Source organism: Levilactobacillus andaensis, from assembly GCF_016861695.1.
Classification (GTDB): Bacteria; Bacillota; Bacilli; order Lactobacillales; family Lactobacillaceae; genus Levilactobacillus; species Levilactobacillus andaensis.
In genome coordinates this window covers 1-57671 of sequence record NZ_BOLP01000012.1, presented here as the reverse complement: position 1 = coordinate 57671, position 57671 = coordinate 1, and the positions used below count along the sequence as shown (strand labels likewise).

Genomic DNA, 57671 nt, shown 5'->3' with positions numbered 1-57671 from the left:
CCAACTCATTCACCCAAAGGAGAACTAATTTCATGACGATCAAACTGATTGCAATCGACATCGATGGCACGCTACTCAACGAAAAGAACGAACTCGCTCCGGCCACGATTGCAGCCGTCAAAGCGGCCAGCGCCCAGGGGATCAAGGTCGTGCTGTGTACCGGCCGCCCCTTGACCGGCGTGCAGCCTTATCTGGATGCCATGGACATCGCCGGCGACGACCAGTACGCCATCACGTTCAACGGCTCGGTCGCCCAGACGGTGGCCGGTAAAGTGCTGACCAACCATTCGTTGACCTACGACGACTTCATCGACCTGGAAGCCCTGTCCCGGAAGCTGCAATCCCACTTTCAAATTGAAACGCCGGACTACATCTACACGGCCAACAAAAACATCAGCGCCTACACGATTGCCGAAAGTTACCTAGTGCGGATGTTGATTCGGTACCGCGAAGTTGGCGAAACTTCGCGCGACCTGACCATTTCCAAGGCCATGTTCGTCGACGACCCGGAAGTCATTACTCGCGTCAAAGACAACATGCCCGAAAGTTTCAAGCAACGGTTCAGCGTCGTGCAGAGTGCGCCGTACTTCATCGAGGTCATGAACAGCCATGCCAGCAAGGGTGGGACCCTCGGCGAATTGGCGGCTCAACTCGGCATTACGGCCGATGAGGTCATGACGTTGGGCGATCAAGGCAATGATTTGACCATGATCAAATACGCCGGCCTCGGGGTTGCCATGGGCAATGCCATCGACGAGGTCAAGGAAGCGGCCCAGGCCGTGACATTGACTAACGCTGAAGATGGTGTGGCCGCGGCTATTCGGAAGTATGCGCTGAAATAGCTAGCTGATTGCGAAAGATGAGTGCGCTACGAAATTTCAGTTAAAAAAATTTTGAACAGTAATCTAAAAAAACGTCTTCTCAAGGCAAATTTGAGGAGGCGTTTTTAGATTGGATTTTTTTCAGATTACTGCTTGAATCATTCGACTGCTTCCTGTTGCAGCCTCCGATACTGCTTATCATAACGCAGCCAAAAATCAGCTGGGACTTTCAAAATCGGTTCTAATCGTTGCGCAAACTGAAGAGTAATGGGCGCCTTCCCTTTTAGCACAGCCTGCACATAATCAACTGGTTCATGAGTCTCTTGCGCCAGAATTTCCGGTGACATTTCTAAATACTGAAGTGCATCGACGATACTTTCTCCGGGCGCAACTGGACGGCTTGGTTCAAACTCTACTTGTTCGCGCACCTTGATCAGCCCCTTTTCTTCAACCAGCTTACAGGACTTGCTCCTCGAAAAACAGCAACTCTCTCCACAATCGTTTTACGGTCCATTCTGGTTAAGCCACTTAACAAAAAAAGGATACTCTCCACTTCACCAGCGGAAAATATCCTCAATTCAATTTTAAAGCGTAAACACGATTCCAAAAATCAGGTAGCACGCCCCAGAAATCAATCCAAATCGAGCTGGTGCATTAACCACGATCGGAGCGTTTTTGGCACTCGCCACGTGATGGACCTCGACCTTTTCACCTGGCATAAGGTCTTCCTTGTCTGCTCGGTTGTGCCGCCGGAAGAGGTGTCGCCACCCCGTAAATAAATGTCCCTTTAACAGAACACAGATGGCGCCAAACACGATGAGGGCCAGACCGACTAAAAATAGAATATTGCCGATCACCATCAGCGGCTGTCCCAGCAACTTCATCACCAAAGCCACCAGTAATCCCGCTGCTACGGTTCCCGTCGCCCATCTTTGCCAACTATTCATCCAATCACTCCTAATACTTACTAAGAAAAAATTCGACTATTACACTTGGCTCTACTCATGCTATATCTATACAGACTTTAATCGCCAATAACCTACTATACAGCAATAGTCAGCTACTTTCTCGGTAGCAACATTGACCATCTACTCATTAACCACAATCGCATAAATAGTCGGATTAATTAACCAATTATACGACATCGGTAGGATATTTCAACGCTTCTCACAGCCGCCGAAATTTCTGACGGCCACAGCGCAACCAGTTCATCCTAACTTTTCTTCGCAATTAGAGTAATAAAAAACTTGAGCCAACGCAAAGCGCTACTCAAGTTTTTTGTCATTTTTATTGTTCATGACTCCGGAAACGGTTCTTGAACAATGGGCTAACTGGCCGGTTTTCGTTGATTCGCTTGATGGCTTGACCAATCAGCGGACCAACCGAAATTTGTTCGATCTTATCAATTTGCTTGTCGGCCGTTAATTGAATTGAATCCGTCACAACTAATTTCTTAATTGGGGAATTCTTGATTCGTTCAATCGCGGGACCGGACAGAACTGGGTGGGTACAGCTAGCGTAGACTTCCTTGGCGCCGGCTTCCATCAAAGCCTTGGAACCCAAGGTAATCGTCCCAGCAGTATCAATCATATCATCGATCATGATGCAACGTTTGCCCTTGACATCCCCGATGATGTTCATGATTTCCGCCACGTTCGCCCGTGGCCGCCGCTTGTCGATGATGGCAATTGGGGCCTTGAGGAACTCGGCCAATGCCCGTGCCCGCGTCACACCACCATGGTCAGGTGAGACGACGACCGCGTCTTCGGCCAAGCCGTTGCTTAAGAAGTAGTCCGCCAGTAACGGTGCGCCCATCAAATGGTCGACCGGTACGTCGAAGAATCCTTGAATCTGCGCAGCATGCAAGTCCAACGCCACGACCCGCGTGACACCGGCCGTTTGGAGCATGTTTGCGACTAATTTAGCCGTAATGGGTTCCCGTGACCGAGCTTTACGATCTTGACGCGCGTAACCGTAGTACGGAATGACCACGTTAATGGTAGCCGCACTTGCCCGCCGTAAAGCATCGATCATGATCAGCAGTTCCATCAAGTTATCGTTGACGGGTGCTGAAGTCGACTGAATCACATAGACGTGACTGCCCCGGACACTTTGTTCAATGTTGATCCGGATTTCGCCGTCACTAAAACGGTCCACCGAAGTTTTCCCTAATTCGACACCAACCTCGTCAGCAATCTTTTGCGCCAACGGTTTGTTGGAGTTTAACGCAAAAATCTTTAATTTAGGGTCAAAATATTGCGTAGCCATAATTTCCTCCAATAGCAACTAGTCTGCCTGAATTTACTACAATAATTTTATGCTATCGGGTCCGGAAACACAAGACCTTCAGCTTAATCTTCACCACGATATGGTAGTTTCTGATAGTAATTAGGCTTGTTGGTTTGCCGTTGCCGGGCAATTGCCATGTCATATTTATTAACAGCGTCGGTAATCGTCGACCCTGCCGCGATAAAACTGTGGTCAGCCACATCCAATGGTGCGACTAAGTTTGAGTTCGAACCGATAAAGGCATCGTCGCCCACGACCGTCTCATGCTTGTTCTTGCCGTCGTAGTTGACGAAGACGACCCCACAACCAACGTTGATGTTCTTGCCTAGCTTGGCATTACCAACGTAGGTCAGGTGGCCAACCTTTGTGCCCTCACCAATCGTAGCCTTCTTCACTTCGACAAAGTTACCGAGGTGCACTTTAGGCCCAATGTGTGATTCCGGACGCAAATGGCTGTTAGGCCCAATGTTGCTACCAGCGGCCATATCGGAGTCTTCCAACAGAGAAGACGTGACGGTCACGTGGTCGGCCAGCTTGGCGTTCCGTAATTCGGAGTGCGCGCCGATGTAGCAGTCGTCACCGATGACCGTGTCGCCCTTTAGCAGAACGCCAGGTTCGATGATGGTGTCAGCACCGATCTTGACGCCGGCGTCGATGTACGTCGTCTCAGGGTCGATCAGCGTGACCCCGTCTTGCATGTGCTGCCGGTTGATCCGCTCACGCATGATCTTCGTGGCAGCGGATAAGGCTACCCGGTCATTGACCCCCATGGATTCGTCGAAATTGGCCATTTGGTAAGCCGCCACGATGTCCCCTTGGTGCTTCAAGATTTCAATCACGTCGGTCAGATAGTATTCACCTTGCGCGTTGTCATTGGACGTTTCGTGAAGGGCCTTGAACAACTTCTGGTTGTCGAAAACGTAAACCCCGGTATTGATTTCATGAATTTCTTGTTCTTCGGAGCTCGCGTCCTTTTGTTCAACGATCTTTTCAACGATCCCGATGTTGTTGCGGACGATGCGACCGTAGCCGGTTGGGTCCGGGGCAATCGAGGTTAAGATCGTTGCTGCGGCGTGCTTGGCTTCGTGATAGGCAAAGAGGTTTTCAAACGTTTCGGCGCGGAACAATGGTGTGTCCCCGCTAACGATTAAAGTCGTTCCCTGTTCGTCCTTTAAGATGGGTTCCGTCTGTAAAACGGCATGGCCCGTCCCCAGTTGCTTGGCTTGCAGGGCGTATTGCGTCCGGTCACCGAGCGTGGTCTTCACGTCGTCGGCACCGTAGCCTACGACCGTCACGATTTTATCCATATTGGTTTGCTCAACCTGGGTCAACACGTGGTCAACCATGGCCTTGCCACAAACCTGATGCAACACTTTGTACAATTTTGACTTCATCCGGGTGCCCTTGCCGGCTGCGAGGATAATGGTATTTCTAGTCGTCATTTCCAAATATACTCCTAGCTTTATTTAGTTTCGTCACCAAAGATCTGCGTGAGGTAGTTCCCCGGTGTCACACGAATCTGTTCGTCCGCCGTCTGAATCTTCAGTAGCGACGTGTACTTGCTAACGGTCCGTTGACCAGCAAAATCGCCTTCAGCGAACACGGCCACACCAGCCAATTGTGAATCAAACTCGTCGACTAATGAGCGCAGACCACCAACGGTCCCGCCGCCCTTCATGTAATCATCAACGATCAGGACCCGTGAATTTGGCTTTACACTACGTTTCGACAGGGCCATGCGTTCAATACGCTTGGTTGAGCCGGAAACGTAGTTCACACTCACGGTCGAGCCTTCGGTGATCTGTGAATCATGCCGCACGATGACAAACGGAACGTTTAGGTAGTTTGCCACGCTTTGGGCCAACGGAATTCCCTTGGTTGCCACGGTCACGACCACGTCGACGTTTTGGTTCAGATACTGGGTGGCCAGAATCCGCCCGATTTGCCGCAAAGCAGCTGGTCGGCCAAGAATATCTGACATGTACACGTAGCCCCCTGGGAGGTAACGGTCGGCTTCAGATAATTCTGAAATCATTTCACTGACGAATTGTTCGGCTTCTTCACGTAAAATGTACGGAATGAAGCGTGCACCGCCAGCAGCACCAGGAACCGTCTCCAGAAGACCGGTCCCCCGAGCTTGGAAGGTCCGCTTCAAGATGGTCAAATCTTCACTGATCGAAGACTTGGCCGATTCATATCTAGCTGCAAAAAAGGTCAATGACACCAATTGATGCGGCCGTTCCAATAAATACCGGGTCATGTCCACTAACCGGTCACTTCTTCTGACTTTCAACTTCTTCACCTCAACTATTTCTTTAGAGTTAATTGTAAAGCCAATTTTAGCATAAATGTTCGGGTTTTTCGTGATATTTTCGTGAGAAATGGAAAATCTTACGGAACTTGATTTTCTGGAAGCGGATAAAACCGGTTCACACCGGCTATCACCAAGGTTTATTACAATTTTGGGAATGTGAGGGACTTGGCACCCCGCCAGCGGCTAGAAACGCTTGCCAACTTGGCCGACTGTGGCGGTTCCACCTCACACCAGCGACCCCATCCTTCATGGTTCAATCCAACTTTACTCCGGTCTGTCACGTCACTTCAAGTAATGACCATCGAAAACCAACATTCGCTGATTGTCCCGACACTGCTTTCAATTTTCCATCCAAACCGTGTAAACGCGAATCCCGAACGGTCGTGAACGAAGGATTTCGATGCATAGAAAAATCCCAGCTCACAAGTTGGACTTCGAGTCGGGATTTATTAGATTATTTTTAAGTTGGTTGGACTACGTGATTACGCCTGGCAAGCCCTGAGCAGCAACTAAACAATGCTAAACGTTTAGCAACCCTGCCAGCAAATATCACAGCTGCCATAGACTTACTATGTAAGCCGAGAGGCCGGCAGATATGGGCTCAGGCGCGTCGCTCTGCTTAGTCGGCGTCCTTGGCCGGCTTCGCAGAAAACCAACCTTGAAGACTCGGCACTTACGAGGCTTCAAGTTGCGTTCGCCCCGTTCCAGCCCATATCTGCCGGCCGGCAAGGCGAAAGTCTCATCCACGTTGCCTATCGCCAAAACTATTCAGCCGTTTGGAGTTTCTGCCAGCCGAGGGCGATGAAGTAGAAGATGGCTTCAATGGCCGCGATGAAGAAGGAGACCGGATAGTTCGTCACGTAGCTCAGCGTCAACCCGCTCCAAACCCCGATCAAAGCCAGTGCGATAGCCAAGACCATCATGCCACCGACCGTATGGGCAAAGTATTTCGCCGTTGCTGCGGGCAATGTTAAGAGGATAAAGATCAATAGCGATCCCACGATTTGCGCGGCAACACTCACACTCAGCGCCAGCAAGACCAGGAAGGTTACAGACAACGTGTTCGTCCATAGCCCCTTGACCCGCGCCCCGGTGTGGTCGAACGAGTCGAATTTCAAAAACCGATAGATCACGAACACGACCAGTAACACCAGCAAGGACAGCCACAACATCTGCTGAACGTCGCCGGCACTGATACCGATGACGCTCCCGAACAGAATGCTGGTGGCGTAGCTCGCATTCTTGTTGGCCAACGATAGGAACAGAATTCCCATCCCAATAAAGAGGGCGGAAATGGCGCTGGTGGCCGCTTCCCGACGTTCACTGCGGGCACTCAACTGGCCCACGATGACCGAACTAACGACCGTGAACAGGAGCATTCCGTTCAACGGTGCCCACCCAGCAAAGACCCCAAAGGCCGCACCGGAGAACCCAATTTCAGACAGTGTATGCGTCAAGAAGGACATGTTTCTGGCAATCACAAAGACGCCCATGATGCCACAGATGATGGCAATGATGGTCCCGGCCGCGAAGGCGTTGCGCATAAATTCATAACTAAACATTTTCGCCCTCCCAAACCTTTTCCTGCGTGAGACCGCTGATGGGCCCCTGCTCTGCGCCATTTGGCGTCAACATCAAGTATTGCGAACTGTATTTACGGGCCATCGGAATGTCATGCGTCACAAACAAAACGGTCAGATGTAGCGACTTGTTGAGCTCGATGACGAGGTCCAAGAGTTCCGTCTTGGTCACGGGGTCTAGGCTAGCCGTCGATTCATCGAGGATCAACAGGTTCGGTGCTTCCACCAACGCCTGGGCGAGGTAGGCCTTTTGCTTTTCCCCACCGGATGCCTGTCCGATTGGTCGATTGGCAATAGCTTCCAGTCCAGTCCGTTTCAGAATCGTCTGGACCTTTTCCCGTTCCTTGCGCGATAGCCACGGCCATTTCCAGCCGGTCAGATTTAATCCGACAAAGTCACGCATCGTTAATGGATAGTCTGCGTCGATGTTTCGAAATTGCGGCACGTAGCCAATTTTGACATCATTGGCGGCGGGTAAGTAAGCGACCTGCCCGTGGGTCGGCCGCAACTGATGCAGGACCGTCCGCATCAATGTTGTCTTCCCGACCCCGTTTTTGCCGACGATACTCCAGAATTCGCCCTGCCGAATCGTCAGGTTGAGGTCGCTAAAGACTGGATGATTCGGGAAGGTGACCCCGAGATGTTCCAATTTTAAAATGGGTGCTGCCGTCATAGTTACTTCTCCTTCTGCTGAATCCGTTGGACTTGTTCATACTGCTTCATCATCCACGTCTGATAGTCTTGGTCGGCCGGCATGGTCTCGGTCACCTTGACGACGGGAATGCCGTATTTCTTGGCCAAACGGACCATATTCGTCACGTTTTTGCTGGTATTCTGCGTGTTCTCCACGAAAAAGGCCACGCGATGATGCTTCAGTTGGGACTGTAATTGGGTGATATCGGCCGGTGTTGGGTCGCTATCCTCTTCAATGGACTGGGCAAAGTGCCCGTCACTGATGCGGTAGCCCATCGCCGTCAGGGCCAGATCAAAGACCGGCTCACTGACAGCTACCCGTTGGCCACGTCCATTCTTTGCCAGCTGCTTGGCCAACCGTGGCAAGGCTGTCAATTGCTTTTCATAGGCCGCCCCCCGCTGACGATAAGCCTTAGCGTGGGCGGGGTCAATCTTGCTGAATTGGGTCACTAAGTGGCGGGTGACTTTGATCATGACGTTCGGGTCCGACCACAGATGGGGATTGTCCCCCGTCTGCTTGCCCATCAGCTTGCCAATGTTGAGTGTCTTGGTACCAGAGTCCTGGTTGGCTTGAACAACACGGTCCATCCAACTGTCATAGCCCAAGCCGTTTTCAATCACGACATCGGCCGTGGCCACCTGTTTGGCCGTCTTGACATCTGGCTCGTAGCTCTCGGCGTCGATACTGGGACTATTGATGACCGTGGTCACCGTCCCCTGTTGACCTAAAATGGTCCGCGCCGCTTCACCATAAAAGTCTAGCGTGGCGACCACATTAATTTTACCGGACTTTTTCGGTGTCGTTGTCTGACATCCAGCCAGTATTAAAATTGCCGCTAAACTCATGATTAGCGTTAAAACTCGTGACCATTTCCGCATGTTCTTCCACCTTTTATGTAAATGATAATGATTACCATTTAGTATTCTACCAGAAATTGAAAGCTTGTCAACAAGCCCTAAATCCAGCCAGACGAAAAAAGCGAGAGCCCGGTGTGGGGCCCTTACCTTTTAGGCAAATCTTTCAATTCGTTTAAGTTCGAGGTTCGTAATCTGTCGGCAACAACCTAGTCCGCCATGTAAGGCTTCAAGAAGTCTGCGACCATCCGATCGTAACGTTCGGGGTCTAGCTTGCGCGTCTCAATGTGACCGGCAACTGGATCGCGATACTTCTGCTTGGGACCAGCCGCCGCCTGATAGAGAATGTTGAGATTGGTGACTGGCACCGTTTCGTCGTTGGCGCCTTGGATCAGGAGCAATGGCAAACGGGTCTTCCGCAACTGCGCGGCAATATCGCCGTCTGCTAGTCGGTAACCGGCCAAACGGGAATACTGATCGGCGATGGGCAGCGTTGGGGTTGCCGGCACGTGGTATTTGTGGTGCAGACGGAACCGGGCCTCGGCCATAACGGAGGCATACCCAGAGTCAGCAATCACGGCCTTAACGTTGCTAGGAAGCTCTTCCCCAGCAGTTGCCATCACCGTAGCGGCCCCCATGGAAATTCCAAGCAGAACGATCTGACTGTCCTCACCACATTTATTGATGACCTGTTGAATCCAGCCCTGATAGTCGATACGGTCCGGCCAGCCGTAACCAATGGTACAGCCTTCACTTTCACCGTGTGCCCGGGCATCCGGCATTAAGACATCGTAGCCCCAGTCGTGAAAGGTCCGCGCCCACGGAATCATTTGTTCACGGGCGTGGCCTAAGCCGTGCGCCAAAATGACGACCTTCGTCGTTGGCCGGTCGGCGGCCAGAAAACTTGATCGTAAGATGAGACCATCTAAGCTCGTCTGGGTCCACTCAGCTGGATGTTGCCGCAAATACCACGCGTTGTCCGCCGGTGCATTTTCCGCAATTGCCCGGAGCTTTGACTTCCGCCGTCCCCGTGAGAAGGACTTCGTGATTGCCTGGTAGACAACCGCTGAACCGCCTAAAACGCCAACCGCACTAGCTGCGGTCGCAACCACCGCGCCAGTGACCCACTTTTGCCAAGTCTTCATCTGCACTACCCCATTTCGTTTTTGTTTGCTACCTTAACTGTACCCAAATTTTGCGGGGAGTGCCACTATTTACGTCGAGTTTACCGCGTCATTTGACTGGTTGCGTCACATTATGTCGTATCTCTATTTCCTGGGGAATAACTTAGGCCTGGACTAGTTTGAAATGGTCACGCTCCGGTTCTGACTGACCTCTACCATGAAATTTGTTGAGAAACTAAGATAGCATGAATTTTTCAGTGAGCGCATCCCCATTTCAGGAGGGACCATCCCTAGCTTGTCACTTAAACCCACATCAAAATAATCAGAGCAGTTGTTATTACTAATCGACTAATGTGATGGGACCAGTGAAAATCCGTTAGCGCCTTTCCATGAAGCATGGCGGCAACAACAATCACTAACATTAGTAATGTCCCAACCCACATGAAAGTTGACCGAAAAAACAGCACAATGACCCAAGCCACTAGCATGCTGAAAACGTTGGCCACCCCCGTTGCCTGTAACAACATATTTGACTGACGATAACTCTGCCAATTGATCAGCGTCACTACACCCATTAACGATAGGTACGCTAGAATCAAGCCTTCCCCAATTAGTCGAACCATAGGAATCGCCCCACTTCTGATTGATTGCTCCCATTATAGGTCAGCTTACCAAACCTAACAATTCTTAATCGTCAGTTCACTCCGCATCCGTCCGAACCACTTGCTCAGTCGCTACCGATGAACATTGACGCTGTGATCTTGGCGTCTGACCATATAGCAGTTGCAGTAATTCCAATTGCGTTCGCTTCGTTTTTAATGCCGCGTTCAACTCTGCTGCCAGTCCCGTATCCAGACGCTGCTGTTCTCTTTCCACGACCTTCACCTCTGCTAACAGAATGCCGGAATTGAACGTGAAATACAACCAATGCGTCTTATAAATTGTATTATACAAATATCATTGTAAAAAGAGAGCACTTATGCCAGACATGCTCGCATAAGTGCTCTTATTAAAGCCCTAATAATTTCATAGCCATTAATTTATTTTGTACCTAAACCGCATTCATCTTTAATGGAACAATTGGGCTTCAAATTTCGTTTGTATCTAAGTAGAAATACCCAACGCCTCTAAATAACGAAGCTCACAATAATCGCAATAACTAAAACTATCGTTACACCGATAAACCACTGCTGCTGTTGTTTTAAGTGTGCCTGTAAGTCAGCAACTTGTTTATCCTGACTATCGGCAAATGACTTTCCTTGTTCTTCAAGTGCCACCCTCAATTTCTGATCAGTCTGACTCAGCTCACTAATCTTCTGATCATGAATTTGATTAAGCTTAGCTTGCTTGGCAACTTCTTCATCTAGTCGATGGATAATCTCGTCCTGATCATCATTTTCCTTGTATAACGATTGAATCTTTTTAGCGTGTTCACGGTCTGCTTGAGCCTGCCGTTGTAACTTCAAGTTCTGCTCATCATTCTCAGTATCCAGCCGATTGAGAACCTCATCCTGAGTGTCGTTCTCAGTATCTAGCCGATTAAGGACCTCATCTTGGTCGTCGTTTTCCTGATACAACGCCTGAATCTTCTGAGCATGCGCGCGGTCTTGCTGAGCCTGTTGCTGTAGTTTCAAGTCTTGCTCATCATTCTCTTGGTCTAATCGATTAATGATTTCATCTTGAGCATCATTCTCATGATAAAGTTCCTTAATCTTTTTATGTTGTTGCTCCTGTTTCTCCATCAGACTAATACTTTAGGTAATATCGTTCAGCGTGTCCTTAATGTTCTTGATTACATCATCGTGGCGCTCCCCATCCGTAGTCTCTTCATCTTTCAGTTCTCTAAGTAGTTCTTCTTGCATTTGCCGCGCATAGGCCAAGTTAACTGTTGAAACATAAACGGTTGCCTTAGATATCTTAGCAAGTTCTTGAATCATCTTCAGATGTAACCCATTTAATTCCACGATATTTTCCGAGAAACTAGCCTGGTCTACAACCGCATCCTGTAGTCCTTCGATTGCATCCTTTTTGCCAAAGAACAAGCCAACTTTCTGGTCTTTCGCTTCTTTAGCCCTTGTTGCAGCTTTTTCAGCTGACTCCTCTGCCTCCTTAAAACGTGCCTCAGCTAGTTTAGCAGTTTCAACATACTTATTAACCAATCGGCTGGGACTGTCCGTCGTTGAAAAGGTTTCACCATTGATTTCAATCTTTACGCTTTCTTCTACCGGTTTATTTTCTGCCATAATTAATCGAGAATATCGAGGAATTCTCGTTTCGCCTCCTGATCAAGTTTTTTAATTTTTTGCTGTCTTTCTGGCTGGATTCGTTGGTCATAATCTGCCCAAATAACTACTGACTTCTGCCAAGATTGTCCGATTGCCAGCTCTGCTTCCTCCAATGCTGCAACTGTTGCCGGCACTTGTGCCCAGACATCAGCCAATCTATACCACATGATGGCTTGGCCTGTAAACATCAACTGTTGCCGTTTAATGAAGACCTCCCGTTGCAATTTACCTCGCGTCACATCTTGACGGATTTCCATCCCAACTGAAATTATTAAGCGACCAACGCCAACAATATTGACGTTCACTAGAGATTCGAACCTGACCCCCCCTGTCTTTATAGCGGCCGCACTCACATCGAGGGCTGTAAACACCGCACTACTGACCAATATCATTCGATTAATTGTTGCATTGTTAAACGGCTTGACAGCCTGCCAAAAATCCTTAAAAACAAATTTTTGATGTTCCTCTTTAGTCTCCTTTAAATACCAACAACTACGGCGAATTGCATAAAAAGTTCGTGTCAGAAGCTCATTGAATACGACCGGAATTGCTTGTGCCGCCTCAAAACGCGCATCGAAACCTTCTTTATACATTTTTGCTCCAATGTCATAAAAAGTCTTTTGAATATTAGACTGGGGAATATTTAACGCACCGGTAACAGCATTAATGTCACCTGCTAAGGACATAATCGGTCCTGGAATACCTGCACCACGGCCGACACTATTGCTTGCTCCTGCAAAATCTGACATCAAGTGACCAAACCAATTCATACAGCCACAGAATATTTTTCCAATAAAGCTATTACCTTGCAGTCTGAACTGATTTTTAGATTTCATACTCTGCTGATCAGAACTTACATCAAGTACCTGAAGAATTCCTGGCTGGCTTGAAGAATTGAGTGTAACGGTCATATTAAACTGATCAATAATGGAAAACACTAGCCCCACAATTGTCGGATGATGCCCGGGTGAATCATAGTGGTGTAGCTCTGGTCTTGTCACTCCTTGTGCAACATCACTAGTTCCTCTTGAATCATAAGGCACTTTAAACTTGCCTTCCAGAAAGGCAATGGCACGATCTTCTCGATATGCACCATCTTGACCACCATCCCAGCCATTCAGCTTGGCAAATTTGACTACAATGTCGCCGGATTGCTTATCTGTCCAGTTCTGCAATTTACTTTTATTAGGTGCGCCTACAAACAAGATATCGATTAATCCTGAAACAATACCACTGCAACTAGCCAATACATAATCGACCTTATCTGCTTTAGGTGTCAGCTTATCTATCTCACCACTAATATCCGTTATTTTTTTCTCCAGCTCTTGATAACTCTTCATCAATGGCTCTAATTCCGCTTGATGAACTGTTTGTACAGGTTGAGCTGCCACCGTAATCTCCGCAACCAGCTTATCCTCCCCATCCGATTCATCTGTAGAGGTTAACCGATAACTTGGCCAGCTAGATGCACCCGCAATTTTATTTTCCATTAAGGTATCACCCATTTCCCTAATTTAGCTTGTTTACTATTTAATATAAACTTTCATTCACGTTTTTGAAAGGGCTTTCTTTAAGGAAAAATACTTTGGCATTCTCTGGCTTAACTGTCACTATTATCAGCTAATAATAAACCGCAAAAAGGACCTCACCAGCCAACACTCAGCCAGTAAAGTCCTCAAAATTAACATCTTAACTACCGTGCCTGCATCCGCACAGCGCCTTCCGCCGGTTCATCCCCGTTTTCCACGTAGAATTGCCGGACCGCGCCGATTAGATTGGCGTCGTTTAAGAAACGGCAGGCCCGTACATCGGCCGTTAACGCGGCCTTATGTTCGTTCATCAGGTGTTGAATCCGCTGCTGCAAGTCGGCCACGAACCCCGGCCGCGACGAGATGCCGCCGCCAATCAACAGGCGTTGCGGATTCAGGCTGACGTAGAGGTTGAACGCGCCAATGCTCAGCCAATTTAACATTTCGCCCACACACTGCTGGGCAATGGTGTCGCCGTTATTGGCGAGGTCAAAGACGTCCTGCGCCGTGAATGCCGTGGGCAACTCCTTCAGTCGTTGGTAACGTGCCGCCATTTTGACCGGGCTCGCCAACTGACTGAACGTCTCGCCGGCCGGATTCATGACCATGTAGCCAAACTCGCCGGTGAAATTATCCTGACCAGCCATCAGCTGACCGTTGATCGTCACAGCACCGCCAATGCCCGTCCCGATAATCATGTAGATGGCATCGTCGACGTCCTTGGCATTGCCCCGCCAAGCCTCGGCCAGCGCCGCACAGTTAGCATCATTTTGAATACTGACTGGGACGCCTAGAGCCGTGCGCAACGTGGCCTTGATGGGAAAATCGTTCAGATAATCCACGGCACTGGTCCCGGAGATCTTCCCCACGACCGTGTCGACACCCCCGGGCAGGCTAACGGCCACACCCGCAAACGGCAAAGCCAATTCCCGTTTGACCGCAATCAGCTTATCCAGCAGTTCCGGCCACGTTTTCGGCGTGTTGAACCGGTCCTTGTGTGTCAATTTCTCTGCCGCCCAGACGCCATATTTCACGGTCGTTCCGCCAATATCAATGGCGAGGATCGGTTCAGGCTTTTGCGTCATCATGTTCACCATCCAATGAAAGGTCCTCGCCGTTGGTGGTAATCACGCGCTGGTACCAGTAGAAGGAATCCTTCCGGTAACGCGCTAAACTACCACTGCCATCGTCGTTGCGGTCAACGTAAATGAACCCATAGCGCTTCGACAGCTGACCGGTGCTGGCGGACACGATGTCGATGGCACTCCAAGGCGTGTAGCCCATGACCGGCACCCCGTCTTCCTCCATGGCCAACTTCATTTGGACGATGTGGTCGCGCAGGTAGTCGATCCGGTATTGGTCGTGGACTTCGTGGTCGGCGGTCAACTTGTCGATGGCCCCGATCCCATTTTCCACGATAAATAGGGGTAAGTGGTACCGGTCGTTCATCCAGTTCAGCCCGTAACGCAGGCCTTCTGGGTCAACTTGCCAGCCCCAATCGGATTGTGGTACGTATTTATTCGTGACCAGGTCGCGGCTCTCGTTGTAGGAGAACTGCTTGTCTTCGTGGTCACCAGCCTGCGTCGCAAAGGACATGTAGTAGCTGAACCCGAGGTAGTCGACGGTCCCGCGTTTCAAGTTGGCTAAATCGGCCTTGGTGATGTCTAAATCGTACCCTTTGGCATCAAAATACTGCGTCAACCAGGTTGGGTAAGTCCCCTCACATTGGACGTCAGAGAACCAGAACCGCGCTTGCATGGCCCGTTGCGCCTTTAACACGTCACTCGGCTTGTCGGTCGCTGGGTAAACGGGTGAGAAGGCCACCATGGCCCCCACTTGGAAATCAGGGTTGATCTGGTGGGCAATCTGAACAGCCAGTGAACTGGCCACAACCTCGTAGTGACCGGCTTGATACATCACTTCTTCGGCGTTTTCGCCCGGCTTCACTTGAATCCCAGAGTTGGTAAACAACGTGAAGGCCCGGTCGTAGTTACTCTGGTTGTTAATCTCGTTAAACGTTAACCAGTACTTGACCTTGTCTTGGTAGCGTTCGAAAACGGCCTTGGCAAAACGCGTAAAGAAGGTAATCGTCTTGCGGCTCCGGAAGCCACCATATTTCGTCACCAAGTGATACGGCATCTCAAAGTGAGACAGCGTGACCACGGGTTCGATGTTGTACTTCAGGCATTCATCGAATAAACGATCGTAGAACTTCAGTCCCTCTTCGTTGGGTTCAATCTCATCGCCCTGCGGAAAGATCCGTGACCAGGCAATCGACGTCCGAAAACTCTTAAAGCCCATTTCGGCAAAGAGCTTCACGTCTTCTGGGTATTGATGGTAGAAATCCACGGCCTCATGGTTCGGGTAAAATTCGCCCGCTTGCACGCCATTCGTGATTGTCCGTTCGTCGTGGCTCCCAGCGGCTGTCATGACATCGGCAACACTGAGACCCTTGCCACCAACGTTGTAGGCACCTTCAACTTGGTGTGCGGCAACGGCGCCGCCCCATAAAAAGTTCTTCGGTAATCCATGTTTAGTCAATTCAATTTCCTCCTAAAAATAATTCGGTTATGTGGTTCGCCTGCGGCTGCCAGGGATTCCGCCTGCTATGGGGAACGCCTCCAGCCTGTGGTGCGGGCTTCCGGCTCGCCTCAAAGCCACGAAAAACACGTGTCTCCGAGGTCGTCCCACGATGTAAGCCGAGAAAGAACCTCGACTAACATCGTCGACACAGCTGGCTCCATCCCTGGCATCCTCCGGCTTAAACTTGTTCGTTATTTAGCAGACTTCATCAGTTAACCTTTGCTCATAATAGTTGACGAGTACGATGGCCACTTTATTTCTAATATTTGTGGTGTCCATCGCCTTCTGACTATGTTCGTCACAAATGTTCAGCTGAAAACTACACACTAAACAATCTGATATTCCCAATTACGCTACAAGATTGTCGCCAGCTCGTTGTCCCGCAGACATTATTTATCAGCTGAAACCATCCAGAGCCGGAGAGTTTCAGACAGAGCGCTGTATCGGTGGTGTTAGCTAGCGTCTTTTGCTAGGTTACAGCACGGGACGTCTTGGAGACGCAGCGATTTTCCGCGGCTTCAAGGCGAGACCGAAGACCGCACTCCGGCTTCGGTCGGTCCCCACAGCGTGGCGTCTGTAACTCACAGGCGGCCCAATGAAGATCATTTCCTGATAAAAATACGATACCGGCCGACCCAATTGCGAGCCATCCTGTATCGTATTTTCGTGGAGCCTGTTAGTGATGAAAAATCAGTCGCGTTCCGTTCATGTTAAGTACCCGGTGAATGGCAAGGGACGCCCCACCCAGTAAGGTGGCATACTTCACGTCCTTTGACATGACCAGGGGTGGCACCAACGGCATGAACCCCAATTTCATCTGAATATTCTTTAAAATTTCGGGCAACCGGTCAATGAGTGGTGAGTTGAAGAACACCATCTGCGGATCATACGCAGAAATCAGGTTACTCGTGACCAAAGCCAGGTAGTAACAGAAGTCCTCAAGCAGACCCATAATCGCTTCGTCTTCGGCTTCGTAGTCGCTGACCAATTGATTCAGGTCATACGTCTTGGCCTTTTTCAGCACCCGCGCCTTTTCTAGCAAGGCGGTCTGGGACCACTCCGCATCGAAACTGGCGAGCTTTGAGAGCGGCCGGTGATGGTCACGCGACTCCTGAATAATGGTCTGCCCGATTTCTCCGGCCTGGCCGTAATTACCCGTATAGAGCTGCGTGTTGAGGATAATCCCCGCACCAACGCCCTCATGAATGCTGACGGACACAATGTGCTCAAGTTCCTGCTTACTGAAATCCTGTTCGAAGACCGCCGACAGGTTCGCTTCATTTTCCATCACAATGGGCACCTGGTACCGGTCGTGGAAGTAGCCGACAATATCAAAGTCCGCATAATCCACGAATGGTGACGTGATGACCTTGTTATGGTAAACGACCCCGAAGATGGCGATGGAAATTGCCTGTAACCCGTTGACCACATCAAACTGTGGTAACTGATTAATCAAGCCTTCCATTTTAGCCATGACATCTTCAACCGACTGATTATCAATGGGACTCGTGCTATACGCCAATGCTCGGCCATCCATTTGGGTGACGAGTAATTCCACGATGTCGCCAGAAATACTGAAGTTGATCACGTAGCCGTAAGTCGCGTTGAATGCCGCTAACTCCGGCCGTCGACCACCAGTACTGGTTCCCCGTGCTTCGCCAAGACTCGTCACTAATTTCCGGTCGATGAAGGACCCGATGATATCGGAGACCGTCACCTTATTTAATCCCAAGAGTTTTGAGACCGAATTTCTGGAAATCGGACCATGATTGACGATGGCTTGGAGAACCGAACGCTCGTTGTGAATGCGCATAACGTCCTTATTAATAATCATCCGTGTCACTCACTTTTTCCGATTAGTCTTTGTCAGAGTCTTCAGCGTCTTCAGCATTTTCACGTGCATGCTTTTCAGCCAAGTCGCCTTGCATCTGCTTTTCGATGCCGTCAACATGGTAGAACATCAGCGCGATACCTGAAAGCGCGAAGCCCAACAGTGGAACCCAAATGTAGTTCAATTCGATACCGTGTAAGGCACCTGCGGATTGCGTATGGTTGGCAACGTAACCAGTACCAGTCAAAATCCAACCGGTGATCACACCACCAATACCCATCCCTAATTTAGCACTGAAACTAGAGAAGGAGGTAACGATCCCTTCGGCACGGACACCGTTCTTCCATTCACCGTAATCAACGGCGTCAGCAAGCATAACGGCGATCAAGCCAGAAACGAACCCAGTACCCATGTAACCAACGACAGTCGCAAAGATAATCATTGGCACACTCAGGTTAGTTGCACCTAAGCTCAAGAGCAATTGACCAACAACGGCCAAAATCATCCCACCGAGCATGGTGTTCCGCTTGCCTAACCACTTAGAGGTAGCTGGCGTTAAGACAACGGCGACCAAGGAAACGATTTGTAAACTCAGAACAAATGAAGCTAACGTTGCATCGTGCATGTTGTACTTGAAGAAGTAAACAGTCACTTGTGAACGCGTTTGCATCCCCATCCAGTAAATGAAGTTGATGAAGATGATGATAGCCCATGGCCAGTTACGCTTCAAAGCCTTCAAGGATTCCTTAATTGGAATAGATTGACGAGAGCTCTTAGTTTGTACCCGTTCATGCGTGTACTTGAAGACAAAGTAGAAAATAATAACAACGATAACGGCAACGATCAAAGCCCAGATGAACCAGCCACGTGCGCTAGTGGTTGAACCGTGACCGAAGAAGGCAACCATGGTCAGCGTGATACCAGTAATAATGGTGGCACCGGCAGTCCCCATGAATTGACGAATGGTCGACAACGTAACCCGTTCTTGTGGGTTACTAGTCAATGATGGCAAAATAGAAGTAATTGGAATGTTAACGGCTGAGTACAGCACATCAACCCCAATATAAGTAATGTAAGCCCAAACTAACTTACCCGTTAAACTCATGTTTGGCGTGGTAAAGACCAGCACACAGAACACGGCGAACGGAATTGAGAACCATAACCAGTACGGCCGACTCTTCCCCCACTTAGTATGCGTGTGGTCAATCATGATACCCCAGAATGGACCATCAAAGGCATCCACAACCCGGGCAGCCAGGAACAGAGTCCCAACAGCAGCAGCACTGAGACCAAAAGTATCAGTGTAGAAAATCATTAAGTACGTCCCAACCATTTGGAAGGACAAGTTGCAAGCGAAATCACTAAAACTATAAGCGATTCGTTCATTCCAAGGAACCATGTTTTTCGTGGTTACCTCAGATTTGGCAGCGTTTTCACTCATATGAAGCACCTCTTAGAAGTAAGTGTATGACGGTGATAAAAAATTCAATTTCCAATGCAAATCATACTGTAACCGCTTCCAGTTGTCAATAGCTATTTTTAAACAATCTACCTATATCAAGTGCTAAGCAAAATTCTATAGAAATTTTTATATGAAAGCGTTGACAATTAATAGTCACTCGGCTACACTGTTGATGACGATTAAAAAATTCAATTTCCGAAATTTCTTGTCACAGTTGTTGTTTGTTAGAACTACCGAATCGACGCGGCCATGAAGCCCCGTCTCAGTTGTTTTATGCCCGGTTTCGCTCCGAGCAGTGTTGGCGTCCAGCCCACGTCGACCAAATTAAAGCGAGTTGGTTGTTTACATATTTATTTTTTGAATTTAATTTGGGGTCCACCAGTGAGATTGGTCGCTGATGAACCCCTTTTTTGGTGGGTTGAGATTGGATTGATGTAGAGTGTCCGCCTGCGGCTGCCAGGGATTACGCCTGCTGTGGGGACGCTTCGGACTGAGGAACGGTCCTCTCGCTCGCTTTGAAGCCACGAAACCCACGTGTCTTCAAAGTCGCCCATATTGGTTGCTAGCCAACGGCCAGCAACCAATATTACCACGGCTGGCTCCATCCCTGGCCTCCTCCGGCTCTGGTTGATTTTTCAGGCAACAAGGGTTAGTTAGTGCGTGCTGACCGCATCTCTAGCCGGTAACGTTGATAATCGACTTTCTCTGTGACACTTCTTGCAGTGAACGCTCCTTTGACCATAGATTTCTTACTCCAACCGGCATTTAGCACATATCAGCGGCCAAGATTCCGATAATCTTTATACATCTACTAACCAAACCAAGCTCCCGATTATTAACAGGTAAGGAAAGTTCAGTTACCGAAGTGACTATTTGAAGCCATTTACGACAGGAATTGACTAAATCAATTAAAAAAGCGACTTACTCGCTCCCACTTATTGCTGGAGAACGGGTAAATCGCTCTTTTCAATTTATTTTGTTAAACAAAGTAACTTTTTTAAGTGTAGCTAGCTCATGATTTCGTGGACCCGCTGCTGGAGTTCTGGCACCACTGACTCGACGAACCACGGATGTTGGCGTTGCCAGCCGTAGTTGAGGGGCGATGGGTGCACCAACGGAAAATAATCTGGTAAGTAATCCGCATAGTGTTCGACCGTCGCCGTTAACGTTTTTTCGTGATGGGTCAAGTATGCCTTCTGCGCGTACTGCCCAATCAATAACGTCAGTTTAATATCGGGCATCAACTCAAGCAGTGGCGCGTGCCATTTTTCGGCGAAGCCTTTCCGTGGTGGCAGGTCACCACCGTGTTCGTGCTTGCCCGGATAATAGAAGTCCAATGGCAACACGGCCAGTTTGCCCGAATTGTAAAATTGATCCTTAGTCACGCCCATCCAGTCTCGGAGCCGATTGCCGCTCGCGTCGTCCCAAAACGTCATGGACGCCTGAGCCTGACGACTGGGTGCTTGGCTGACCAATAAGATTTTCGCGCCAGCATCCACGTGATACAGCGGCAAAATCCCCTGCGCCGTGAAGTCAGCGTTTTGCGGATCAGCTTGAATTGCCTGAAAAATGTCGTCTGCTTTCGTCATCGCTACCATCCTCACTTGATTCCTTTAAGGTAACGGCCGAACCAAATAAACTTCTCGGCAGAAGCCTTTCATCCCATTAAAGACCCGCTGGGCGCGTGATTGTTTGCCACATAGGCCAAAGACGGTCGGCCCGGTCCCGCTCATCTGCGCGGCATCGGCACCAAACTTCATCATCTGTTGTTTCAGCTGAGTAATCTCGGGATAACGATGCGACGTCAATGGTTCCAGGGCATTCCCCATGACTGCACACATCGCCTCGATATCCTGGTCCCGCACTGCACGCAAGAGGGCGTCGATGTCCGGATGCTCCAGATCATCATAGCGGATCTGCTGTAAAATACTGGGCGTGGAGACGCTGACCTTGGGCTTAGCCAAAACGACCCAGGCCGCCGGCAACTTGGACAACGGTGTGATCCGTTCTCCCCTGCCGCGGACATGGGCCGTGCGCCCGTAGACACAATACGGCACGTCCGAATCAATTTGCAAGCCCAACTCTGCTAATTCTTGCCAGCTTAAATTGAGTTGCCACAACTGATTAAGCCCCCGTAGGACCGCCGCCGCATCGGATGATCCGCCCCCGAGGCCAGCCGCTACCGGAATATTTTTCTTGATGCGGATATTAACGCCCTCATCAACGTGATATTTAGTTTGGAGTAAATGGGCCGCCTGAAAAGCCAGATTTCGCTGGTCATTGGGCAAAAAGCCACTATCCGAGGCCACCCGGATACGCTTGTGCTTGGTTAGTGTTTGAATTTCGACATAGTCCGCCAAGTCCACGGACGTCATGACCATGTTCCACTCCTCCGCCCCATCTTGGTGGTGATAGGGGGTGTCGAGCCCGAGGTTTATCTTGGCAGGCGCCTTTTCAATCAGTTGCATGAGCTCACCTTAATTCTAAATAGGCCACCGCCTACCGTTCTCGTGAATCTGATTAAGCCTATTATACTATGGTTCCTGCCAAAAGAAAAAGGGTTCTCCAAGAGCTGGGAATTCTTTAAGAAAATATATAGGTGGAGATGGATTGTGTCAAAATCGGACTGACTATGGTTGCACTGCGGCTGCCAGGGATTCCGTCTGCCATGGGGAACGCCTCCGGCCAAAGAACGGACTTCCAGCTCGCCTCAAAGCCACGAAAATCACGCGTCTCCGAGGTCGTCCCACAATGTAAGCCGGGAAAGGACCCCGACTAACATCGTTGCCACGGCTGACTACATCCCTGGCCTCCTCCGGCTTTGATTGGCTCTACCATGAAAAACACAGTAAGCGCCACCCCGCTTAACCAGTAACCCGACTGATGATGTCCTAATACAGTTTTACACTGCTGTCTAAGCCATGACTTTTTAACAACCATAATTCATCGCTGCCATAGAACTTCCATGTAAGCCGAGAGGTCGCCAGATATGGGCCCAGGCGCGTCGTTCTACTTAGTTGGCGTCCTTTGCCAGCTTAGTAGAAAACCAATCTTGAAGACTCGGCACTTGCGAGGCTTCAAGTTGCGTTCGCCCCGTTCCGGCCCATATCTGGCGGCCGGTAAGGCGAATGACACCATCCATGTTGCCAATGAATTTTGGTCAAAATAAAAAGGCCTTGATTGGCCCAATTATCTATTCATCAAAGTCAACTTCGATGTTCTTGGTTAAAATATCGGTGTAACTGTATGAAACCCGTTCAAACGAGTTTTCGTCTTGGTCTAGATCCACTACGAAAACGGCTGGATAGGTTTCCCGAAGAATTCCATGCCGCTCTGTCGTCTTCTTACGCCCGGCCTGTGCAATCACCATCAACTTTTCGCCGATGCGATCGTCCAGTTTGTTCTTAATGTTCGCTAAACTTGTTGGCATGCACTTCACCTCTGTGAAACAATTATAACATCGTTTCACAAAAAACGCAAATTATACCACAACACGCCTAAAACCGCAAGAATCCTCAATTGGTAAGGGTTACATAAGTCCTTCATTGTGAAAAGCATTGGTTAATTCGATGAAATTTATCAGGGTTAGCCGCTCTGGGCGGAGCTGCCGCGAAATTCCAGTCTGATTTAAAACGGATTCAATTCGTTCACGAACTTCCGGTTGTTTCCCGAAAATCCCCTGTAAATTGTTCCACAGCGATTTCCGCCGGTGAGCGAAGCAGCCCTTAACAAACTTGAAGAGGGCCTGGTCTTCGTACGGCTTAACCGGTAACGGGTCACTTTTCGTCAAGCGAATGATTGCCGAATCAACGTTCGGTTGTGGAATAAATGCCGTCCGCGGAACCGCAAACGCCACTTCGACGTGAGCCCGGTACTGCATGACGACCGACAATGAGCCGTACGCCTTGGTCCCTGGTTCGGCCACTAAGCGGTCCGCCACTTCGGCCTGCATCATGACCACGATCGTGTCGAAGTCCACGTTACTCTGCAGAACCCCCATTAGAATCGGCGTCGTGATGTAGTATGGCAAGTTCGCAATCAATTTCAGCGGATGGCCGGGTTCAAAATCATGCTTGACCACTTCTGGCAAGTTCGCCTTTAAAATGTCTTGGTTGATGACCGTAACGTTGTCGTAATCCATCAACGTCTCGTCCAATACGGGCAGGAGGTTCTCGTCGATTTCAAACGCCACCACGTGATGGGCTCGCTTGGCGATCTGTTCGGTCAAGGCACCGATTCCGGGACCAATTTCAATGACATTATCGTGCTCGGTCACATCGCCGGCCGCCACAATGTTACGTAAAATGTTCAGGTCAGACAAGAAGTTCTGACCCAAACTCTTCTTGGCGACCAAGTGGTACCGGTTAAGAATCGCTTTAGTCCGGGCTGGTGAGCCGATTTCTGGTACGCTGTTATTCATTTGCATTCTCCTTTGCTCGAATCTGTCCCAACGCCGCGGCAAAGTCTGCCGGTTGGATGCTGAACATCCGTAAGCGTTTCTCGAGCTGTTTGCCATTGACGTAACCGATCTGCAAGAGTTCGCCGAGCTGTTCCCGCCGTTCCTTGGCACCGGCCCCACCGATCAACCCAGCGGCCATCAGGTCTTCGTGGGTGATCAACGTTGGTGCGGCCGTGGTTTCAGTGTACACGTGATCTAGTGCCGCGCGAATCGCTTCGGGACTGGCATGTTCCACGCCCAGTGAGCCACCGGCTTTGTCCGGCCGCCCTTCTGCCTTGGGTAAAAAGGCGTGCTTGGCGTTTGGTACCGCCTCGGCCACAATTTTACGAATCTTTTCGCCGGAGAAATCGGGGTCGGTAAAGATGATGATGCCCCGTTGGTCGGCCAATTTTTCAATTAAGGCCAGCGTGTCGTCATCGATGGCGGAGCCGCGCGTCTCAATGGTGTCGGCGTTGACCGCCCGGTTGATCTGCTTGGTATCGTCCTTGCCCTCGACCACGAGGACCTCTTTAATCTTCTTCATTTATTTTGTAAAACTCCTCTGCGTTTTTAAACGTGGCAGCAGCGATCTCTTCCGGCGTCGTTTCCCGTTCCTTGGCAATCGCCTCAACGGTATAACGCGTAAATCCGGGCTCGTTCTGCTCGCCACGGTGCGGTTCCGGCGTCAAATATGGCGCATCGGTCTCGACCATCATGACGTCCAGTGGCGTCGCCCGCACGGAATCGTGAACTTCATGGGCGTTCTTAAAACTAGCGACCCCGGAATAGGAAATGTGCATCCCCAGGTCCAAGAACTTCTTGAGCCACTCCGGATCGCCGTTAAAGCTGTGCATGACCCCGCCGATTTCACTGATGCCGGCCTCTTTGATGATGCGGTAAGTGTCTTCGAAGGCGTCACGGTTGTGGACAACAATCGGCTTACCGACTTCCTTAGCAATCGCAATCTGCCGGGCAAACACCTTGCTCTGAACGTCCTGCGGTGATGAATCCCAGTGATAGTCCAGCCCAATTTCACCCAAGGCCACGACCCGGTCATCGGCTAGCTGTTCTTCCAGCAGCTTCTCGGCCGCGGCATCGTAGTTCTTAGAGTCTTCTGGGTGCCAGCCGACCGCCGCGTAAAGTTGCGGATATTGGTGGGCCAGCTTGATGGCGTCGGCATTCAACTGCGTGTTGGAGCCGATGTTGGTCATCTTGACGACACCCAAGTCGGCCGCCCGCTTCAGGTAGCCCGGCACGTCGTCCAAGAACTCTTCGCTATTCAAATGCGTATGCGAATCAAATATCTTCATCGAATTCCTCCTTGCTTTTGATTTTTATTGAGTTAGTTAAATTGATTAAATTTTGACGCACTGCGACGGCCAGGGATTCCGCCTGCTGTGGGGACGCTGAAGCGCTAGGCTGAGCGCGCGCTTTCAAGCCGCAAAATTCATGCGTCTTAAAAGTCGCCCATCTTATTGGCTAGCTGTGCCAGCCAATAAGATTACCACGGCTGGCTACACCCCTGGCCGCCTCCGGCTTAGACTGAGCTCTACCATGACACGACAAGTTCTAATTGCAACGTAATCCACAACAAGGACCATAACATGTCAACACACATAATCCATTGTTGCCATAGAACCACCATGTCAGCCGAGAGGTCGGCAAATATGGGCTCAGGCGCGTCGTTCTACTTAGTTGGCGTTTCTTGCCAGCTTAGTAGAAAACCAATCTTGAAGACTCGGCACTTGCGAGACTTCAAGTTGTGTTCGCACCGTTCCAGCCCATATTTGCCGACCGGTAAGGCGCAAGTCCAATCTATGTTACCCCATAGCCAACAAAACGTGGGTTGGCGTCTTATCGACCCGCCGCCCACGTTTTGGTTATGGTTTATCTTATTCTCTAGCTAACGTCCGAGCCGTTGACCATACTGCTTGGCAGCGTCAGGAGTTGCACCTTGCCATCATGTTCGGCAGAGAGCAGCATCCCTTGGCTGACTTGGCCGCGCATCTTCCGTGGCTTCAAGTTGGCCACGATGACGACCTTCTTGCCCACGAGTTCTTGTGGTTCTGGATACCATTGGGCGATCCCGGAAAGAATCTGCCGGGTCCCTTGGTCACCAGCGTCCAGTTGGAACTTGAGGAGCTTGTCAGCACCCTCAACGTGGTCAACCGCCTTGACTTCGGCCACGCGAAGTTCGATCTTTTCAAATTTGTCGAAACGAATCTCTGGCTTGTTCAGTGTCAAGTCGCCAGCATCGTCTGCCTGAGCAGCTTCTTGTTGGGCTTGCGCCTTAGCAGCCATGGCCGCACGACCCTTAGTCTTTTCGGACTTGGTCATCTGGCCTTGAATGAAGTCGACTTCTTCTTGGACATCGATCCGTGGGAAAATTGGTGTTCCCTTGGCAACGACTTGCTTGCCAGCTGGTAAGTCGGCGAGCTTCAGGTCAGTCATGGTCAACGTCTCTGGGTCTAAGCCCAATTGGGTAAAGATTTCCTTAGGCGCGTGGGTCATGACTGGGCTGATCAGTGCCGCAATTACCCGCAGGCTGGCAGCCAGGTGGGCCATCACAGCGGCCAATTCAGCAGACTTACTGTCGTCCTTGGCTAAGTTCCAAGGTTCAGTCTCATCGATGTACTTGTTGCTCCGCGAAACCAATTTCCAAATTTCGGATAAGGCGTCGGCGAAGTGCATCTGGTCCATCAAGTCATGGTAGTTGGCAATGACGGATTCGGCAGTGGCTTCGAGCTCACCGTCAAATTCGGTCACACCAGCTGTGTAGACTGGCAACTTGCCGTCTTCGTACTTGTTGATCATGGCAACGGTCCGGTTCAACAGGTTCCCCAGGTCGTTAGCCAAGTCGTAGTTCAACCGGTCCACGAAGTCTTCGGGCGTAAATGTCCCGTCGTTTCCGTAAGGCATGGCGCGCATCAGGTAGTACCGTAGCGCATCGAGGCCATAACGGTCGACCAGCGTTTCGGGGTAAATAACGTTCCCCTTGGACTTGGACATCTTGCCGTCCTTCATCAGTAACCAGCCATGCGCAAATAACTCGTCGGGTGCTTCAACACCTAACGCATGGAGTACGATTGGCCAGTAGATGGAGTGGAACCGAACGATTTCCTTACCCACCATTTGAACATTGGCGGGCCAGAACTTCTTGAAGAGGCTCTCGTCATCGCTGGTGTAGCCTAATGCCGTAATATAGTTGAGCAAGGCATCGATCCACACGTAGACCACGTGCTTGGGATTGCTCTTGACCGGCACGCCCCAAGTAAAGGTCGTCCGGGAAACGGCGAGGTCTTCCAGACCGGGCTTGATGAAGTTGTTGATCATTTCCGTCATCCGTGATTCCGGTTGGATGAAGTGGGGATGGCTGTGGTAGAAGTCCAGCAGCCAGTCGGCGTACTTGCTCATCTTGAAGAAGTATGACTGTTCCTTGACTAATGAAACTTCGTGGCCGGATGGCGCCTTCCCACCGATAACCTTACCGTTGTCGTCATGGTAGACTTCAGCGAGTTGCGTTTCCGTAAAGTATTCTTCGTCGTCTTCGGAATACCAGCCTTCGTACTCACCCAGGTAAATGTCGCCCTGCTTCAGTAAGCGTTCGAAGACCTCCTGAACGGCCGCAACGTGTTCCTTGTCGGTCGTCCGGATAAATTTGTCGTTGGAAATTTCCAGCGTCTTCCAAAGCTGTTTGATGCCCTTAGCCATGCCGTCCACGTATTCTTGGGGCGTTTGACCTTGAGATTGGGCCTTATCTTCAATTTTTAAACCGTGTTCGTCGGTCCCCGTCAAGAAGAACACGTCGTAACCGTTGCTCCGCTTGTAACGGGCAACCACGTCACACGCAATCGTCGTGTAAGAATTCCCGATGTGTAACCGCCCAGATGGGTAGTAGATCGGCGTTGTAATGTAAAAAGTTGGTTTGTCTGCCATAAAAGAAAAGCCTTCCCTCGCTCTAAATTATTCCGTTGTTTTCGGGTTAAAATTCAATGTAAATTCTAATTAAGTATAGCATAAACCCCGGTTCAGCCATAGCGCTTTACCGGGGTTTTATGTGTTAATTTTAGGGTGTCAATACTCAAAATGAATAGAAAAAAACTCATGTAAATTGGCCGCACTACGGCTGCCAGGGATTCCGCCTGCTGTGGGGACGCTCCAGCCAAAGAACGGGCTTCCGACTCGATTTGAAGCCACGAAAAAACCGTGTCTTCAAAGTCGCCCGTGCTGTAAGCTGGCCAGACCACCAGCTAACACCACCTCCACGGCTGGCTCCACCCCTGGCCTCCTCCGGCTCTGATTGTGCTTAACCGTCACAATCGCTGAAAGCCTCACGCGCCCCGAACTTTACGACTTGCTGATAACTAATCACCGGTGGAAGTAAAATATAACGATAACTATCTAAATCTCCTTTTCAGTAGAAACACAGTATGGGGTCCATCAGAATACTGTAAAAAAGAGACACTAAAAAAAGGTACCAACAGATTTCTCTTCATAGAAAAACCGCTGATGCCTCTAACTGTTTTATTTAAAACAAGTCCAACTGCTGCGGCGCCAAATTCTCCCAGTGCAAGCCTAAAATTGCTTGTAGTCGCTGGGCATTCGGGGCAGCATCCCGGCCAGAGTTGTTGTTGAAGATGACGCAGACATTTTTTGCCTGTTGATCCAGTCGCTTGGCCAATGCCGCGAAGTCCTGTAGTTCTTCTTCTGAGTAGCGGTACAACGTCCGTGTCTTACGCCAGTTAGCCCCCTGATTGAACCAGCCCTGCGCGTTACGGCCGTGCAAACGCACCAGCGCTAGTTCTGGTGTCGTCACCGTGTCGACCAACGGAATCCCATCGTTTAAATTATGCGGTTCATCGGTCGTCACGTTGGTCAATTTTAGCGATTTCAAATAGGCCAGGACATCCGTCGTCATCCCCGGCGTTGCGAACCAGCTTGGACTCCGAAATTCGACGGCCACCGGCAAATTACCCATCTGCACGCGCACATCACGGAGGTATTCAATGTTGGCCGTCGTCCGATTGAAGAACGGTGGAAATTGAAACAGGACCGTGAGCAATTTGCCACTGACCACTAAGGGCTGAATGGCTTCTTTAAACTCCTCAAATGCCGTTGCCAGCGTCGTCGCATCGGCCGGTTCTTTGCAATCGTGCTTGGTCATGACCTGATTGGCCTTCAGAATATACTGAAACCCATCCGGCACAGCGGCCGCCCATTTTCCAACCGTGGTCTGCCGCGGAATCCCATAGAATGGCGTATCCAGCTCAACCACCGGAAAATGGCCCGCATATTCAGTTAAGGTCACCGGACGGTCTTCGCCGCCAATCAGCGCTGGATGCTCAGTCCAAGTGGTCAACCCAATACTAATCATCCGCAAAGTCCCTCCTCTAAAATAAGTGTCATCGTCTCCAGCAGATAAGAACTCCACCCCGTGGGGCAGACCTGGAGCCTGAGGTGCGGTCTCCAGGGCGAGGTCGTGCCTCATGACCCGAGTCACAACGCTCGGCCCGTGCTCTAAGTCCGGCAAACCCAGCCGAACTAAGACCACCGACACGGGGTTCCGTTCCTATCTGCCTCCGACTACACTACTGTGGCCTAAAACTACTAATTACTATTGTTGTCCTCAACAAAACTATCCACAAATTGATTTCACAGCCATATAGCCGACCGCAGTAGCTAGCGATAGAACCAGTCAAACCAATTCCGAACGAATTAAACGTGGCCACAGTCGCAGGCTGGCAGGGACACGTAGCCCCGTGTCGATTCTCTTAGTCTGAGCGATTTTCTCAGGCTTAGAGAATAGGCCGCACTTGAAGACTCGTTCTTTGAGGCTTCAAGTCGCCCTGGAGACCGCTTCACAGGCTCCAGGTCTACCTCACCGGGCGGAGTGTGCCTGCCAGCCGGAGACGAACCCCGGCCACTATTTAAACCGTTCGAATTGCTTGATCAGTTCGGCTTCGGGGGTGGTCAGGCGGCCGCTGAGCTGGCTGATCAGACGTTTGCCCGCCAGCCGGTCGTTGTAGCGAATCCCGGTGACACACAGGTCTATCAAGACAAAGAGCGCCGTGACCAGAATCGCCTGTTGCCGCGTAAATGTCGCAGTGAATAGCGTCACCAACTGCCCGTTGAAGGCCACCTGCAAAATACCATAGATGACCAACGTATCCGGAATCAGCTGAAGAAAGCTGAGCCAGCGTAGTCGCCGGACCAACTGCTTAAGTTGGTGGATCACTTCTTGATGGCTCATACGCGTTACCCCCGGACCTGGAGTTCGTTGAAGAAATCAGTGGCGTCGGCCTGGACCATGTCGTAGTCAAATCCTAAATCCAATTTTTCTTGGTTCACCACGACCACCTTGGCCGCACTGTTCCGGTAGTCGAGCAGGCCCGCAAACGGGTAGACCCGCATCGAGGTGCCGACAATGACTACCAAATCGGCCTGGTTCATGGCCGCCACGGACCGTTGAATGTTCATTTCGTTTAGCCCCTCATCGTAGAGCACCACGTCTGGCCGCAGCCAACCGCCGTCCACATCATGATGTGGAGTCCTGCCACGCCACTTTGGCGCCACAGACCTGGCAGTGAACCTTGTACATGTTGCCGTGGAACTCCACCAAATGCTTGGTGTGCGCGACATTGTAGAGGTTGTCGATATTTTGCGTAATGACCATCGCCCGGTCCTGTTGCGTCAGGGCCGCTTGTTTCTCGTGAATGACGTTGGGTTTGGCATCCGGGTAGTAGAGGTTCTGCTTAACGTAGTCGTAAAAAACGTCCGGTTCCTGAACTAAACAGGTGTGACTCAGATAATACTCGGCGTTGCGGTGCCCGGTGTACAGGCCATTTTTCGACCGGTAATCCGGGATTCCAGAAGGCGTCGAGACGCCCGCACCAGTCAAAAACACAATGTGCTTCGCCTCGTCAAAGGTTGCTTGTAAGCTCGCTTCCATACCCAATCATCCTTTCTAAAATTAACGCAAGATGTATGGCATCTTCAACTGCTTGAAGAGGTCTTCCACCGTCATGTCATAAATCTTAGTGTAGTAATCCGGCGTATCGTCCTTCGGTGCTGGTGATGGCAACACGAAAGCGTTCTGTTGGTCAGACCGGTTAAAGCCGACGTACCCGCGCCGTTGGGTCGTTTTTTCGTGCATGTCTGAATGGTACAGTTCGAAGATCTGCTTAACGTTCAAGCTCAATTGACGCTTGGACAACACACTGGTCAACGTTGTGAATTCTGTGTTGTGGAGTGCGGGTAAACGCCAGGCTTCCAGTTGGGCATCGAAGGCCTTGAACAATTTGACCACGTTCCGCCGTAAGGTAAATGGCGAATCCACTGGCTTTTCGGTGATGATATCGTACAGCTTACGCGCGGCGGCGAAACTGATTGGATAGTCGCGTTCAAACTGCGCGATGACCTTGTCGTTGTCGAGGCCAAAGAAGGCCAAGGCATCCAATAGCGTCAGCGTCCGCAGCGTCATTTCATCATCGACGGGGGTTGGTTCCGGCTTGATCGTCGCCGTGACCCCATTTAAGTATAGTCCCTCAATCTCATCAGTGATCAGCCCGTGCTTACGTTGTTCGCTGACTACCACAATGTGGCTCACGATATCGTAAAGTTCGGTGCCCATGATCATCAACTGTTCGTCGAGCTGGGGTTGGCCAGTCGTCAGTGAGAAGAAGACCTGGGGGAAGCCAGACAGGATCATTAGCAAATGAACCAGTTCGTGAGATGCCGTGTAGTTAGGTGCCGTCAAATCGGCAACCTGAATGTTAATGTCCTTGCCCACTTGAATCTGTTGGGCTTGGTCGTGGCGGACGAAACCGGCTTGGAGTTCACCAATGAATTGAACTTCAACTTTGCCGGGATAGAGCGCGTTAACTTGGTTTAAGAGGCCTTGGACCTCATCGTTTAATTGCACATCTTTTGCTTGCATAATTTTTAAGTTCACCTATTTCTTTAAATTTGCTTGACGAACGGCCTGAAGCGCCGCCATCGCTTGCGCCGTGGTCGGTTGCTTAAATTGCGCCAACCGTTGCGTCACGGCCGGTAATTCCGTGGGAGTCGCCCCCACGGACAGCGCCAGCGACTTACGCTGCAGCGACATGTGACCACGTTGAATCCCATCGGTCACCAGTGCACGCAAGGCGGCCACATTTTGGGCCAGCCCCACGGCGGCCGTGATGCCCATGAGGTCGCGAGCGTTGTCGACCTGGGCGAGCTGCTGATTTACTTTGACCAGCGGCAACACCTTAGTCGCGCCGCCAACAAACCCGAGTGCTAGTGGAATGGTCAGCTCTCCGTGTAAAATCCCAGCGCTGACCCACCAGCGGCTGAGGCCTTGGTAGCTGCCATTGCGGCTAGCGTAGGCGTGCACGCCACTTTCAACGGCCCGCCAGTCGTTACCCATCGCAAGCACCACGGCGTCGATGCCGTTCATGATGCCCTTGTTGTGGGTCACGGCGCGGTACGGGTCGACCTGCGCGTAGTCACTGGCTTCGGCGATGCGCTGAGCCACGTCGGCACCGGCAATCGTCTTGGTCTTTAACTGCGCAACGGGAACGGCACAACTCGCTGTGACTAAACTGTGGGTGGCGTAGTTGCTGAGAATACTCATCAAGATATCCACGTCGAGGGACGCCTTGATTTTAGCAGCAACGGCCTCGGTCAGTGTGTTGACCAGATTGGCCCCCATCGCCTCACCCACGTCGATGAAGAGGTCTAAAGAGACCCAGTCTGGTGGCAAGATACGAACGCGTAAGGAACGTGCGCCCCCACCATGCGTGAGTAACGTGGGATGTGCGGCGTCGGCCACCTGCAGGAGGTCCTGCTCGTGACTGGTCAGCCACTCTTGCAAGCGCTGCGGGTCCTGAACATGACTAAACACGATCTGCCCCATCACCTCTCGCCGAGTCACCTCGGTTCTGATTCCGGTGTCGCTGGTCAACAACCGCCCGCCGTTACTGGCAGCGGCAATCACCGATGGCTCCTCGGTCACCATGGGCACAGCAACGTCACGCCCATTGACACGCAGGTTGACGGCCACCCCCTCGGGCAACCCATAAGTCGTTAAATAGTTTTCAATTAAATCCTCATCGGTGGCCTGTCGGTGCTGCGCCAGCAATGCCAACTGCGCCACCGTCAAGTGGCTGGCCCGGGCAAGCTGGTCGCGCCGGGCCCCATAAGGTAACCGGTAAAAAGCCGTCATCGGCCATCGACTCCTTTCGAATGTTGCAGGGATAGTGTGTGTCGCCTGCGGCTGCCAGGGATTCCGCCTGCTGTGGGGACGCTTCAGCCTGGAAGAACACCAGGCTTCTCGCTCGCTTTTAAGCCGTAAGTACACGTCTTAAAAGTCGCCCATAGAGGTAGCTTACAGCTACCTCTATTTCCACGGCTGGCTGCATCCCTGGCCTCCTCCGGCTTGGCAACATTTGCTCTGAAACAAAATGACTGGTTTCGTCAACTCGCTGTGTACAGGTTGCCTGGTCAGTAAGTCTGACGATGACTCGTCCAGATTGCATACTGGTATCCCATTAAGTAATAGAAGCAGTAACACACTACTCCTATTACTTAATGAGACTTCCAACAACCACACCACTAGGTTGCGAGAGACCATCGGAAAGCCTAGTCAGCAATAGCCAGTGTTGCCGGAGCCGGAGGAGGCCAGACAGAATGCTGTGTCGGTGCTGTTAGCTAGCGTTCTTTGCTAGGTTACACCACGGGACGGTTTGAAGACTCGTTTTTTGAGGCTTCAAACCGAGACCGAAGACCGCTTCTCAGGCTTCGGTCGGTCCCCACAGCATGGCGTCTGGCAGCCGCAGGCGAAACCCCACGGTCACTAAACAAAACCTCCAACCAACACACCACTAGGTAACGAAAGGCCACCGGAAAACCTAGTCAGCGATAACCAGTGTTGCCGGAGCCGGAGGAGGCTAGGTACGGAATCCGTGTCGGTGGTGTTAGCTAGCGTTCTTCGCTAGGTTACACCACGGGACGTCTTGGAGACTCGCATTTTGAGGCTCCAAGACGCCTCTGAAGACCGCTTCTCAGGCTTCAGAGGTCGCCCCACGGATGGAGTAACTAGCATCCGCAGGCGACCAACGGCAACACCAAGGTTACCGTTGGCTAAGGTATTCCGAGATGATGCCTTCGCGGACGCCGCTTTCGGAGAAGATGACCCTATCCGAATCCAGCATCTGCAGCAGCGTCACCAACGGTAGCATCCCGCCAATAATAATATCCGCACGCTCCGGTTCCAAACCAGAGATGCGCCGCCGTTCGGCCAACGGCACTTCCAGCAGCCGTTCAAAGGTCTTCATGACTTGACCGGTAGTTAACCGATACCCGTGGATATTTTCCACGTGCAGGATTTTCTGCTGCTGGCGATTCATCCGGGCCAATGTCCGGTTCGCACCACCCAATAAGACTAACGGCAGGTGTTTCGCATCGTTTAGCCACCAGATATCCTGGAGCCGTTCGCGCAGAAAGACCTGTGCGGAAAAGAGATCAACGGCCGTCACCTTGTCATCGAGGTGAAACTGTTCGGACAGATTGACCGCACCAAATGGCACGCTAATCAGGTTGGCATCGCGACTATTTTTCACGTGGACCAACTCACAACTAGCACCACCGGTATCCAAGAGTAAACAGTCCTTGATTTTCAACCGGTTGACGGCGCCGAGGTAGTCGTAATAGGCCTCCTGGTCGCCCGACAACACCTCAAGCTGAATATCAGTTGCTTCGGCGACACGCTTTAAGAAATCGTCGCGGTTACGGGCTTGACGCACCGCCGCCGTCGCAATCCCCCGGACAATGAGATGGGGAAGTTGTTCATAGTAGGGCCGAAACGACTTTAACGCCGCAATCGTGCGGTCCATCGCGTTCGGTTGGAGAATCTTTTCGGGACCCATGCCCTCTGACAAACGACTATCGACCTTGACCCGGTTAACTTCCCGGTAGGTGCCGTCGTCATGTAGTTCGTTGACGGCCATGCGGACCGAATTTGACCCCAAATCAACAATGGCTAAATTTTGCATTGTCTATCCCCCATTTCGACTTAGCCGAAGTAGTCCACACCAATTGCGTGGCGTACTTCATGTAAGGTCTGTGCAGCCACTTGGTTCGCGCGTTCGCTCCCCTGCTTCAAGATGTCATAAACGGCACCTTCATCGGCAGCGAACTGTTCGCGGCGTTCGCGGATCGGTTGTAATTTAGCTTGTAAAACATCGTTCAAGTACCGCTTGATTTTAACATCCCCGAGGCCACCGTGCTGGTATTGTGCCTTCAGGTCGGCAACGTGTTCCTGATCTTCGGCGAAAATGTCGAGGTACGTGAAGACCGTGTTGCCTTCGATATGACCAGGATCTTCGATGTGAATGTGTTCGGGATCGGTGTACATGGACATGATCTTCTTTTGAATCGTGTCTTCGCTGTCGCCGAGGTAAATGGCGTTGTCCAAGGACTTACTCATCTTGGCGTTGCCATCCAGGCCAGGAATCCGGCCTTGGCCCTTTGGTGGGAAGTAGCCTTCGGGTTCAACTAAAATTTCTTGACCGTAAACGTTGTTGAAGGTCCGCACGATTTCACGGGTTTGTTCCAGCATTGGTTCTTGGTCTTCACCAACGGGAACCGTGTCGGCCTTGAACGCCGTGATGTCGGCAGCTTGGCTAACTGGGTAGATGAAGAATCCAGCAGGAACACTTTCGCCAAAGGCCTTTTGTTTGATTTCAGCCTTGACCGTTGGGTTCCGGTTCAAACGAGAAACGCTGACCAAGTTCAAGTAAGCCATGGTCAATTCGCTCAGAGCTGGAATCTGGGATTGAACGAGAATCGTTGACTTGGCGGGATCGATACCGACGGCCAGGTAGTCTAAAGCAACTTGTAACAGGCTGTGGCGAATCTTTTCGGGATCCCGGGCGTTGTCAGTCAATGCTTGCGTATCGGCAATCATGATGTAGGTGTCGTAGTCACCAGTGTTCTGTAGAGCGACCCGGTTCTTCAATGACCCAACGTAATGGCCAATATGTAGCTTACCCGTTGGTCGGTCCCCAGTTAAAATAACGTGTTTTTTACTCAATATTTTTCATCCTTTCTGAAAAAGCGCCCCATTGGCCAATGCCAATAGGACGCTTATGCGCGGTACCACCTAAATTGTGACCATTTTAGCCACCACTTTTGTCGTTAACGGAGACGCCGCGATAAAATTAGTTATCGGTTAAATGAAACTGACTCGACCCATTTCGACCATAAAACCGTTTCAGCACTGCCGGCTTTTCTCTGAAATTAGCCTACTTTTTTCGAGTCCCTATTCCTTTATATTAGCGGTTTTTACGCCCGATGTAAACTGTCAGCCCCCAGAAGATTTATTTCGGTCAAAAGCGGTGGGATTGATTGACACTGCCCCCGAATATGACTAAACTTGTTAAGCAATTTAGGACTTAAAATGGCTGCGATACTGTGTGAACTGGTCGCGCTCCGGCTGCCAGGGATTCCGCCTGCTGTGAGGACGCTTCAGACTGGAAGACCACCAGTCTTCTTGCTCGCTTTTAAGCCGTGAAAAACACACGTCTTAAAAGACGCCCATAGTGGTCGCTGTCAGCGACCACTATTTCCACGGCTGGTTGCATCCCTGGCCTCCTCCGGCTCAGACTGATTTTTACTATTTCAATCGATGTAAATGTGACATTCCTATAAGGAAGGTGTCATGCTGCCATAGTATTTATGTCTTAATCTATCAGGCTTAAATCAACTTAGTAAAGCATACTGACCACTAAGCACACACAACTATGCTCGTGGCAGTAATCATAATTGACCGGCACCACACCAGCGGTCAAATTCGCACACTGTCCAAGCCGGAGGATGCCAGACAGAACGCTGTGGCAGTGATGTTAGCTAGCGTCTTTTGCTAGGTTACATCACGGGACGAGTTGAAGACTCGCGATTCTTGCGTGGCTTCAACTCGAGACCGAAGACCGCCCCACAGGCTTCGGTCGGTCCCCACAGCGTGGCGTCTGGCAGCCGCAGGCGAAACGCATCAACACACCATTTAATAATGAAAAAAGGAGGCGGTCAATTTGACCACCAGCGAACAAGCAGAGGAACAACAGCGTGTGGACCAAGTGGCCGACCAGATTGGCGAGCGGATCGACAAGACCGTCGCCGACTACACGGCCGCCCACAAAGAACTGCGCAACGTGTTAAAGAACTATAGTGAAAACACCTCGGTCAACTGGTTTGAAGTCGATGACCGAATCGAAACCAGTGCCGAACTGCAACAACAACGGGCCTTAGTCTCTCGGTTGACCGAAAATCAAAACATCATCGAGGGCCAACTAGACACCTACAAGGAACTCCAAAAGTCCCCTTACTTTGGCCGCATCGACATCCAGGATCCCGGCGAATCAAAGCCCGAATCCCTCTACATCGGGACTGCCTCGTTTGTTGACGAGGACCAGAACTTCCTGGTCTACGACTGGCGTGCCCCCGTTTCCAGCATCTACTACAACGGGGTGCTCGGCGAAGTCGCTTACAGCACACCCGCTGGCGACCAGGAAACCAACCTCTTAAAAAAACGCCAATTTTTAATTCAAGACGGCCAAATTGAAAGCATGTTCGACACCAACGAGACCGTCGGCGATGAAATGCTGCAACATGCGCTGGGCGAGCAAAACGACGCGACCATGCAAAACATCGTGTCGACCATCCAACGCGAACAAAACGATATTATTCGCGACACCAAGAGTGACTTACTGGTCGTTCAGGGGGTCGCAGGCTCCGGGAAAACGTCCGCCATTTTACAACGGATCGCCTTTCTGCTCTATCACAGCCGGCGCGACCTGGAAGCCGACCAAATCGTGCTCTTCTCGCCCAACCGGTTGTTCAGCCACTACATCAGTGACGTCCTCCCCAGTCTTGGGGAACGAAACATGCGACAAGTCACTTTGGCCGAATTTTTAACGCAACGGTTCCAAGGACTCAACGTGCAAACGCAATTTGAACGCTACGAGGAAGATCAGCAAACGCCCGTCAATTTGCCGCTTCGAAATTTCCGCGAGAGTGCCGCAATGATGACGGCCGTCAACGACTACTGTCATCAGGTATCTCCGGCTGAGTTGCAGTTCACGGACATTCGGTTTAAGGGCCGTGTCTTCTTTGATAAGGAAGAAATCCGCGACATTTATAGCCAATTCCCAGCTGCCGCGGCACCGGCCGACCGTTTTCTCCGCACGAAAAATGAACTGGAAAAACGGCTCAAGCGGCGGATTCGCGAAGAAGCCAAGGCCGACTGGGTGCGCGACACCATCGACCAGCTCAGCGACGAGGATTACCACAACCTGTTAGGTGAAAAACACCTGGGTAAGTTTGAACAGCTTGATGACGAGATCGACTACATCGCCCGGCAAATCGTCCGGCGCCGGTTGCGGCAGGTCGACGATGCTATTTACAACGGCTACTTCCTAGACGCCTACTCGCAGTACACCGCCTTTCTCAAACAGTGCCCACTGCCCGATGACGTGTCGGCTGCGGACTGGCAGACCGTCATCGACGCCTACCAACACGATATTGAATACCATAAGCTCGCGTTGACCGATGCCGCACCCCTGCTATACCTGCGCGACATTCTCGCTGGGGGTGGCGCGAACCACCGGATGCAACACCTCTTCGTCGACGAAATGCAGGACTATTCGATGGCCCAACTGATCTACCTGCAACACGCCTTTCCGCGGGCCAAGCTGACCCTGCTGGGCGACAGCGAACAGGCCCTCTTCAAGGCGGTGGAATCACCGGAATCTATTCTGAAAAAGTTGGATTCCGCGCTAAACGTCAAACGGTCCCGCCTGATCACGTTGCGGCGTTCCTACCGTTCCACGTTGCCCATCACGACATTTGCTAAGGCGCTCCTGCCCGATGGCGACCAAATCGAGGCCTTCAATCGGCCGGGCGACCTGCCTAAGGTGGTCATTCGCTACGATAACGACTCGGCTTTTAAGGCGCTCGCCCACGAACTGCAGCTAGAGCTCGCTACCAACGGGACCGTGGCGATTCTTACCAAGAGTACGGCCGAAGCCAAGTACGTTTACCAGGAACTCCACGCCGAATTCGATTTGACGCGGCTGACCGACACTGACCGCTCCCTGCCAAAAGGCATCGTCGTGTTGCCAATCTATCTGGCCAAAGGGCTGGAATTTGACAGCGTCATTGCCTACAACGTGTCCGCCGAGAACTACCCGGACGAACAGTTGACCGGGACGCTCTACACGATTGCGTCACGGGCCATGCATCACTTGACCCTATTGAGTATCGGCGCCGCCTCGCCGCTGATTGCGTCGGACAAGATTCCCCAGGCCGATTTAACAATCGAACACGAATTTCAGAATTAATCAATTGCTGTCGAGACTGTCGTTACATGTTCGCCTGCGGCTGCCAGGAATTCCGCCTGCTGTGGGGACGCTTCAGCCTGGAAGACCACCAGTCTTCTCGCTCGCTTTTAAGCCGTGAAAAACACACGTCTTAAAAGTCGCCCATAGTGGTCGCTGACAGCGACCACTATTTCCACGGCTGGCTGCATCCCTGGCCTCCTTCGGCTACGATTGTCGCTCAAAAAAATTAAAGCTGTTTCATAGCACACAAATAGCGTTGATGTTATCTAAAATTTCCAGACGACATCGACGCTTTTTTTCATCTCGTATTCAAAATATAGTCGTTGTAATCTAAACGGATTCTTAGCATTGATTCTTCTCATCATCCCCGCCACTCCTCACGCAAACAGCCATACTTGACCGAATCCCAATATTTCCCCTGCCAATAGCGAACCTGGCGAATCCGCCCCTCTTCTTGCCAGCCAATGCTTTCGGCCAGGTGACACATGCGCGTATTGCCCGACCAGGTCGTCAATCCGAGATGGGGCAGCGTTGTTTGGGACCAGACCTGCGTAATCCATTGGGTCAATGCGGCCTTGCCGATGCCTTGTTGCCACTTATTTTGGCGGTAAATGACGATACCCACTTCCAGCCACCGCCGCAGGTCGCCATCCGCGTAATGGTAAGACACGCTACCGACCATTTTCGCGTCGACCCAGATGACCCGTTGGTTTGGTTGATCGATGAATTTCGTTGGGGCAATCTTCGTTAGAAACTGCTCACGACTTGGCAGTTGGTCGTGAAAATATGGTCCATTCCACTGCGTCCAGGCGGCGTCTTCATCCCCATACGCTAGTTGCCAAAACGCTGGTGCGTCGGCCATGGTTAACGGTTTTAGTGTGACCCTCATTCGCCATCATCTCCTATTTTTAACCAGTATAGCAGGCAACGGCATCAGTGGACGCAAAAAGGACCTACACTTACCGTAAGTCCTTCTCTAACACACTATTCTATTCCAAACCCTTAGGTGTCTTCATCGTCGCAAATTTTGCGTGGCGGTCGTAGTTCCGATAGCCCTTGTAAAAATGTAGGTGGTTCTTGGTCAACTTCAGCTTGTAGCTCAACCGCTGCCCGTCGAACTGAACCTGGCTGTCCTTGGGCGAATACTGAATGCCGGATAGCCGATAAACGTGGTGGCCCAACGACTGGTATTTCAGCTTTTTCAAACCGTAGCCGGGCAACCGGTAGTAGCGATGACTGGCTTCATCCAGTGCAAACAGGTTCCCCGTGCTGATGGACTTGCTGTACGTGATGTACGCCTTGTTATCCCCGCGGCCGTTATAGATCCACGTGCGCCGCAAGGCTTTGGGTGTTCCCTGATGCCAAGTTGCGGCCTGTGCCGACGTCAAACTAGTCGCACCTAGCCCCAACGTAATCGCCGCTAAGCTCAGTAAAAAAATTGGTTTCTTCAAATCATTTTCCTCCCCAGGAAATACTGTGTTGATCTTGCTCCCCTAAAGTTACGCGACTTGGCCACAGAAATCAAGACGAACCGGCAACTCCTGGCAAATTAAGAATGGCTGACTTCAACTCCCCTATTTTCCCCGAGTCTTTCGTGCTATGCTGAGACTACCTGGGGAGGTCGCTTATGCAAATAACGAAACGTAAGTTAATCATTGAGGGGAGTCTCAATGCACTTTTATTGGTGTCACCCATCATCTTATTCATCGTGGGTGGTATCGGGATGGCCGCACACGATCCATCTCATCCCGACGTCTTAATTCTCGGCGGGAGCCTACTGATGGGCGTGCTCAGTCTGATCATGCTGGCCGTCTATGCTTTTAGTTGGCGACAACACGGCTGGCGGCAATTGTCGGTTCTGCGCCGTAGCTTGATTGTTTTTTACGGCATCTGGCTGATCATCGGTCTCTGGACTTGGCTAATGTTCCTTGGCATCATTTCTTAGTAACTATCAAGGCCCCAAGATTGGAATTTTTAGCCAATCTTGGGGCCTTTTTTACGTTTAATTTCTACTGTAAATTCTGGACATAGGTCTTTGCGGCCTGCTCATCAAACGAGTAAGCACCGTAATTGTTGCCTTCCAGCAGATCAGCGTAAGACTCCGCAATGTTGCCGAGGTTGGCGTAATACTTTTGCGTGCCGACCTTTACCGTGATTCTAAAGGTGCCGGCATCGCCGTTGACGTTATCCCGAGCCTGAAAGACCTTACCCAGCGACATTTTCAGCAGGTAACGTGTCGACTTACCGACCCGCACCCGCTTCGTGCCGAATCCCTTCAGCGGCTTAGCCAAATAGTAGGCAAACGTCGACTTGCCCCGTGTGAACTTTTTGATCTTCACGGACTGCGAAATGTTGGTGTAGTCTGGCGTGCTAGCATTGGCCGGATTCTTCGGCTTGACCATATAATTCGTGTAGACGTTCAGGTAATTATCGGCCGTGACCGTGATAAAATGACGGCTACCCTTGTCCATATCGTACTTCGACGACGAGCTGACCCGGTAAAGGTCTGGTAAATTTGAATAGGCGCCGTATGCGAATGCCGTCTTGGCAACGTGTGGTTTGAATGACTTCTGCGCCGCACTGCTGAGCTTCGCCATGGACCCGCTGTACTGCCACTTGTTGCCGATGACTTGCCAAACTTTTTTCTGATTCTTCTTTGACAAGACCGTGTTCTTAACCGCCGCCAAGCCACGGTCATCGATCTCACCCTCAACCACTGAGCCGGTGCCAATTTTGACACTCTTCTTGCGGTTTTCATTGGCCACGTTCAGTGAACTCCCCAACGTAAAGACATCAGGTGCTAAGCTTCCGGCCACCGTCCGACTATCACTGCTCCGCGTCAACATCGGCAGATTCCGTATCCCGACCTTATCAAATTCACTGGTAATTTTCTTGCTGGTAGCGCTGGTGCTGGCTGATGCATTGGTCACAGCCAAGCCGCCAACGACAGTCCCCAGTAACATCAGCATGGTCGTTCCCTTAATCCCCATTTTTAACAATCCAATTGCCCCCTAATTTATTCACCTGATTATTATAACGCTACCCAACACGCAATAAAAACCACCCCATTATTCAACGAGGTGGTCGACTTTAACTTGTTTTACTTTTGACTTCTAGCAATACCTATCAAACGACAAATTCTCTACTGATTCCCTTTACCGGCTAATAGATACATCAATAGACTAGTTATGAGCTAAATTTAACCCCAAGGATCATTGACGAATTCAGCGTTTTTCACGAAAGAGATCAATCAGAGCCGGAGGAGGACAGGGATGTAGCCAGCCGTGATAATGGCGTTAGTCGGGGTTTCTTCCCGACTTACGGCATGGGACGACCTTGAAGACGTGTGGTATTCGCGGCTTCAAGGCGAGCCGGAAGCCCGCCTTTTGGCTGCAGGCGGTCCCCACAGCAGGCGGAATCCCTGGCAGCCGCAGTGCGACCAGCTAACACAACTTATCTTTTACTTTGAATCACGAACTGCTTATTAGCCGTGATGAACTGGCCGTTGGTGAGCTCTAGCCGGGCGATTTGACCGTGGACGCGAATGGCCTTGATCTTCAAAACTTGCCCCTTCTTGATCAACCGAACCCGTTGACTGGACTTAAAGGCCATCTGCTTGTAACTGTAGATACCGTGTTGCCCGATGACCCGGACACGCTTAGGGTTCTGCAGGTAGTATAGTGAGGCCACAAACTTCGCGTTGGCCGTAATGTAGCCGCCCTTAACGCGGTAACGTAGCGCACCGTTCTTGGTAAAGGCCGCGCCAAGTGTCTTAAACGTTCGGCTATGAGTCCGCGACTTGGCCGCGTAATGGTGAACGCGCTGAGTCAGATTGACATCCTTATACAGATTCAACGCACCCTTGGCGTAAACGACCTTTGGCGCCTGCGCAACGACCGGTGTGACTGGCTTTGTTGGCTTGGATTCTGACGTTGCTGGTGTCGACTCACTTGACGCTGACGTCTCAGGCGTTGTTGGCGCCGTCGTGGTTCCGGTCGTATTGCCGTTCGTGTTTCCATTTGTCGACTGACTATCCAAGAACTTCAACTGGTTCTTGCTTTCGAAGAGGTCCCCCATCGCTAACAACAGGCGGTCCTGATTTTTGGCGGCTTCTAACTGAATCCCCAGTGGCATCCGGCTGGCGCTCACGTACGTTGGCAAACTGATAGCCGGTTCGCCGGTCACGTTGGCCAGTTGAGTAAACGGTGTCTTGCTCAGCCCGTGTAACCAGGCGTCATAGATCAACTGCATCTGGTCCTTACTATCCAATGACGCAATGTCACGCAGCTTCTTAACGTACTCTGGCAAATAAGCCGGATCTGTATTGCTTGGCGCCGTGGTGGCCGTTGTTGGCGTGAGGTACAGCCCGTACTTCTGGTGAAAATCAGCCATCTGTTGCTTAGCCGTGGCGACCATGCTGACGTAACTGGCCTGATCTGGCGCGGTCAATTTTTGGCTGGCTTTAAATAGGGCATAAGTCATGATACTGCCGTCATCGGGTAACAGGTCACGTTTATAAGCTGACCTGGCAAAAGTGTTAGCCGCAGCTCCACTAGACGTTGCGCCCTTGTAGTAAGCCTGCATCAAGGCCTTGCCATCGACCGGACTGTCGACCTGCTTGACGTTGAAGCCCTGACTCTTCAGGAAGGACACGGCCTGATTGACCGCACTCACAGCATCCTGACTGACCGGCGTGCCCACGGGTGACTTGGTCGAGTAGGCGATGGCCACCGACTTCAGGTCCGTTGGGGCAGCCTCGGCGGTGACTTTACCGCTCAGCATGTTGTCAAATAACGTCTGGGTATCCGCCATGCTCTTGGTCTCGGCGAAGCTCGCCATGGTGCTGGTGGCACTATCGCCCTTGATCATCCCCGCGGAGGGCTTCAGGCCGATCACTCCGGACCATGACGCCGGAATCCGCAGCGACCCACCGGCATCGTTCCCGGTGGCAACTGGAACCATATTGTCGGCAACACTTGCCGCCGCACCCCCGGAAGACCCACCGGGATTATCAGCGGTGTTCCACGGATTGCTGGCCGCGCCATAGAGCTTAGAAGTCGTGATGTTGGTCAACCCCAACTCAGGATAGTTCGTTTGCCCAATGACGACGAACCCAAGGCTCTGTAGTTGGGCCACAAACGGTTTGGTATACGACGCGATTCGCGTGCTGGAGTATGGCAGGCCCTGCGTCGCCGACTCGCCTTTCAACTCTTGGGCTAAGCCTTTGATCAAAATGGGCACGCCATAGAACGGCTGGCCGGTATCCTTCATGGCCGCGGCCTCGTCCAGCGCCTTATCCTCACGCATGGTGATCACGGCATTCAACTGCGGATTATCCCGCTTGACCTTGGTCATCGCCAGCTGAATCAGCTGTTGGCTGGTGACTTTGCCGTCCCGCACCATCTGCGCGAGTTGAGTCGCCGTGGCGTGTTCATACTGCGACAGCGTTAACGGATTGGCCGTGGCCGTTGTCGTGACGGTGGTAGGACTGCTGGTACTATGTACACTAGTCTCACTGGCGGTCACACCGGTAACGGCGCCACCCACGATGGTTGCGGCCACCACAGCCGCTAACAGCGTTTTAGTTTTCAACCAGTGACTAAACTTGATTTGCTTCATCCAAAATTCCTCCAACCTTTTCCAACCTAATTTGTGTTCCACAGCTGGCATAGTAACTATGGCTCTCTTCTCAAACAGCATAGTAACCACACTATTACTGTTATTTACCATTTGCTAACGACTTATACCTCGCAAAACACAACCTCATGTTCCATAATACAGGTTTTTCGTGTGGATGAAAACGCTTATTTACCGGTTTCAATAACCATCTAGTTATCAGAATTATACGTAATTTATTTAAATAACTGTTTGCATCCCGCAGGTAGTCGACCACTCCCCCCATTTAAAACTATCTCAACCCTTGGATTAATGATGACAGCGACGTTCACGTATTCATTTATGGTTTTCATTAATTTAAGCTTATTTTGGAAGGCAAATTACCAATTCTATATAAAAAAATCGGTGACCTCCCCATCTCGCCTTTGTCAGGTTCGCTTGGTCTGCCATCGATTACGTCTTATTTTCCGTTAAGTTCCGCAAACTGAATCGTCTCATCAAACAACGCTTGAGTCTCCGCATGCGGCGTGTGACTGATCATGATCAACGTCAGTGTCGGATTCTCCAGCAAGTCGCGTTCGATCTTGACGGCGTTGGCGGTGTCGACCGCCGATGTCCCTTCGTCCAACAGAATCACGCCCACATGCCGCAGCAGGCCCCGCGCTAACGCCAACCGTTGGAGCTGACCCCCAGACAAGTCGCTGCCACCATCGCCGACGCTTTGGTCCAGGAAGGTTTCAGCGTGCTCCCGGTCCGGACACAATTTTGTAGCCAACAAGACCGCCACGAGTTCGTCATCCCGATAGTCATCGGCCAACTGTAAGTTTTCCCGCACCGTGGTCGTCAAGGCTTGCGGACGTTGGTCTAAATACAGCAGCTGCTGTCCCAACTGATTTGCCGAGTAGTCTCTAAGCGACTTTCCCGCCAGCCGAATCTCACCGGTATAGTTGGTCAGGTAGCCAGTCAACACCTTTAGAAAGGTCGATTTACCACCACCACTTTCGCCCAGGATCAGATACTTCTTGCCCTGCTCAAAATTGTAGCTCACGTGCCGCAAAATAAGTTGGTCAGCGTGATAGCCAAAACTCAAGTCGCGGACCTGAATCATGTCCGGCACCACGGCGGTTGTGGCGACCGCCATTTCTGCCGTCTCAGTTGTTGCTGGAAACTTCTCACGCTCCAGCTCAAATTTTTCAAAAATGGGCGCCACGCCCCGAATCATCCCCAGATAAGTGCTCATGTTGCCGAGATTATTGAAAATGTTCCCCGACAGGCTGCTGACAGCACTCAGCGTCCCAATCGAAACCAATTTCATCATGGCCAGGATTCCCGTCAGCCCCATCAACATGACCTGAGAAATGACGTTGCCAAGGAACCCCACGACCTGCACGCTACTCTGCGCGCGCCGTTGGTTGACGTAGGACTGTTTAAGCGATTGGGATGCCGAAACAATGCCTTGCTTCAGTAACCGTAACGCCTGAAATGCGTAGAGCAGGTTGAACACCCCCATCACGTCTTGCGTCCGGTTAACGAAGGCCTCATTTTGATGGGTTAGCTGCGTGTTAGCCTGCATGATGCGTTTATCGAAAATCTTGGGCGCCATGATGATCAGTCCGGCTAAAATCAGCGCCGACAACGCCAAGCTCCAATGGTAAGCAATCAGTGTGAACAGCGCAAAGACCGTTCCAAAGATGCCCTGAACGACAATGAAAAAGCTCTGGAGCCCCTGCACGTTGATGGTCTGGATATCGTTATTGACCCAGGACTCATAGACCCCCATCGCCCGCGAATTGTAGGATTCGTAGTCCTTAGCGATCAAAATATCGGCCAGATCTTGCCGAATGGAAATGTCGATGTTCTGAATGACCTTTTCCTGATAGATGGATGCCCCATAATTCAGGGCGGCAATCACCATCCAATCCAGCATCAGTAGCCCAACCGCCAGCAAAAACGATTTCAATTGGCTTTTGATCAGCGCGTTCAACAGATTGGCGCTGAGGACTGACCCCAAGACCGTCAATGCCTCGATCACCATTAACAGGAACGTCTCAATTCCTACTTCGCCGCGATGCTGAAGAATATATTTGCGCACGCTTTTCGCCACACTTTCTCATCTTAAATATCGCAATAATTACAATGCTCTCATATTAATGATTACACTCTAATTTTTTTGCAATAAAAATCAACGGAAGGTCCTTATAAAAAGAAGGTTCGCCAAATTAGCGAACCTTCTCTCAACTTCAATTTTATTCAGTAGCTGCTTGGGGCATGGCTTTCAGCGCCTGTTTCAACACCAACGGCGCAATGATTGTGGCCAAGACGATGACCAAAATCATGGCGGAATAGTCCGCCCCGCCGAGCAGACCGGCTTGATGCCCAATCTGCGCGGTAATCAGCCCCATCTCGCCCCGAGCGATCATGCCAGTGCCAATCACGGTGCTACTTTTCAGATCAAAGCCGCTCAACCGCGCGCCCAAGCCACAGCCCAGCAATTTTGCCAGGCAGGCCAGCACCGTTAAGCCCACGATGATGCCGAGGTTGTCCGCCAAGTGGTCTAGCGTCATGTTCAGCCCGACACTCACGAAGAAGACGGGGATAAAGATAGCGTTACCCAACGGCTCCACGTGGTCGGCCAACACGGCCCGATACGGCGTGTGCGCCACGGCGATGCCGGCAAAGAAGGCGCCAATCGCCCCACTCAAGCCGACAATGTCCGCCAGCCACGCCATGCTCAAGCAGATGACCATCGACATGATGGTCACGCTGGACGCCATGACCAGCCGTTCGCTCAGATGCATCAGGTACGGTGCAATCCATTTGACCACGATGTAGGTCCCGCCGAAGAAGGCAACCTGTTCAAGCAAGACCAGGCCGAGCGCCGGTTGACTGCCCGCGGCCTGAATCCCTTGGCTCGCCAGCAAGCTGATCATCAGCGACAACAGGATGACCCCCATGATATCGTCGGCCACCGCGGCACCTAGAATCGTCGCGCCCTCACGCGTAGAGAGCGCATGATACTCCTTCAAGACGGCCACGGAAATAGAGACCGACGTCGCCGAGAAGATGACGCCGATAAACAGTGCCTCGAGCGGCGTGAAGCCCCACCACCAGGAGGCCAGGCCCATCATGACAATGGGGAAGATCACCCCGGAAGTTGCGACCACAATGGCCGGCTTCAGGTACTTCATTAAGAGTTTTAAATTACTTTCGAGTCCGCCCAAGAACATCAGGATCACGACCCCAATGTCGGCGAACAGACTGACTAGACTGTTGAGCTGGACCCAGTTGAGCAGGGCCGGCCCAATGATAATGCCAATCAGTAGCTCACCAATCACGGCCGGAACGCCCAGCCGGTTGGCAAAGTTTCCCGCCAGCGTCGTCAGTACCAGAATCAAACAAAGTGTTCCCAAAAAAGCCACGCGGACTCCTCCTTTAGAAAATATTAATAGTCCCATGATACGCCAAATTCCGGGAACAATCACTAGTGGTTTTCGGAAAGTACCGCCTGCGGCTGCCGGGGATTCCGCCTGCTATGGGGAACGCCTCCAGCCAAAGATCAGACTTCCGGCTCGCCTGAAAGCCACGAAGAACGCGTGTCTCTCAGGTCGTCCCACGCTGTAAGCCGGGACAGAACCCCGGCAAACACCGTCGACACAGCTGGCTGCATCCCTGGCCTCCTCCGGCTACGGTCCTTTTTCAATACTGCTGATGACATATCCCGTTACGTTTCCCTACTGTGACTGGTCATTACAACTCACAAGCAATGCCGCTAAATTCCCTGTAAAGAATGTCTTCTCAATTCAAAAAACGGCTAGTCCACTGACCCCAGTGTCCTAGTCGCTACAGAACTCCGCTAATTTCAATTTCGTTCAACCCCTACTCCCCATCCTTCGCCTGAATCAGCGCGCGGAGCATGGCAATCAATCCCCAAGCGATGGCGATAATGTTAATCGTGAAGTCCCCCAAATCCTCATGCGGGTAAGCCATCAGCCACTTTGCCGCGGGTAAAAACAGAAAAAGTCCCAGCCAAAACGAAAACGTGCCGTAGAAATGCTTGCAGAATTTAATTCCCATAACGCTCTCCCCCATTCGCGGTATCTGCCAGTTCAGCTACAACTTAACACGCGCATGTAAAGAGTCCGTGTACAAGAATCATTTTCAACCGGATTGAACGGGCGACTTAACAATCTCTGTCGTGGAAAAATTGAAATGCCCCCACAATCCCCTTAACAGCGAAAAAGTGTCTGACCATCATCAATGAAGCGATGATATCAGACACTTTGCAAAAATGATTTAAGAAGCTAATTTTATTAAGTAAAGTCTCACTTCAACCCTACACACACGGCCTAAACACGTCAACTCCAATTGACCACAGTCCCCGTCTGTCGAAGGCGACCACAGTGGACAATGACATCAACCCTCTCTGCCTAATCATGCCGATGCTACAACTGAAATCAATTTAGCCGGAGGAGGCCAGGGATGTAGCCAGCCGTGCAAATGGTGTTAGTCGGGGTCCTTTCCCGACTTACAGCATGGGACGACCTTGGAGACGTGTGTTTTTCACGGCTTCAAGGCGAGCCGGAAGCCCGTACTTTGGCTGCAGGCGTTCCCCACAGCAGGTGGAATCCCTGGCAGCCGCAGTGCGGCCAATTTTGCCCAATTTCTAGTTGAAGTAAGTGAGGTCTGAGGCCAGGGTTGGGTAGGCCATGATGGTGGCGTTGATATCGTCCATGCCGAGCTGGTTACTGATGACGAAGTCCAGGTAATTGATCACCTGTTCCGCCTCACTGCTCAAGACTGCGGCCCCAACGATCTTGTTGGCCGCCTTATCGACGACCACCTTGATACGCGCGTGCGGGTCTTGAATCCGTTGGTAACTGTACCAATGTGTCAAATCCAAGTCGTTGATCATGTATTTTTCCGGCTGAGATTCCGCTTGAACGGTTGGGACGCCTAGCTGGGCCAGTTGCGTCTTGCCATAGACCACCGCTGGAATCACCGGATACTGAATGGCTGGTGAGTCACAAGTCGTCAGTGTTTCCGTCAAGTAGCGCCCTTCAAATCCGGCTACCGGTGTCAGCTTGGGTTGTGGCCGGTCGACCACGTCCCCCAACGCAAAGATATGATGATTGGAAGACTGTAGCCGACCGTTGACCGTGATGCCATGAGCAGTCGTTGCCACGTCAACGCGGTCCAAGTGCAGGTCCGCCAAGACCGGTGTCCGACCAGCCGTTGCAAAAGCTAAGCCCGTCGTCCACGTTTCGCCGGTCGCTGTGGTCACTTGATACTGATCATCAGCTGGTGCCACGGCCGTGATGTCCGTGTCCAACTTAATGTCCACACCATTTTCCCGTAACCGGTCGAGCAAGTCGTTGACCAAGTCCTGGTCAAACGCCCGCAGTGGCCGCGTGTTGTGATGGACCAAATGGACGCGACTCCCCGCCGCATTGGCGATTGCTGCCAATTCAACGCCCACGAAGCCGGCACCCATCAGGGTAATGTCTTGCGGAAGCTTGTCGAGGTCAAGGAAGTCATTGCTGGTTCGGAGCCACTCCTGCCCGTCGATCTTGGGTAAACGGGGCTCCTGGCCGGTCGCAATGATCCAGTTGGCCGCGTTCAGTTGCTCACCCCCGACGGTCAACGTGCCGTCGTCATTAAAGCTCGCGGTGCCGTGAAAATTAGCAATACCGGCCGCTTCAAGCCCACCTTGCGTGCCACTTGGAATCTTTTCCGTGTAAGCCCGTTTAGCGGCCATCAGCGCCGACCAATCAATTTGGGGAATCCCTGTCAAGCCATGGCCCTGCAACGCCTCACTGTGGCCCTGAGCCTCCACAGCGGCCATTAGAATTTTCTTGGGATCACAACCGCGGTTCGGACACGTGCCGCCCCAAAGGTCCTTTTCGACCACGGCCACGTTCATCCCCCGCGCATGGAGCCCGTAAGCAGCCGCTAAGCCGCCAGGACCCCCACCGATGATGCCGATATCAAACGCTTGCATATATTGACCCTCCCTTTCCGTGTGAAATGGGTCGCACGTCAATTGGCGACTAACCATTCGCTGAGTACGCCTTTGATTCTAGCACGGAAAGCTCGAATCAATCGTCAATTTGTTTGCCAGTCGCTAATTTCTGCTGCACACGGAGAAGGTTAAAGCCGATGTAGACCAGCACCACGATCCCGGTCATCGCGTAAACGGGGCCGGCAGAAACGTGCTGGAAGAAGATACTGTAAAACGCGGTACCCACGGGAACTGCCAGCTGCATCAACGTGCCAAACGTGGAGCCGACCCGGCCAAGTAATTCGGTCGGCACGGTCATTTGCATGTAGACAGACATTGGTGTATTGACGAAGGCCAGCGTCAGCCCGACCAACACGGCCCAAATGACCAAGATCAGCACCAATTGAGTGTCGGGCAAGGTGCTCATGAAGAGGATTCCCAGGGCAAAGATCGCCCCGCCGACCACCAGCGACAACCGCAGAATCGTCAGCAGGACCCGTTTGAACGTTGGGAGCATTGACAAGATGAGATTGCCAATTAAAATACCGGCGGCAAATCCACTCATGACCACACTCAGACTGGCGTTGCTCATGTGCCGGGTCTGCACGATGGCGTATGGCAAGCCCACGTCGACCGAGCTAAACAGAAAATTCAGGAAGACACCTATGACAACTACGGAGCGGAGCGTAAAGCGATTCCAGATGTACTGGAGGCCAACTTTGAATAGCTGCCATTGCGTTTGCGCAGGCTCTGAGTCAGTCGTTGCAGTTTCCGTTGGAGCCGCCTGATCTGCCTCACTCATTTGATTGCTATCAGCGGCAACACTAGTTTCAGCCGGTTCGGCAGCCTTCAGCGGATGGAACCGCATGGACAACGTAATCAGCCAAACGATACTTTCGGCAGCGATTTCGACCCGCACGATGCCGTCGAAACCGATCATGCCGTACAACGCAGCGGCTAACACTGGTGAGATCAGCTGAATGCCGGCAGTTGCGGCCTGTTCGATGGTCGCCAGCGTCTTGATATGGTTGTCATTGACCAACTCGTGAATCGACGCAGTGAACCCGGTATTGGTGACCTTGTCGCAACAAGCAATGAACGTGATCACTAAAATGGCCAACAACATTTGATTGGCGACGCGGTCGGCCAAGAGTGCGTAGACAATGTACGCACCAATGTCCAAGGCCTTACTGGTCAAAATCAACGGCTTGTGATGGCCACGGTCGATCAGGTTGCCCACGGGCATCATCAGTAAGAGCCCCACAATGGGATAGATGATTGCTCCCAACCCAAAACTCAACGCGGAATGGGTCGTGTGTAGGAGCATCAGCCCCAGGGCAAAGCCAAAGGTGTCACCGCCTAAGGTACTGATAATATCGCTACTGGCTGCCCGAACGATTTGAATCACGGACTGACGATTGGTAATTTGAACTTCCATGACGGTTCCCCCTCTAAGTTATTAATCTAATTCTAATTGATTTCTCATCGAAAGTTCCGTATAATATGGGGCAAATTTGCCACATCACTTAGGGGGCCATTTCTCATGGAAGAACTCGGAACGACGATCAAACAAATCCGGCAGGCGAAGGGGCTGACGCAAAAAGAGGTCTATGCAGGCATCGTCTCACGCTCGTTTGCGACCCGCCTGGAAAATGGCGATCACGATATCACGGCGACCAAGCTCTTCGACATTTTAGAGCGACTGGGCGTGACCGCGAACGAATTTCGCTTTATTCAAAATGACTACCGACCAGACGACGGCGAAAATCTGCGCAGCCAGGTCATGTTGGCGTACGACCAGCAGAACTTTCCTCAGCTCAGTCACCTGGCGCAACGTTATGGTCAAAGTAAGAACCCGGCTGAGCGACGAATGGCAACGATTGCGGCGGTCCTTTTGACGGCTTACAGCCACCGCCACGCCACGTTGACCCCTGACATGGAGCGGTTGTGGCAACAGATTATGTACACGAAGTCCTGGACGCTGCAGGAGATTCGGATGGGCCCAATTTTGATGGCACTGATTGGCTTCAAGGACGCGACCATTCCGGAAACGATTCGAAAGATGCATCAAAGCTGTGACCGTTACGTGTCCGAGTCGGCGGACCCCTTTCACGTCATGGACCTGCGGCTTTCCTTCGACCTAGTGGCGCTGCAGGTCCTCCTGAGTCATAAAGATTACGATCAGGCGCGTGAGTTCAAGACCGAGCTGATGGGTGGCCATCTCGAACACCTGACCAGTGAGGGCAACCTGACGCTCCAACTGTGCCTGTGTATCTGGACCTGGTTCTTTGGCGACTCCTCGACCGCAGACCAACAGGCGAACTTGCTGCGGCAACTAAAAGTGGCACGGATTGACCCGGGGATTCACGCCATACTGGCCTCCTGGCAGCAAGAGGCGAAACGTTATCATCTCGAACTGGATAATAAGGGATAGCAACTGTTGGCCTTGGCGCCAGGAATGGGCTGGAACGGTAAGGCGCTGACTTTCTCTACAATCGTCGTGCAGACAGGTCACACGACGATTGTGATAAAATAAACCTCAGAAACTATTTGAGGGGGCAGTCGATGACTTTCTATACTTATGGTTACCTGACACAACATCACAATACCTGGCAGTACGCGCGGATTGGCTTAATTATCGCCTTACTAGCCGTATTTATCGGATTATTCGTTTACTATCTGCGTCACCGGTGGAACGTGAAATATAAGGATCTCAGTATTATTAGTGGAACGTTACTCCTCCTGGTCCTGGGCTTTCAGATCAATAGCCTGGTCTCGTTGCGCTCGGCCACGGAACAGACGGGGGAGATTACGGCTACCGTGAAACAGGTTGCTAAGCAGCTCGCCGTCAAGCCGACCGAGTTAGCGGTCAATGCCACCACGACTAATACGAACCTCCTCTTTAAGACGCCTAAGGGCTACTACCGTCTGGACTATAACTCGGACGGTTCGGCCTACGTTTTGGAGAAAGTTAACTTACATCACCCGAAAATCACGCTTACAAAGGAGTAGCAGATATGTTTGTCTATTCAGATGTTGCCATTAAATTGCTCGTCGGTTTTATTTTTATGACCTTGCTGATCAACTTCTCCGGCAAGGGAAATCTCGCCCCAACATCGGCTATCGACCAGGTCCAGAACTACGTCTTAGGGGGCATCGTCGGCGGGGTCATCTACAACTCGGCTGTCACTCTGATTCAATTTGTCATCGTCCTCTTGATCTGGTCGCTGCTGATTCTGGTGACCCGCTACCTGAAAATTCACGTGCGGACGGTCGGCAAGTTCATCGACGGCGGCCCCATTACGGTCATTCGTAACGGTGAATTGCTGGTCCATAACTGTCTGAAGGCCAATTTATCGGCCAAAGAAATCGACTTCAAACTGCGAACCGCTGGCGTCTATCAGATCAACGAGGTCAAACGGGCCATCGTCGAACAGAATGGGAGCTTGACCGTTCTGCGTCAAGGCGAGGGCTCCATCCGCTACCCAGTAATCGTCGATGGTCAAATCGATTATGATGTGCTGGAACTCATGGATCACGATGAAGACTGGCTACTCACCCAGCTCAAGCAACACGGTGTGGCGAACATCCGCGACGTTTACATGGCGAAATACGAAAATCATCAGTTTGAAATCACCCGTTATGACGCAGCATAAAATGATTTATCCCCACAACTACTCGCTACAGAAGTGATACACTAAATTCAAGAAAGGTGGTGGCCACATGGCTGCAGATCGATTAGCGGAACATTGGGATATTTATAATCGGCAACTACAAGTGATTGGTCACCGGCAACGCAAGGAGACCTTGCATCCCGGCGAATATCATCTGGTCGTTAGCGCGTTCATTTTTCATCCGGATGGTCAGGTCCTCCTCCAGCAACGGACAGCGGATAAGCTGAACTTCCCTAGTTGTTGGGATTGTTCGGTTGGCGGGTCCGTCGTCGCTGGCGAGACCATCGAAACGGGGATGCACCGCGAAATGCACGAAGAATTAGGCTTAGACCTGCCAGTGGCCGCCACGGATAACTATTTATTGCGTACCTACAGTCACTGGATCGAAGCATGGTTCGCATTTGAAACACTCACGCCATTGGACAGCCTCACTCTCCAACGGTCGGAGGTTCAGCGCGCGGCCTTCTTCTCCCCAGCCGTGGCCCATGAGCACCTGAAACAAATCGGCTTCAATGCCTACTCACTGGAACTTCGCCGCGCGTGGGAACATCTTAATCAAAAATAGACGACAGCCGTGATGGCATGTCGTCCATTTTTTTAATCTGGTAAAATTTCAACGCGAGCCAACAGATCATTGGCCAGTGTCATCCGGAAGGGACTTGATCCGTTGAAGCCTTGTCCACTGACCTGTAGTTGTACGGTCCAGGTCTGCGCGTCGTCTTGCGTGAAGTCTTCTAGTTCAAAGTACGATTGCTTGCCAATGTTATCCGTTTGATTCCATTTGGCAATCTCAGCGACTCCCTGGTAGGTGGTTCCCCAGTCGTCGAGCACGGCATCCGGCGTAAACTGAGCGATAAAATGTTCTGAATCCGCCTCATTCGTGGTCGCGATAAAATTCGTAATTGCAGTAGGTAATAGCAAGTCATCCATGGTAGTTGCACTCCTTCAGGTCCTAAATTAGGTTTAGTATGCCTGTTTTACAGCGCGCTGACAAGTAAAAAGGACCGAAACAATGTCCGGTCCACGCTTATTTATGATGACGATTTAACGCCCAACTGAGGCCAATCGCGCCAACCAGCGTCGCTCCCAGCCAAGCTAATTCAACGGCTTGGCGACGACTGGATTGATGTCCCGATTGTTGAATACTTGTGGTGATTCCCCGTTGGTTCCCCCGTATTGTATCTGTTTGCGCTGATTGGGCGGCAAAGGCTAACGTGCCCCCACTCCAGAGTAAGGTCAAGCTCAGCGTTAATGCAATCAACCATTTCATCATCATTTTAGTCATTAATACTATGCCCGATTCCGGCGACGTGAAACTCGCCAACTAGTCAGCGTCAACGCGGCCATCAAAGCGCCCAACCAAGATAACTTGGAACGCGCTTCATCGGTTTGTGGCAAAATTTCACTGTCACTGCGCGTCGTGCCAATGGTGTTCCCATCTGCATCATAAACGTTCGTCGTCACGCCAACAGAACCATTGTTAGCCCGCGTGGTACCAACGACTTTCCCGTCAGTCCCATAGACTTTGTCAGATCCGTCAACATCGCGAGTGGTCCCAATGACCTTGCCGTTCTTCCCATAGACTTTTCCAGATTCATCAGCATCACGAGTTGTCCCAATAACTTTACCGTCTTTTCCGTAAACTTTTCCAGACGCATCGGCATCACGAGTTGTCCCGATAACCTTACCGTTCTTCCCGTAAACTTTTCCAGACACATCGGCATCACGAGTTGTCCCGATAACCTTACCGTTCTTCCCATAAACTTTCTCCGATCCGTCAACGTCACGGGTCGTTCCAATTACCTTACCGTCATTTCCGTAGACGTTCGTCGTGACCTTGCCAGATTCGCTACTAGATGACTGTGTCGCTGCGTAACTCGTTTGCGTCCCCCAGAGTCCCATTCCCATTAAAGTCAGGGCAATGGCAACGCCAGCACGGTTCAGCTTCTTCATAATATTTCTCCTCCACCTCTGAACTATGTTTTTAACATGTCATATACTATCAAATATTCACCGTGATTTCCATAAAAATGGGTATCCATGTTCAAAACAGGAAAGTATAGCGGTTAAGTCTGAGTTTGATAACTGTTTTCTTGAAAATATGTTTGAGATATTCATTAACAATATTAATCTATTGCGGTTAAAGATTGGATTAAAATCGACTACAAATTCGATTATCTTCTTTAGTTACCGCAAACGTTTGATTGCTAAATTTATAGAAAAAGGTCTTGCATTTCAGAACGTGTGTTCGTATAATATAACTTACAGAGGTGATGACCATGAAACAACAAGCTTTAACCGGCAGTATTATTAGTGATCCGAAAGTTTTAAAGATGGCGCCAATCCTGCTTTTCGTTAAAATTGCTGACGCTCGTAGCGGCCAATTGATTAACTGTCTCGTTCATAAGCATGGTCTGAACTTCCTTTATCAGGCTACGCTAGGCAGTCAGATTGCCGTCTACGGTCACTACAATCAGCGTAAACAGTTCGTCATTGACAAGTTCATGATCAATACGCAGCTATCCGCGTAATAACTTCGATATTAAATAGTAGTAGCCCACAAAATCAACATCAGATTTTGTGGGCTACTTTTCTAGGCCTGATTTTTCGGTTGTCACTCGGCAGAACGTGAAGTTGCGTGAGCTATCTTTAGTCCGCTTGCGTTCAACCAATTTTATTATCGCGCAAAATGTGCGCAAACTCTTTTTAAATATTCCCTTTCTGTCTGTATCTAGCAAAAAAAGAATCCTACTAGAATGCTTGTCTAGCGGGATTCCTTTATCAAGAAACAATAACTCTCTGTAATGGTAAGCCGCTTATTGGATTTGAACCAACGACCTCTTCCTTACCATGGAAACGCTCTACCTTCTGAGCTAAAGCGGCATACTATCATTATCACCGTTTTTCATAATAATGACAATAAAAAAAGAACCCAATCACTGGGTTCCTTCGTTCGCGTGGCAACGTCCTATCCTCGCAGGGGGCGATCCCCCAACTACTATCGGCGTGCTAAAGCTTAACTTCCGTGTTCGGCATGGGAACGGGTGTATCCTTTAGGCTATCGCCACCACACTATAAGAGAACTTCTTCCCTCAAAACTAGATATTATTCAATTATTTTCTTTTGAGAACACCACGTTTTACAACTTGGTTAAGTCCTCGACCGATTAGTACTGGTCCGCTCCACGCCTCACGGCGCT

At 51.1% G+C, this 57671-nt stretch carries 52 protein-coding genes, 1 tRNA gene, 1 rRNA gene and 1 pseudogene (1 of these 55 running past the window's edge); 9 read left to right on the top strand and 46 right to left on the bottom strand.

The window, feature by feature from the left end; all coding sequences use genetic code 11:
- Together JUF10_RS09700 and yidA are read left to right on the top strand one after the other, a co-directional pair.
- Window positions 1–28, top strand: partial view of an HD domain-containing protein gene (locus JUF10_RS09700; protein WP_308440213.1) — the 3' portion only. Its footprint begins 1337 nt before the window's first position; the window shows 28 of its 1365 coding nt (coding positions 1338–1365); its start codon lies off the left edge, out of view; its stop codon occupies window positions 26–28.
- Window positions 29–32: 4 nt separating this feature from the next.
- Window positions 33–842: a sugar-phosphatase gene (gene yidA, locus JUF10_RS09695; protein ID WP_203641976.1), complete on the top strand. Its 810-nt coding sequence runs from the start codon at window positions 33–35 to the stop codon at window positions 840–842.
- A 137-nt stretch (window positions 843–979) separates the two neighbouring features.
- Here yidA and JUF10_RS09690 read toward each other — a convergent pair whose 3' ends face one another.
- The 32 genes and pseudogenes from JUF10_RS09690 to trpS form a co-directional block, all read right to left on the bottom strand.
- Window positions 980–1249, bottom strand: coding sequence for a helix-turn-helix transcriptional regulator (locus JUF10_RS09690; RefSeq protein WP_203641975.1), 270 nt, complete (start codon window positions 1247–1249; stop codon window positions 980–982).
- Between the two features lie 156 nt (window positions 1250–1405).
- On the bottom strand, window positions 1406–1768 hold the full coding sequence (locus JUF10_RS09685) for a DUF3899 domain-containing protein (protein ID WP_203641974.1): 363 nt from the start codon (window positions 1766–1768) through the stop codon (window positions 1406–1408).
- A gap of 340 nt (window positions 1769–2108) precedes the next feature.
- A complete protein-coding gene (locus tag JUF10_RS09680) occupies window positions 2109–3089 on the bottom strand; it encodes a ribose-phosphate diphosphokinase (RefSeq protein WP_125686410.1) in 981 nt (326 codons plus the stop codon).
- A gap of 83 nt (window positions 3090–3172) precedes the next feature.
- Window positions 3173–4552 carry a bifunctional UDP-N-acetylglucosamine diphosphorylase/glucosamine-1-phosphate N-acetyltransferase GlmU gene (gene glmU / locus JUF10_RS09675; protein WP_203641973.1) on the bottom strand — a complete coding sequence of 460 codons (1380 nt, stop codon included), beginning with the start codon at window positions 4550–4552 and terminating at the stop codon, window positions 3173–3175.
- Window positions 4553–4572: 20 nt separating this feature from the next.
- The gene (gene purR, locus JUF10_RS09670) at window positions 4573–5403 is read right to left on the bottom strand and encodes a pur operon repressor (protein WP_082153175.1); all 831 of its coding nucleotides are present in this window, start codon (window positions 5401–5403) and stop codon (window positions 4573–4575) included.
- 785 nt (window positions 5404–6188) lie between these two features.
- Window positions 6189–6986, bottom strand: a complete 798-nt coding sequence (locus JUF10_RS09665; RefSeq protein ID WP_143463409.1) for a metal ABC transporter permease — start codon at window positions 6984–6986, stop codon at window positions 6189–6191.
- The gene (locus JUF10_RS09660; protein ID WP_203641972.1) at window positions 6979–7677 is read right to left on the bottom strand and encodes a metal ABC transporter ATP-binding protein; all 699 of its coding nucleotides are present in this window, start codon (window positions 7675–7677) and stop codon (window positions 6979–6981) included. Before JUF10_RS09660 ends, JUF10_RS09665 begins: the two co-directional genes overlap by 8 nt.
- A 2-nt stretch (window positions 7678–7679) precedes the next feature.
- Window positions 7680–8576 (bottom strand): metal ABC transporter solute-binding protein, Zn/Mn family, encoded by an 897-nt coding sequence (locus tag JUF10_RS09655; protein ID WP_203641971.1) that lies wholly within the window; start codon window positions 8574–8576, stop codon window positions 7680–7682.
- Between the two features lie 185 nt (window positions 8577–8761).
- A complete protein-coding gene (locus JUF10_RS09650) occupies window positions 8762–9697 on the bottom strand; it encodes an alpha/beta hydrolase (RefSeq protein ID WP_203641970.1) in 936 nt (311 codons plus the stop codon).
- Window positions 9698–9978: 281 nt separating this feature from the next.
- The gene (locus tag JUF10_RS09645) at window positions 9979–10299 is read right to left on the bottom strand and encodes a hypothetical protein (RefSeq protein WP_203641969.1); all 321 of its coding nucleotides are present in this window, start codon (window positions 10297–10299) and stop codon (window positions 9979–9981) included.
- A 76-nt stretch (window positions 10300–10375) separates the two neighbouring features.
- Complete coding sequence (locus JUF10_RS09640) at window positions 10376–10552, bottom strand: hypothetical protein (protein ID WP_203641968.1); 177 nt, start codon at window positions 10550–10552, stop codon at window positions 10376–10378.
- A gap of 251 nt (window positions 10553–10803) precedes the next feature.
- On the bottom strand, window positions 10804–11418 hold the full coding sequence (locus tag JUF10_RS09635) for a hypothetical protein (RefSeq protein WP_203641967.1): 615 nt from the start codon (window positions 11416–11418) through the stop codon (window positions 10804–10806).
- Window positions 11419–11430: 12 nt separating this feature from the next.
- On the bottom strand, window positions 11431–11919 hold the full coding sequence (locus JUF10_RS09630; protein ID WP_203641966.1) for a hypothetical protein: 489 nt from the start codon (window positions 11917–11919) through the stop codon (window positions 11431–11433).
- Between the two features lie 2 nt (window positions 11920–11921).
- On the bottom strand, window positions 11922–13451 hold the full coding sequence (locus JUF10_RS09625) for a hypothetical protein (RefSeq protein WP_203641965.1): 1530 nt from the start codon (window positions 13449–13451) through the stop codon (window positions 11922–11924).
- A gap of 203 nt (window positions 13452–13654) precedes the next feature.
- Window positions 13655–14578, bottom strand: coding sequence for an ROK family protein (locus JUF10_RS09620; RefSeq protein ID WP_236008199.1), 924 nt, complete (start codon window positions 14576–14578; stop codon window positions 13655–13657).
- Entirely contained in the window at window positions 14559–16031 is a 1473-nt protein-coding gene (locus JUF10_RS09615; RefSeq protein WP_203641964.1) for a 6-phospho-beta-glucosidase, read from the bottom strand. Before JUF10_RS09615 ends, JUF10_RS09620 begins: the two co-directional genes overlap by 20 nt.
- 718 nt (window positions 16032–16749) lie before the next feature.
- A complete protein-coding gene (locus tag JUF10_RS09610) occupies window positions 16750–17907 on the bottom strand; it encodes an ROK family protein (RefSeq protein WP_203641963.1) in 1158 nt (385 codons plus the stop codon).
- A 22-nt stretch (window positions 17908–17929) separates the two neighbouring features.
- Window positions 17930–19345, bottom strand: a complete 1416-nt coding sequence (locus JUF10_RS09605; RefSeq protein WP_203641962.1) for an MFS transporter — start codon at window positions 19343–19345, stop codon at window positions 17930–17932.
- Window positions 19346–20373: 1028 nt separating this feature from the next.
- Entirely contained in the window at window positions 20374–20955 is a 582-nt protein-coding gene (locus JUF10_RS09600) for a uracil-DNA glycosylase family protein (RefSeq protein ID WP_203641961.1), read from the bottom strand.
- Between the two features lie 24 nt (window positions 20956–20979).
- On the bottom strand, window positions 20980–21834 hold the full coding sequence (gene ispE / locus JUF10_RS09595) for a 4-(cytidine 5'-diphospho)-2-C-methyl-D-erythritol kinase (RefSeq protein WP_203641960.1): 855 nt from the start codon (window positions 21832–21834) through the stop codon (window positions 20980–20982).
- Between the two features lie 725 nt (window positions 21835–22559).
- On the bottom strand, window positions 22560–22796 hold the full coding sequence (locus JUF10_RS09590; RefSeq protein WP_011667243.1) for a Veg family protein: 237 nt from the start codon (window positions 22794–22796) through the stop codon (window positions 22560–22562).
- Window positions 22797–22895: 99 nt separating this feature from the next.
- Complete coding sequence (gene rsmA / locus JUF10_RS09585; RefSeq protein WP_203641959.1) at window positions 22896–23786, bottom strand: 16S rRNA (adenine(1518)-N(6)/adenine(1519)-N(6))-dimethyltransferase RsmA; 891 nt, start codon at window positions 23784–23786, stop codon at window positions 22896–22898.
- Window positions 23779–24348, bottom strand: a complete 570-nt coding sequence (rnmV, locus tag JUF10_RS09580) for a ribonuclease M5 (protein ID WP_203641958.1) — start codon at window positions 24346–24348, stop codon at window positions 23779–23781. The genes rsmA and rnmV overlap by 8 nt, the downstream gene beginning before the upstream one ends.
- Window positions 24335–25114 carry a TatD family hydrolase gene (locus JUF10_RS09575; protein ID WP_203641957.1) on the bottom strand — a complete coding sequence of 260 codons (780 nt, stop codon included), beginning with the start codon at window positions 25112–25114 and terminating at the stop codon, window positions 24335–24337. The genes rnmV and JUF10_RS09575 overlap by 14 nt, the downstream gene beginning before the upstream one ends.
- A 589-nt stretch (window positions 25115–25703) precedes the next feature.
- A complete protein-coding gene (metG, locus tag JUF10_RS09570; protein ID WP_203641956.1) occupies window positions 25704–27740 on the bottom strand; it encodes a methionine--tRNA ligase in 2037 nt (678 codons plus the stop codon).
- 592 nt (window positions 27741–28332) lie between these two features.
- Complete coding sequence (locus JUF10_RS09565; protein WP_203641955.1) at window positions 28333–29178, bottom strand: DUF72 domain-containing protein; 846 nt, start codon at window positions 29176–29178, stop codon at window positions 28333–28335.
- 549 nt (window positions 29179–29727) lie between these two features.
- Window positions 29728–30054, bottom strand: coding sequence for a hypothetical protein (locus JUF10_RS09560; RefSeq protein ID WP_203641954.1), 327 nt, complete (start codon window positions 30052–30054; stop codon window positions 29728–29730).
- Between the two features lie 5 nt (window positions 30055–30059).
- Window positions 30060–30753 (bottom strand): annotated as a pseudogene (locus JUF10_RS09555) (NAD-dependent protein deacylase).
- Between the two features lie 21 nt (window positions 30754–30774).
- Complete coding sequence (locus tag JUF10_RS09550; protein WP_203641953.1) at window positions 30775–31740, bottom strand: IpaB/EvcA family protein; 966 nt, start codon at window positions 31738–31740, stop codon at window positions 30775–30777.
- Window positions 31741–31755: 15 nt separating this feature from the next.
- Complete coding sequence (locus tag JUF10_RS09545; protein ID WP_203641952.1) at window positions 31756–33012, bottom strand: hydroxymethylglutaryl-CoA reductase, degradative; 1257 nt, start codon at window positions 33010–33012, stop codon at window positions 31756–31758.
- Between the two features lie 907 nt (window positions 33013–33919).
- A complete protein-coding gene (locus tag JUF10_RS09540) occupies window positions 33920–34840 on the bottom strand; it encodes a Ppx/GppA family phosphatase (RefSeq protein WP_203641951.1) in 921 nt (306 codons plus the stop codon).
- A gap of 20 nt (window positions 34841–34860) precedes the next feature.
- On the bottom strand, window positions 34861–35880 hold the full coding sequence (gene trpS, locus JUF10_RS09535) for a tryptophan--tRNA ligase (RefSeq protein WP_203641950.1): 1020 nt from the start codon (window positions 35878–35880) through the stop codon (window positions 34861–34863).
- 997 nt (window positions 35881–36877) lie between these two features.
- Here trpS and helD point away from each other — a divergent pair.
- Window positions 36878–39184, top strand: coding sequence for an RNA polymerase recycling motor HelD (helD, locus tag JUF10_RS09530; RefSeq protein ID WP_203641949.1), 2307 nt, complete (start codon window positions 36878–36880; stop codon window positions 39182–39184).
- Window positions 39185–39545: 361 nt separating this feature from the next.
- Here the strand turns inward: helD and JUF10_RS09525 are convergent, their stop codons facing one another.
- Together JUF10_RS09525 and JUF10_RS09520 are read right to left on the bottom strand one after the other, a co-directional pair.
- Complete coding sequence (locus JUF10_RS09525) at window positions 39546–40073, bottom strand: GNAT family N-acetyltransferase (RefSeq protein ID WP_203641948.1); 528 nt, start codon at window positions 40071–40073, stop codon at window positions 39546–39548.
- A 100-nt stretch (window positions 40074–40173) separates the two neighbouring features.
- Window positions 40174–40635: a hypothetical protein gene (locus tag JUF10_RS09520; RefSeq protein ID WP_203641947.1), complete on the bottom strand. Its 462-nt coding sequence runs from the start codon at window positions 40633–40635 to the stop codon at window positions 40174–40176.
- Window positions 40636–40811: 176 nt separating this feature from the next.
- Here JUF10_RS09520 and JUF10_RS09515 point away from each other — a divergent pair, with 176 nt between their 5' ends.
- Window positions 40812–41129, top strand: coding sequence for a hypothetical protein (locus JUF10_RS09515; RefSeq protein ID WP_203641946.1), 318 nt, complete (start codon window positions 40812–40814; stop codon window positions 41127–41129).
- A gap of 64 nt (window positions 41130–41193) precedes the next feature.
- On the opposite strand, the gene JUF10_RS09510 is transcribed toward JUF10_RS09515, so the two are convergent.
- The 7 genes from JUF10_RS09510 to JUF10_RS09480 all read right to left on the bottom strand — a co-directional run bounded on the left by JUF10_RS09510 (window position 41194) and on the right by JUF10_RS09480 (window position 52236).
- Window positions 41194–42183 carry a hypothetical protein gene (locus tag JUF10_RS09510; protein ID WP_203641945.1) on the bottom strand — a complete coding sequence of 330 codons (990 nt, stop codon included), beginning with the start codon at window positions 42181–42183 and terminating at the stop codon, window positions 41194–41196.
- A 454-nt stretch (window positions 42184–42637) separates the two neighbouring features.
- Window positions 42638–44803: an amidase family protein gene (locus tag JUF10_RS09505; RefSeq protein WP_203641944.1), complete on the bottom strand. Its 2166-nt coding sequence runs from the start codon at window positions 44801–44803 to the stop codon at window positions 42638–42640.
- A gap of 457 nt (window positions 44804–45260) precedes the next feature.
- On the bottom strand, window positions 45261–46892 hold the full coding sequence (locus tag JUF10_RS09500; RefSeq protein ID WP_203641943.1) for an ATP-binding cassette domain-containing protein: 1632 nt from the start codon (window positions 46890–46892) through the stop codon (window positions 45261–45263).
- Window positions 46893–47046: 154 nt separating this feature from the next.
- The gene (locus JUF10_RS09495; RefSeq protein WP_203641942.1) at window positions 47047–48219 is read right to left on the bottom strand and encodes a cation:proton antiporter; all 1173 of its coding nucleotides are present in this window, start codon (window positions 48217–48219) and stop codon (window positions 47047–47049) included.
- Window positions 48220–48676: 457 nt separating this feature from the next.
- Window positions 48677–48874 carry a hypothetical protein gene (locus JUF10_RS09490; protein ID WP_203641941.1) on the bottom strand — a complete coding sequence of 66 codons (198 nt, stop codon included), beginning with the start codon at window positions 48872–48874 and terminating at the stop codon, window positions 48677–48679.
- A gap of 589 nt (window positions 48875–49463) precedes the next feature.
- Window positions 49464–50798, bottom strand: coding sequence for a dihydrolipoyl dehydrogenase family protein (locus tag JUF10_RS09485; protein WP_203641940.1), 1335 nt, complete (start codon window positions 50796–50798; stop codon window positions 49464–49466).
- Window positions 50799–50895: 97 nt separating this feature from the next.
- A complete protein-coding gene (locus tag JUF10_RS09480) occupies window positions 50896–52236 on the bottom strand; it encodes an MFS transporter (RefSeq protein WP_203641939.1) in 1341 nt (446 codons plus the stop codon).
- A gap of 105 nt (window positions 52237–52341) precedes the next feature.
- On the opposite strand from JUF10_RS09480, the gene JUF10_RS09475 reads away from it, so the two are divergent.
- From JUF10_RS09475 to JUF10_RS09460, 4 genes are all read left to right on the top strand, one after another.
- Window positions 52342–53232, top strand: coding sequence for a helix-turn-helix domain-containing protein (locus tag JUF10_RS09475; protein ID WP_203641938.1), 891 nt, complete (start codon window positions 52342–52344; stop codon window positions 53230–53232).
- Between the two features lie 131 nt (window positions 53233–53363).
- Window positions 53364–53810 (top strand): DUF3290 domain-containing protein, encoded by a 447-nt coding sequence (locus JUF10_RS09470; RefSeq protein WP_203641937.1) that lies wholly within the window; start codon window positions 53364–53366, stop codon window positions 53808–53810.
- A gap of 5 nt (window positions 53811–53815) precedes the next feature.
- Window positions 53816–54454 carry a DUF421 domain-containing protein gene (locus tag JUF10_RS09465; protein WP_203641936.1) on the top strand — a complete coding sequence of 213 codons (639 nt, stop codon included), beginning with the start codon at window positions 53816–53818 and terminating at the stop codon, window positions 54452–54454.
- A 67-nt stretch (window positions 54455–54521) separates the two neighbouring features.
- Window positions 54522–55037 carry an NUDIX hydrolase gene (locus tag JUF10_RS09460; protein ID WP_203641935.1) on the top strand — a complete coding sequence of 172 codons (516 nt, stop codon included), beginning with the start codon at window positions 54522–54524 and terminating at the stop codon, window positions 55035–55037.
- A gap of 32 nt (window positions 55038–55069) precedes the next feature.
- Here the strand turns inward: JUF10_RS09460 and JUF10_RS09455 are convergent, their stop codons facing one another.
- From JUF10_RS09455 to JUF10_RS09445, 3 genes are all read right to left on the bottom strand, one after another.
- Window positions 55070–55402: a nuclear transport factor 2 family protein gene (locus tag JUF10_RS09455; protein ID WP_203641934.1), complete on the bottom strand. Its 333-nt coding sequence runs from the start codon at window positions 55400–55402 to the stop codon at window positions 55070–55072.
- A 97-nt stretch (window positions 55403–55499) separates the two neighbouring features.
- A complete protein-coding gene (locus JUF10_RS09450; protein WP_203641933.1) occupies window positions 55500–55757 on the bottom strand; it encodes a hypothetical protein in 258 nt (85 codons plus the stop codon).
- A gap of 5 nt (window positions 55758–55762) precedes the next feature.
- Window positions 55763–56425, bottom strand: coding sequence for a type 1 periplasmic-binding domain-containing protein (locus JUF10_RS09445; RefSeq protein WP_203641932.1), 663 nt, complete (start codon window positions 56423–56425; stop codon window positions 55763–55765).
- Between the two features lie 326 nt (window positions 56426–56751).
- Between JUF10_RS09445 and JUF10_RS09440 the strand changes: the two genes are divergently transcribed.
- Window positions 56752–57003, top strand: a complete 252-nt coding sequence (locus JUF10_RS09440) for a hypothetical protein (protein WP_203641931.1) — start codon at window positions 56752–56754, stop codon at window positions 57001–57003.
- Between the two features lie 279 nt (window positions 57004–57282).
- Here JUF10_RS09440 and JUF10_RS09435 read toward each other — a convergent pair.
- Window positions 57283–57355 (bottom strand) — tRNA-Thr (locus JUF10_RS09435).
- A gap of 72 nt (window positions 57356–57427) precedes the next feature.
- Window positions 57428–57544, bottom strand: a 5S ribosomal RNA gene (rrf, locus tag JUF10_RS09430).
- Between the last annotated feature and the right edge of the window lie 127 nt (window positions 57545–57671).

Excerpts from the sequence above, each read along its gene's own strand:
- JUF10_RS09630 (WP_203641966.1), bottom strand. The coding sequence starts at position 11,919 with ATGGCAGAAAATAAACCGGTAGAAGAAAGCGTAAAGATTGAAATCAAT.
- JUF10_RS09490 (WP_203641941.1), bottom strand. The coding sequence starts at position 48,874 with ATGGGAATTAAATTCTGCAAGCATTTCTACGGCACGTTTTCGTTTTGG.
- JUF10_RS09450 (WP_203641933.1), bottom strand. The coding sequence starts at position 55,757 with ATGACTAAAATGATGATGAAATGGTTGATTGCATTAACGCTGAGCTTG.
- glmU (WP_203641973.1), bottom strand. The coding sequence starts at position 4,552 with ATGACGACTAGAAATACCATTATCCTCGCAGCCGGCAAGGGCACCCGG.
- yidA (WP_203641976.1), top strand. The coding sequence starts at position 33 with ATGACGATCAAACTGATTGCAATCGACATCGATGGCACGCTACTCAAC.
- JUF10_RS09620 (WP_236008199.1), bottom strand. The coding sequence starts at position 14,578 with ATGATGACGCAAAAGCCTGAACCGATCCTCGCCATTGATATTGGCGGA.
- JUF10_RS09610 (WP_203641963.1), bottom strand. The coding sequence starts at position 17,907 with ATGATTATTAATAAGGACGTTATGCGCATTCACAACGAGCGTTCGGTT.
- JUF10_RS09540 (WP_203641951.1), bottom strand. The coding sequence starts at position 34,840 with ATGCAAAATTTAGCCATTGTTGATTTGGGGTCAAATTCGGTCCGCATG.
- JUF10_RS09605 (WP_203641962.1), bottom strand. The coding sequence starts at position 19,345 with ATGAGTGAAAACGCTGCCAAATCTGAGGTAACCACGAAAAACATGGTT.
- JUF10_RS09455 (WP_203641934.1), bottom strand. The coding sequence starts at position 55,402 with ATGGATGACTTGCTATTACCTACTGCAATTACGAATTTTATCGCGACC.
- JUF10_RS09680 (WP_125686410.1), bottom strand. The coding sequence starts at position 3,089 with ATGGCTACGCAATATTTTGACCCTAAATTAAAGATTTTTGCGTTAAAC.
- JUF10_RS09660 (WP_203641972.1), bottom strand. The coding sequence starts at position 7,677 with ATGACGGCAGCACCCATTTTAAAATTGGAACATCTCGGGGTCACCTTC.
- rsmA (WP_203641959.1), bottom strand. The coding sequence starts at position 23,786 with ATGAATAACAGCGTACCAGAAATCGGCTCACCAGCCCGGACTAAAGCG.
- JUF10_RS09485 (WP_203641940.1), bottom strand. The coding sequence starts at position 50,798 with ATGCAAGCGTTTGATATCGGCATCATCGGTGGGGGTCCTGGCGGCTTA.
- JUF10_RS09465 (WP_203641936.1), top strand. The coding sequence starts at position 53,816 with ATGTTTGTCTATTCAGATGTTGCCATTAAATTGCTCGTCGGTTTTATT.
- JUF10_RS09470 (WP_203641937.1), top strand. The coding sequence starts at position 53,364 with ATGACTTTCTATACTTATGGTTACCTGACACAACATCACAATACCTGG.
- JUF10_RS09515 (WP_203641946.1), top strand. The coding sequence starts at position 40,812 with ATGCAAATAACGAAACGTAAGTTAATCATTGAGGGGAGTCTCAATGCA.
- JUF10_RS09590 (WP_011667243.1), bottom strand. The coding sequence starts at position 22,796 with ATGCCAACAAGTTTAGCGAACATTAAGAACAAACTGGACGATCGCATC.
- JUF10_RS09550 (WP_203641953.1), bottom strand. The coding sequence starts at position 31,740 with ATGCAAGCAAAAGATGTGCAATTAAACGATGAGGTCCAAGGCCTCTTA.
- JUF10_RS09600 (WP_203641961.1), bottom strand. The coding sequence starts at position 20,955 with ATGACGAAAGCAGACGACATTTTTCAGGCAATTCAAGCTGATCCGCAA.
- ispE (WP_203641960.1), bottom strand. The coding sequence starts at position 21,834 with ATGCAACTGATTGAAAAGGCGCCTGCCAAGATAAACCTCGGGCTCGAC.
- JUF10_RS09460 (WP_203641935.1), top strand. The coding sequence starts at position 54,522 with ATGGCTGCAGATCGATTAGCGGAACATTGGGATATTTATAATCGGCAA.
- metG (WP_203641956.1), bottom strand. The coding sequence starts at position 27,740 with ATGGCAGACAAACCAACTTTTTACATTACAACGCCGATCTACTACCCA.
- JUF10_RS09650 (WP_203641970.1), bottom strand. The coding sequence starts at position 9,697 with ATGAAGACTTGGCAAAAGTGGGTCACTGGCGCGGTGGTTGCGACCGCA.
- JUF10_RS09480 (WP_203641939.1), bottom strand. The coding sequence starts at position 52,236 with ATGGAAGTTCAAATTACCAATCGTCAGTCCGTGATTCAAATCGTTCGG.
- JUF10_RS09635 (WP_203641967.1), bottom strand. The coding sequence starts at position 11,418 with ATGGAGAAACAGGAGCAACAACATAAAAAGATTAAGGAACTTTATCAT.
- JUF10_RS09560 (WP_203641954.1), bottom strand. The coding sequence starts at position 30,054 with ATGAGCCATCAAGAAGTGATCCACCAACTTAAGCAGTTGGTCCGGCGA.
- JUF10_RS09505 (WP_203641944.1), bottom strand. The coding sequence starts at position 44,803 with ATGAAGCAAATCAAGTTTAGTCACTGGTTGAAAACTAAAACGCTGTTA.
- rnmV (WP_203641958.1), bottom strand. The coding sequence starts at position 24,348 with ATGAAGAAGATTAAAGAGGTCCTCGTGGTCGAGGGCAAGGACGATACC.
- JUF10_RS09475 (WP_203641938.1), top strand. The coding sequence starts at position 52,342 with ATGGAAGAACTCGGAACGACGATCAAACAAATCCGGCAGGCGAAGGGG.
- JUF10_RS09545 (WP_203641952.1), bottom strand. The coding sequence starts at position 33,012 with ATGACGGCTTTTTACCGGTTACCTTATGGGGCCCGGCGCGACCAGCTT.
- JUF10_RS09645 (WP_203641969.1), bottom strand. The coding sequence starts at position 10,299 with ATGGTTCGACTAATTGGGGAAGGCTTGATTCTAGCGTACCTATCGTTA.
- JUF10_RS09525 (WP_203641948.1), bottom strand. The coding sequence starts at position 40,073 with ATGAGGGTCACACTAAAACCGTTAACCATGGCCGACGCACCAGCGTTT.
- JUF10_RS09685 (WP_203641974.1), bottom strand. The coding sequence starts at position 1,768 with ATGAATAGTTGGCAAAGATGGGCGACGGGAACCGTAGCAGCGGGATTA.
- JUF10_RS09625 (WP_203641965.1), bottom strand. The coding sequence starts at position 13,451 with ATGGAAAATAAAATTGCGGGTGCATCTAGCTGGCCAAGTTATCGGTTA.
- JUF10_RS09440 (WP_203641931.1), top strand. The coding sequence starts at position 56,752 with ATGAAACAACAAGCTTTAACCGGCAGTATTATTAGTGATCCGAAAGTT.
- JUF10_RS09575 (WP_203641957.1), bottom strand. The coding sequence starts at position 25,114 with ATGAAGATATTTGATTCGCATACGCATTTGAATAGCGAAGAGTTCTTG.
- JUF10_RS09665 (WP_143463409.1), bottom strand. The coding sequence starts at position 6,986 with ATGTTTAGTTATGAATTTATGCGCAACGCCTTCGCGGCCGGGACCATC.
- JUF10_RS09565 (WP_203641955.1), bottom strand. The coding sequence starts at position 29,178 with ATGATTAGTATTGGGTTGACCACTTGGACTGAGCATCCAGCGCTGATT.
- JUF10_RS09445 (WP_203641932.1), bottom strand. The coding sequence starts at position 56,425 with ATGAAGAAGCTGAACCGTGCTGGCGTTGCCATTGCCCTGACTTTAATG.
- JUF10_RS09655 (WP_203641971.1), bottom strand. The coding sequence starts at position 8,576 with ATGCGGAAATGGTCACGAGTTTTAACGCTAATCATGAGTTTAGCGGCA.